63 protein-coding genes and 1 pseudogene (1 of these 64 cut by a window edge) are annotated in these 54,698 nt (G+C 60.5%); 12 read left to right on the top strand and 52 right to left on the bottom strand.

Features of this window, described 5'->3' with window-relative positions; all coding sequences use genetic code 11:
- The 4 genes in view from yihA to J4E08_RS18300 are tightly spaced (at most 58 nt apart) and all read left to right on the top strand, a layout consistent with a single transcriptional unit that may run on beyond the window.
- Nucleotides 1-485, top strand: partial view of a ribosome biogenesis GTP-binding protein YihA/YsxC gene (gene yihA, locus J4E08_RS18315; protein ID WP_349539713.1) — the 3' portion only. The gene continues 169 nt to the left of window position 1, outside the view; the window shows 485 of its 654 coding nt (coding positions 170-654); its start codon lies beyond the left edge, outside the window; it ends in the stop codon at nucleotides 483-485.
- A gap of 58 nt (nucleotides 486-543) precedes the next feature.
- Nucleotides 544-1,434: an acetylglutamate kinase gene (gene argB, locus J4E08_RS18310; RefSeq protein ID WP_183966720.1), complete on the top strand. Its 891-nt coding sequence runs from the start codon at nucleotides 544-546 to the stop codon at nucleotides 1,432-1,434.
- Nucleotides 1,431-2,105: a 4Fe-4S dicluster domain-containing protein gene (locus J4E08_RS18305; RefSeq protein ID WP_349539712.1), complete on the top strand. Its 675-nt coding sequence runs from the start codon at nucleotides 1,431-1,433 to the stop codon at nucleotides 2,103-2,105. Before argB ends, J4E08_RS18305 begins: the two co-directional genes overlap by 4 nt.
- Nucleotides 2,102-2,590, top strand: a complete 489-nt coding sequence (locus J4E08_RS18300; RefSeq protein WP_349539711.1) for a SixA phosphatase family protein — start codon at nucleotides 2,102-2,104, stop codon at nucleotides 2,588-2,590. Before J4E08_RS18305 ends, J4E08_RS18300 begins: the two co-directional genes overlap by 4 nt.
- On the opposite strand, the gene J4E08_RS18295 is transcribed toward J4E08_RS18300, so the two are convergent.
- From J4E08_RS18295 to J4E08_RS18265, 7 genes are all read right to left on the bottom strand, one after another.
- Complete coding sequence (locus J4E08_RS18295) at nucleotides 2,587-3,597, bottom strand: amino acid ABC transporter substrate-binding protein (RefSeq protein WP_183966716.1); 1,011 nt, start codon at nucleotides 3,595-3,597, stop codon at nucleotides 2,587-2,589. The two genes, J4E08_RS18300 and J4E08_RS18295, sit on opposite strands and share 4 nt — an antisense overlap.
- A 169-nt stretch (nucleotides 3,598-3,766) precedes the next feature.
- A complete protein-coding gene (locus J4E08_RS18290) occupies nucleotides 3,767-4,480 on the bottom strand; it encodes an ATP12 family chaperone protein (protein ID WP_349539710.1) in 714 nt (237 codons plus the stop codon).
- Complete coding sequence (locus tag J4E08_RS18285; protein WP_349539709.1) at nucleotides 4,477-5,145, bottom strand: HAD-IA family hydrolase; 669 nt, start codon at nucleotides 5,143-5,145, stop codon at nucleotides 4,477-4,479. The genes J4E08_RS18290 and J4E08_RS18285 overlap by 4 nt, the downstream gene beginning before the upstream one ends.
- Nucleotides 5,142-6,185 carry an RluA family pseudouridine synthase gene (locus J4E08_RS18280; RefSeq protein WP_349539708.1) on the bottom strand — a complete coding sequence of 348 codons (1,044 nt, stop codon included), beginning with the start codon at nucleotides 6,183-6,185 and terminating at the stop codon, nucleotides 5,142-5,144. Before J4E08_RS18280 ends, J4E08_RS18285 begins: the two co-directional genes overlap by 4 nt.
- The gene (gene crcB / locus J4E08_RS18275; protein WP_349539707.1) at nucleotides 6,182-6,556 is read right to left on the bottom strand and encodes a fluoride efflux transporter CrcB; all 375 of its coding nucleotides are present in this window, start codon (nucleotides 6,554-6,556) and stop codon (nucleotides 6,182-6,184) included. The genes J4E08_RS18280 and crcB overlap by 4 nt, the downstream gene beginning before the upstream one ends.
- Before the next feature lie 104 nt (nucleotides 6,557-6,660).
- Nucleotides 6,661-7,974: a replication-associated recombination protein A gene (locus J4E08_RS18270; protein WP_349539706.1), complete on the bottom strand. Its 1,314-nt coding sequence runs from the start codon at nucleotides 7,972-7,974 to the stop codon at nucleotides 6,661-6,663.
- A gap of 3 nt (nucleotides 7,975-7,977) precedes the next feature.
- A complete protein-coding gene (locus tag J4E08_RS18265; protein WP_349539705.1) occupies nucleotides 7,978-9,354 on the bottom strand; it encodes a trypsin-like peptidase domain-containing protein in 1,377 nt (458 codons plus the stop codon).
- Nucleotides 9,355-9,509: 155 nt separating this feature from the next.
- Here J4E08_RS18265 and J4E08_RS18260 point away from each other — a divergent pair, with 155 nt between their 5' ends.
- The 3 genes from J4E08_RS18260 to J4E08_RS18250 are packed head-to-tail and all read left to right on the top strand — an operon-like array spanning nucleotide 9,510 to nucleotide 10,688.
- On the top strand, nucleotides 9,510-9,749 hold the full coding sequence (locus J4E08_RS18260) for a hypothetical protein (RefSeq protein ID WP_349539704.1): 240 nt from the start codon (nucleotides 9,510-9,512) through the stop codon (nucleotides 9,747-9,749).
- 1 nt (nucleotide 9,750) lies between these two features.
- Complete coding sequence (locus tag J4E08_RS18255; RefSeq protein WP_349539703.1) at nucleotides 9,751-10,206, top strand: host attachment family protein; 456 nt, start codon at nucleotides 9,751-9,753, stop codon at nucleotides 10,204-10,206.
- 59 nt (nucleotides 10,207-10,265) lie between these two features.
- Nucleotides 10,266-10,688, top strand: coding sequence for a DUF4174 domain-containing protein (locus tag J4E08_RS18250; protein WP_349539702.1), 423 nt, complete (start codon nucleotides 10,266-10,268; stop codon nucleotides 10,686-10,688).
- 70 nt (nucleotides 10,689-10,758) lie between these two features.
- Here the strand turns inward: J4E08_RS18250 and rplQ are convergent, their stop codons facing one another.
- From rplQ to rplO, 8 genes are all read right to left on the bottom strand, one after another.
- Nucleotides 10,759-11,172, bottom strand: coding sequence for a 50S ribosomal protein L17 (rplQ, locus tag J4E08_RS18245; RefSeq protein WP_183966696.1), 414 nt, complete (start codon nucleotides 11,170-11,172; stop codon nucleotides 10,759-10,761).
- A 130-nt stretch (nucleotides 11,173-11,302) separates the two neighbouring features.
- Nucleotides 11,303-12,319 (bottom strand): DNA-directed RNA polymerase subunit alpha, encoded by a 1,017-nt coding sequence (locus J4E08_RS18240; RefSeq protein ID WP_183966694.1) that lies wholly within the window; start codon nucleotides 12,317-12,319, stop codon nucleotides 11,303-11,305.
- Nucleotides 12,320-12,437: 118 nt separating this feature from the next.
- Nucleotides 12,438-12,830 carry a 30S ribosomal protein S11 gene (gene rpsK, locus J4E08_RS18235; protein ID WP_183966692.1) on the bottom strand — a complete coding sequence of 131 codons (393 nt, stop codon included), beginning with the start codon at nucleotides 12,828-12,830 and terminating at the stop codon, nucleotides 12,438-12,440.
- A gap of 15 nt (nucleotides 12,831-12,845) precedes the next feature.
- A complete protein-coding gene (gene rpsM / locus J4E08_RS18230; RefSeq protein ID WP_183966690.1) occupies nucleotides 12,846-13,214 on the bottom strand; it encodes a 30S ribosomal protein S13 in 369 nt (122 codons plus the stop codon).
- A gap of 242 nt (nucleotides 13,215-13,456) precedes the next feature.
- Nucleotides 13,457-14,368: a calcium-binding protein gene (locus J4E08_RS18225; RefSeq protein WP_349539701.1), complete on the bottom strand. Its 912-nt coding sequence runs from the start codon at nucleotides 14,366-14,368 to the stop codon at nucleotides 13,457-13,459.
- 159 nt (nucleotides 14,369-14,527) lie between these two features.
- Nucleotides 14,528-15,172, bottom strand: coding sequence for an adenylate kinase (locus J4E08_RS18220; protein WP_183966686.1), 645 nt, complete (start codon nucleotides 15,170-15,172; stop codon nucleotides 14,528-14,530).
- Nucleotides 15,169-16,536, bottom strand: coding sequence for a preprotein translocase subunit SecY (gene secY, locus J4E08_RS18215; protein WP_183966684.1), 1,368 nt, complete (start codon nucleotides 16,534-16,536; stop codon nucleotides 15,169-15,171). The genes J4E08_RS18220 and secY overlap by 4 nt, the downstream gene beginning before the upstream one ends.
- Nucleotides 16,537-16,666: 130 nt before the next feature.
- Nucleotides 16,667-17,128, bottom strand: coding sequence for a 50S ribosomal protein L15 (gene rplO, locus J4E08_RS18210; protein WP_183966682.1), 462 nt, complete (start codon nucleotides 17,126-17,128; stop codon nucleotides 16,667-16,669).
- A gap of 350 nt (nucleotides 17,129-17,478) precedes the next feature.
- Between rplO and J4E08_RS18205 the strand changes: the two genes are divergently transcribed.
- A complete protein-coding gene (locus tag J4E08_RS18205; RefSeq protein WP_349539700.1) occupies nucleotides 17,479-18,096 on the top strand; it encodes a hypothetical protein in 618 nt (205 codons plus the stop codon).
- A 289-nt stretch (nucleotides 18,097-18,385) separates the two neighbouring features.
- The gene (locus J4E08_RS18200) at nucleotides 18,386-19,678 is read left to right on the top strand and encodes a DEAD/DEAH box helicase (protein ID WP_246429361.1); all 1,293 of its coding nucleotides are present in this window, start codon (nucleotides 18,386-18,388) and stop codon (nucleotides 19,676-19,678) included.
- A gap of 168 nt (nucleotides 19,679-19,846) precedes the next feature.
- Here J4E08_RS18200 and J4E08_RS18195 read toward each other — a convergent pair whose 3' ends face one another.
- The 12 genes and pseudogenes from J4E08_RS18195 to rpmC all read right to left on the bottom strand — a co-directional run bounded on the left by J4E08_RS18195 (nucleotide 19,847) and on the right by rpmC (nucleotide 25,330).
- Nucleotides 19,847-20,638: an MBL fold metallo-hydrolase gene (locus tag J4E08_RS18195; RefSeq protein ID WP_349539699.1), complete on the bottom strand. Its 792-nt coding sequence runs from the start codon at nucleotides 20,636-20,638 to the stop codon at nucleotides 19,847-19,849.
- A gap of 236 nt (nucleotides 20,639-20,874) precedes the next feature.
- Nucleotides 20,875-21,060 (bottom strand): 50S ribosomal protein L30, encoded by a 186-nt coding sequence (rpmD, locus tag J4E08_RS18190; protein WP_183966676.1) that lies wholly within the window; start codon nucleotides 21,058-21,060, stop codon nucleotides 20,875-20,877.
- Nucleotides 21,061-21,065: 5 nt separating this feature from the next.
- Nucleotides 21,066-21,644: a 30S ribosomal protein S5 gene (rpsE, locus tag J4E08_RS18185; protein ID WP_183966674.1), complete on the bottom strand. Its 579-nt coding sequence runs from the start codon at nucleotides 21,642-21,644 to the stop codon at nucleotides 21,066-21,068.
- Nucleotides 21,645-21,802: 158 nt separating this feature from the next.
- On the bottom strand, nucleotides 21,803-22,162 hold the full coding sequence (rplR, locus tag J4E08_RS18180; RefSeq protein WP_183966672.1) for a 50S ribosomal protein L18: 360 nt from the start codon (nucleotides 22,160-22,162) through the stop codon (nucleotides 21,803-21,805).
- Between the two features lie 11 nt (nucleotides 22,163-22,173).
- Nucleotides 22,174-22,707, bottom strand: coding sequence for a 50S ribosomal protein L6 (gene rplF, locus J4E08_RS18175; protein ID WP_183966670.1), 534 nt, complete (start codon nucleotides 22,705-22,707; stop codon nucleotides 22,174-22,176).
- A 14-nt stretch (nucleotides 22,708-22,721) separates the two neighbouring features.
- A complete protein-coding gene (gene rpsH / locus J4E08_RS18170) occupies nucleotides 22,722-23,114 on the bottom strand; it encodes a 30S ribosomal protein S8 (RefSeq protein WP_183966668.1) in 393 nt (130 codons plus the stop codon).
- Between the two features lie 13 nt (nucleotides 23,115-23,127).
- Entirely contained in the window at nucleotides 23,128-23,433 is a 306-nt protein-coding gene (gene rpsN / locus J4E08_RS18165; RefSeq protein ID WP_183966667.1) for a 30S ribosomal protein S14, read from the bottom strand.
- Nucleotides 23,434-23,445: 12 nt separating this feature from the next.
- Nucleotides 23,446-24,027 carry a 50S ribosomal protein L5 gene (gene rplE, locus J4E08_RS18160; protein WP_183966666.1) on the bottom strand — a complete coding sequence of 194 codons (582 nt, stop codon included), beginning with the start codon at nucleotides 24,025-24,027 and terminating at the stop codon, nucleotides 23,446-23,448.
- A complete protein-coding gene (gene rplX, locus J4E08_RS18155; RefSeq protein ID WP_183966665.1) occupies nucleotides 24,027-24,332 on the bottom strand; it encodes a 50S ribosomal protein L24 in 306 nt (101 codons plus the stop codon). Before rplX ends, rplE begins: the two co-directional genes overlap by 1 nt.
- Nucleotides 24,332-24,700 (bottom strand): 50S ribosomal protein L14, encoded by a 369-nt coding sequence (gene rplN / locus J4E08_RS18150; protein ID WP_183966664.1) that lies wholly within the window; start codon nucleotides 24,698-24,700, stop codon nucleotides 24,332-24,334. Before rplN ends, rplX begins: the two co-directional genes overlap by 1 nt.
- A 195-nt stretch (nucleotides 24,701-24,895) precedes the next feature.
- Nucleotides 24,896-25,117, bottom strand: a pseudogene (gene rpsQ / locus J4E08_RS18145) (30S ribosomal protein S17); the annotation flags it as partial.
- A 3-nt stretch (nucleotides 25,118-25,120) separates the two neighbouring features.
- Complete coding sequence (gene rpmC / locus J4E08_RS18140) at nucleotides 25,121-25,330, bottom strand: 50S ribosomal protein L29 (protein ID WP_183966661.1); 210 nt, start codon at nucleotides 25,328-25,330, stop codon at nucleotides 25,121-25,123.
- A 231-nt stretch (nucleotides 25,331-25,561) separates the two neighbouring features.
- On the opposite strand from rpmC, the gene J4E08_RS18135 reads away from it, so the two are divergent.
- Nucleotides 25,562-25,819 carry a hypothetical protein gene (locus J4E08_RS18135; protein WP_349539698.1) on the top strand — a complete coding sequence of 86 codons (258 nt, stop codon included), beginning with the start codon at nucleotides 25,562-25,564 and terminating at the stop codon, nucleotides 25,817-25,819.
- 6 nt (nucleotides 25,820-25,825) lie between these two features.
- On the opposite strand, the gene J4E08_RS18130 is transcribed toward J4E08_RS18135, so the two are convergent.
- The 14 genes from J4E08_RS18130 to rpsJ form a co-directional block, all read right to left on the bottom strand.
- Nucleotides 25,826-26,518 (bottom strand): hypothetical protein, encoded by a 693-nt coding sequence (locus tag J4E08_RS18130; RefSeq protein WP_349539697.1) that lies wholly within the window; start codon nucleotides 26,516-26,518, stop codon nucleotides 25,826-25,828.
- Nucleotides 26,519-26,578: 60 nt separating this feature from the next.
- Nucleotides 26,579-27,052, bottom strand: coding sequence for an acyl-CoA thioesterase (locus tag J4E08_RS18125; protein ID WP_349539696.1), 474 nt, complete (start codon nucleotides 27,050-27,052; stop codon nucleotides 26,579-26,581).
- Nucleotides 27,053-27,127: 75 nt separating this feature from the next.
- Nucleotides 27,128-27,499 carry a hypothetical protein gene (locus tag J4E08_RS18120; RefSeq protein ID WP_349539695.1) on the bottom strand — a complete coding sequence of 124 codons (372 nt, stop codon included), beginning with the start codon at nucleotides 27,497-27,499 and terminating at the stop codon, nucleotides 27,128-27,130.
- A gap of 219 nt (nucleotides 27,500-27,718) precedes the next feature.
- A complete protein-coding gene (locus tag J4E08_RS18115; RefSeq protein WP_183966652.1) occupies nucleotides 27,719-28,342 on the bottom strand; it encodes a 2OG-Fe(II) oxygenase family protein in 624 nt (207 codons plus the stop codon).
- A gap of 234 nt (nucleotides 28,343-28,576) precedes the next feature.
- Nucleotides 28,577-28,990, bottom strand: a complete 414-nt coding sequence (gene rplP, locus J4E08_RS18110; RefSeq protein ID WP_183966650.1) for a 50S ribosomal protein L16 — start codon at nucleotides 28,988-28,990, stop codon at nucleotides 28,577-28,579.
- Nucleotides 28,991-28,992: 2 nt separating this feature from the next.
- Nucleotides 28,993-29,712 (bottom strand): 30S ribosomal protein S3, encoded by a 720-nt coding sequence (gene rpsC / locus J4E08_RS18105; protein ID WP_183966648.1) that lies wholly within the window; start codon nucleotides 29,710-29,712, stop codon nucleotides 28,993-28,995.
- Nucleotides 29,712-30,092: a 50S ribosomal protein L22 gene (gene rplV, locus J4E08_RS18100; RefSeq protein WP_183966646.1), complete on the bottom strand. Its 381-nt coding sequence runs from the start codon at nucleotides 30,090-30,092 to the stop codon at nucleotides 29,712-29,714. Before rplV ends, rpsC begins: the two co-directional genes overlap by 1 nt.
- A gap of 3 nt (nucleotides 30,093-30,095) precedes the next feature.
- Nucleotides 30,096-30,374: a 30S ribosomal protein S19 gene (gene rpsS / locus J4E08_RS18095; protein ID WP_183966644.1), complete on the bottom strand. Its 279-nt coding sequence runs from the start codon at nucleotides 30,372-30,374 to the stop codon at nucleotides 30,096-30,098.
- A 3-nt stretch (nucleotides 30,375-30,377) separates the two neighbouring features.
- On the bottom strand, nucleotides 30,378-31,220 hold the full coding sequence (gene rplB / locus J4E08_RS18090; RefSeq protein WP_349539694.1) for a 50S ribosomal protein L2: 843 nt from the start codon (nucleotides 31,218-31,220) through the stop codon (nucleotides 30,378-30,380).
- A gap of 183 nt (nucleotides 31,221-31,403) precedes the next feature.
- On the bottom strand, nucleotides 31,404-32,096 hold the full coding sequence (locus J4E08_RS18085) for a hypothetical protein (protein ID WP_349539693.1): 693 nt from the start codon (nucleotides 32,094-32,096) through the stop codon (nucleotides 31,404-31,406).
- Between the two features lie 510 nt (nucleotides 32,097-32,606).
- On the bottom strand, nucleotides 32,607-32,903 hold the full coding sequence (locus tag J4E08_RS18080; RefSeq protein ID WP_183966639.1) for a 50S ribosomal protein L23: 297 nt from the start codon (nucleotides 32,901-32,903) through the stop codon (nucleotides 32,607-32,609).
- Nucleotides 32,900-33,517, bottom strand: a complete 618-nt coding sequence (gene rplD, locus J4E08_RS18075; RefSeq protein WP_183966637.1) for a 50S ribosomal protein L4 — start codon at nucleotides 33,515-33,517, stop codon at nucleotides 32,900-32,902. Before rplD ends, J4E08_RS18080 begins: the two co-directional genes overlap by 4 nt.
- Nucleotides 33,514-34,353: a 50S ribosomal protein L3 gene (gene rplC / locus J4E08_RS18070; protein WP_183966635.1), complete on the bottom strand. Its 840-nt coding sequence runs from the start codon at nucleotides 34,351-34,353 to the stop codon at nucleotides 33,514-33,516. The genes rplD and rplC overlap by 4 nt, the downstream gene beginning before the upstream one ends.
- 11 nt (nucleotides 34,354-34,364) lie before the next feature.
- Nucleotides 34,365-34,670: a 30S ribosomal protein S10 gene (gene rpsJ, locus J4E08_RS18065; protein ID WP_017467315.1), complete on the bottom strand. Its 306-nt coding sequence runs from the start codon at nucleotides 34,668-34,670 to the stop codon at nucleotides 34,365-34,367.
- A gap of 493 nt (nucleotides 34,671-35,163) precedes the next feature.
- Here rpsJ and J4E08_RS18060 point away from each other — a divergent pair, with 493 nt between their 5' ends.
- Nucleotides 35,164-35,595, top strand: a complete 432-nt coding sequence (locus tag J4E08_RS18060; protein ID WP_349539692.1) for a hypothetical protein — start codon at nucleotides 35,164-35,166, stop codon at nucleotides 35,593-35,595.
- Between the two features lie 238 nt (nucleotides 35,596-35,833).
- Here the strand turns inward: J4E08_RS18060 and tuf are convergent, their stop codons facing one another.
- The 4 genes from tuf to rpsL all read right to left on the bottom strand — a co-directional run bounded on the left by tuf (nucleotide 35,834) and on the right by rpsL (nucleotide 40,252).
- On the bottom strand, nucleotides 35,834-37,009 hold the full coding sequence (gene tuf, locus J4E08_RS18055) for an elongation factor Tu (RefSeq protein WP_183966631.1): 1,176 nt from the start codon (nucleotides 37,007-37,009) through the stop codon (nucleotides 35,834-35,836).
- An 89-nt stretch (nucleotides 37,010-37,098) separates the two neighbouring features.
- Nucleotides 37,099-39,222: an elongation factor G gene (fusA, locus tag J4E08_RS18050; protein ID WP_349539691.1), complete on the bottom strand. Its 2,124-nt coding sequence runs from the start codon at nucleotides 39,220-39,222 to the stop codon at nucleotides 37,099-37,101.
- Between the two features lie 163 nt (nucleotides 39,223-39,385).
- On the bottom strand, nucleotides 39,386-39,856 hold the full coding sequence (gene rpsG, locus J4E08_RS18045) for a 30S ribosomal protein S7 (RefSeq protein ID WP_183966628.1): 471 nt from the start codon (nucleotides 39,854-39,856) through the stop codon (nucleotides 39,386-39,388).
- 24 nt (nucleotides 39,857-39,880) lie between these two features.
- Nucleotides 39,881-40,252, bottom strand: coding sequence for a 30S ribosomal protein S12 (gene rpsL, locus J4E08_RS18040; protein ID WP_005862801.1), 372 nt, complete (start codon nucleotides 40,250-40,252; stop codon nucleotides 39,881-39,883).
- Between the two features lie 430 nt (nucleotides 40,253-40,682).
- Here rpsL and J4E08_RS18035 point away from each other — a divergent pair, with 430 nt between their 5' ends.
- On the top strand, nucleotides 40,683-41,489 hold the full coding sequence (locus J4E08_RS18035) for a putative rhamnosyl transferase (protein ID WP_349539690.1): 807 nt from the start codon (nucleotides 40,683-40,685) through the stop codon (nucleotides 41,487-41,489).
- Here the strand turns inward: J4E08_RS18035 and J4E08_RS18030 are convergent.
- From J4E08_RS18030 to rplK, 7 genes are all read right to left on the bottom strand, one after another.
- Complete coding sequence (locus tag J4E08_RS18030) at nucleotides 41,486-42,706, bottom strand: PQQ-dependent sugar dehydrogenase (RefSeq protein WP_349539689.1); 1,221 nt, start codon at nucleotides 42,704-42,706, stop codon at nucleotides 41,486-41,488. The genes J4E08_RS18035 and J4E08_RS18030 overlap by 4 nt on opposite strands.
- 143 nt (nucleotides 42,707-42,849) lie before the next feature.
- The gene (rpoC, locus tag J4E08_RS18025; protein WP_349539688.1) at nucleotides 42,850-47,097 is read right to left on the bottom strand and encodes a DNA-directed RNA polymerase subunit beta'; all 4,248 of its coding nucleotides are present in this window, start codon (nucleotides 47,095-47,097) and stop codon (nucleotides 42,850-42,852) included.
- 78 nt (nucleotides 47,098-47,175) lie between these two features.
- Nucleotides 47,176-51,318, bottom strand: coding sequence for a DNA-directed RNA polymerase subunit beta (gene rpoB, locus J4E08_RS18020; RefSeq protein ID WP_183966622.1), 4,143 nt, complete (start codon nucleotides 51,316-51,318; stop codon nucleotides 47,176-47,178).
- Between the two features lie 750 nt (nucleotides 51,319-52,068).
- A complete protein-coding gene (rplL, locus tag J4E08_RS18015) occupies nucleotides 52,069-52,449 on the bottom strand; it encodes a 50S ribosomal protein L7/L12 (protein WP_183966620.1) in 381 nt (126 codons plus the stop codon).
- Nucleotides 52,450-52,521: 72 nt separating this feature from the next.
- A complete protein-coding gene (rplJ, locus tag J4E08_RS18010) occupies nucleotides 52,522-53,040 on the bottom strand; it encodes a 50S ribosomal protein L10 (protein WP_349539687.1) in 519 nt (172 codons plus the stop codon).
- Nucleotides 53,041-53,461: 421 nt separating this feature from the next.
- Entirely contained in the window at nucleotides 53,462-54,160 is a 699-nt protein-coding gene (rplA, locus tag J4E08_RS18005) for a 50S ribosomal protein L1 (RefSeq protein WP_183966618.1), read from the bottom strand.
- A 5-nt stretch (nucleotides 54,161-54,165) separates the two neighbouring features.
- Nucleotides 54,166-54,618 (bottom strand): 50S ribosomal protein L11, encoded by a 453-nt coding sequence (gene rplK / locus J4E08_RS18000; protein WP_349539686.1) that lies wholly within the window; start codon nucleotides 54,616-54,618, stop codon nucleotides 54,166-54,168.
- Nucleotides 54,619-54,698 lie beyond the last annotated feature (80 nt).

Genomic DNA, 54,698 nt, shown 5'->3' with positions numbered 1-54,698 from the left:
GGAAATCCAGCCTCATCAATGCCCTGACGGGTCGCAAGGGATTGGCGCGCGCCTCGAACACGCCGGGCCGCACGCAGGAAATCAACTATTTCACGCTCGGCCCTGAAAAATACCTCGTCGACCTGCCCGGCTATGGCTACGCCAACGCCCCGCTGCCGGTGGTGGAAAAGTGGCAGCGCCTGTTGAAGCAATATCTCTCGGGCCGCGCCACTCTGAAACGCGCCTTTGTGCTCATCGACTTTCGCCACGGCGTGAAGAAGGTCGACGATGAAATCATGACCCTGCTGGATCGCTCCGCCGTGCCGTTCCAGGTGGTGATGACCAAGCAGGACAAGGTCAAGAAGTGGGATCAGGACAAGATTCTCGAACAGGTGCGCGACGCCCTGAACAAGCACCCCGCCGCCTACCCTGAAATGGTCGCCACCTCTTCGGAAAAGGGCGACGGCATTCCGACGCTCAGGGCGATCATTGCCGGGCTCGACTAGGCTGGAAGTCACCGCCGCTTCGGGGCATGTTGAACCGAAGCCGTCCGAGGAAGACCAGATGAGACCGCGCAATATGAACAAAGACTGGAAAGCCACCGCCCGCACCCTGTCCCAGGCCCTGCCCTATCTGCAGCGCTATTCCGGTGCCATTGTGGTGGTGAAGTTCGGCGGCAACGCCATGGGCGACGCCGATGCCATGGCGGAATTTGCCCGAGACATCGTGCTGATGCGTCAGGTCGGCCTGAACCCCGTGGTCGTCCACGGTGGCGGCCCCATGATCAACGAGATGCTCGCCAAACTGAACATCGAATCGCGTTTCGTGCGCGGCAAGCGTGTCACCGATCAGGCCACCGTCGAAGTGGTGGAAATGGTGCTGACCGGCCTCGTGAACAAGCGAATCGTTCAGGCGATCATGGACGAGGGAGGCCGCGCCGTTGGTCTGTCCGGCAAGGATGACGACCTGATGGTCTGCGAGGCGGACGATCCGGAACTGGGCTTCGTCGGCCGCCCGATCGAAATGAACGTGCAGGTGCTGCGTGATCTGTTTAACGCCGGAATCATCCCTGTCGTCGCCCCGGTCGCCACGGGGATGGACCCTCTGGAAACGTTCAACGTCAACGGTGACACCGCTGCCGGCGCCATCGCGGGTGCGCTGAAGGCCGACCGCCTGCTGCTGCTCACCGATGTCGCCGGCGTCAAGAACGCGGAGGGCGAGGTGATGACAGAGCTCAGCCCCGCGGACATTCGACGCCTGACCGACGAAGGCATCATCGCGGGAGGCATGATTCCCAAGACCGAGACCGCGCTCAAAGCTCTCCAGGAAGGGGTGCGGGCCGTGGTCATCGTCGACGGCCGCGTGTCCAACGCCTGCTTGCTGGAACTGTTCACGGAGCACGGCTCCGGCTCGATGATCCGGGACGAGGCACTGCCCCCGTTGACCCAGAAGTGACCAGCCTTCAGGCGGTGGACACCATGGTCCGCGCGCAGGCTTTGGCCGTGCGCGGGGCCTTCCATCCCGGTCCGCTGGACGGTGCGCCAAAGGGCACCGGCACCATTCTGATGATCGGGCCGGATGAGCCGCGTTTCTGGCAAGTCTTCACCGCCGCGCCGGAATACAGTGACGGGGCAGACGATCCGATGGATCGCTGGTCAAAGCGCGTCCTTGGGGCGGTGGCACATGACTTGGGCGGTCGCGCGCTGTTCCCCTCCGACGGGCCACCCTACCCGCCGTTCATCGCTTGGGCACAGGCGACCGGGGCTTGCCTGCCCTCCCCGGTTGGCCTGCTGGTGCATGAAACCGCCGGATTGTTCGTCAGCTTTCGTGGTGCGATCGCCCTGACCGAGCGCCTCGACCTGCCGTCGCCGGCACCGCGTCCCTGCGACCCATGCCCTTCCCCCTGCACCACGGCGTGCCCGGTCGGCGCACTCAAGCCCGGCCAGGACTACGATGTGCCGCTCTGCCAGGCGCATGTGGCCAGTCCGGACGGCATCGACTGTCGCGCAGGCTGCCTGGTGCGCCGCGCCTGTCCGGTGACATCATCCCCTTCCACCTCTTTCAGCCGTGACCCCGCGCAGTCAGCTTTTCACATGGCATCCTTCATGAGACATTACCCCGCATGAAACGACTGATCCTGATGCGCCATGCCAAGTCTGACTGGTCCGCGGGCACCGCCGACGCGAACCGGCCGCTGAACGCGCGCGGGCGACGCTCTGCCGAGGCGATGGGCCAGTGGCTGCGCGACATGGGCCATATCCCGGATGAAATCCTGTGCTCAAGCGCCACGCGCACGCGTGAGACGCTGGATCTGCTGGCGCTGAAGGCCCCGACCAGCTACCGCAAGTCGCTTTACCTTGCTGATTCACAGACCATGCTGAGCGCGCTCCACGGCGCCTCTGGCGACTGCGTCCTGATGCTCGGGCACAACCCCGGCGTTGGCCAATGCGCGCATATGCTGGTCTCGCAAGAACCCGAGCATGAGCGATTCGACGACTATCCTACCTGCGCGACGCTGGTGGCAGAGTTTGATATCGAAAAGTGGGAAGATCTTTTGCCCGGCAGCGGCGCGCCCCTCGGATTTGCCGTGGGACGCGACCTGACCGATTAGCGGAACGGTGGGCTGTAAAGTAGCCCGCCCTCGGTCCACTGCAGGTTCAGCCCCCGCGACAGACCAATCGGCGTGTTGGTCCCGATGTGGCGCGCGAACAATTCACCGTAGTTGCCGCCCGCCTTGATCGCGCGCACAGCCCATTCCGGGTCCAGCCGCATCATCTCACCAATCAGACCATCCAGCCCAAGGAGCCGGTTGATCTCTGGCGTGCTGGTGCCTTTCGCGCGCAGCTCGTCGATATTGGCGGAGGTCACGCCAAGCTCTTCGGCCGCGATCAACGCATTCAGCACCCAGCGCACCAGATCCGTCCAATCGTCATCGCCGTGGCGCACCACCGGGCCCAGCGGCTCCTTGGAGATGATGTCTTCGAGCAACACATGATCTGACGGCGCAGCAAACGTCGCCCGGATGGCGGCCAGTTGTGACGCGTCGGAGCTATAGACGTCGCAGACACCCTCCAGGTACAGCGTCTGCGCCTCCGCCGTGCCGTCCACCGGTACCGCCTCGTAGGTCATCTCGTAGCGGTTGAAATACTCGTCAACGTTCTGCGCGCTGGTGGTTTCCGCCTGCACACAGATTTTCCGGCCATCCAACTCGCGTGCAGAGGACAGACCCAGCGCCTTGGGAACCATGAACGCCTGACCGTCGTAATAATTGATCCCTGCGAAATCGACCTTCAGGTCCACGTCGCTGGAAAAGCTCCAGGTGGTATTGCGCACAAGGACATCAATTTCACCGGCGTTCAGCGCGCGATAACGGCTGGCGGCTGTGGTCTCGTGAAAGGTCACGGCAGAGGGGTCGCCCAGAATGGCAGCCGCAACAGCCCTGCACAGCCCGACATCAAAGCCATGCCAATTGTCGTTGCTGTCCTTGGAGGCAAAGCCAACCAGGCCAGTGTTCACGCCGCAATTCAGGCTGCCTCGGGCTTTGACGTCCTCGAGCGTGCCGCCCATCGCGGTGGTTGCGGCCAGCATCAGCGCGCCGGCGCAAAAAGTCCTGTACATGCCGTCCTCTCATCATGGTCGTGCCCGATCACACTGGAACTGGCCAGCGGGCCAGTGCCTTGTCCACACGGACGGGTGACCGTCCAACCTATTTGGAACGCCCGCAGTTTGGGCGGATTACTGCCAAGAGGTCAAGGCAGGATCACCCTTACCCCAGGCGCAACCGACGTCAGGCCCCGGTCGCCAGCGCGTGGTAGCGCGCCGCGTGCAGAAACTCTCCGCGCTTGATCGCTGCGGTTGCAGCGGCATCTTCGTCAACGCCCCACTGTTCCTCGTTCCAGGTTTCGTCCAGCCGTGACAGGGTCCAGGCGGTCTCCGGGTCACGTGCACCATGCACCACGGCGAGCGCCAGCACCAGCGACCCCGACATCGCCACGAGATCGTGAAAGGCTGCGAGCTCAAATGCGCTCTGCCCATGAACATGTTGTGAAAGCCGGTCCAGCGCCGCCTTATCCTGCGCCTGATACATGACGCCGGGCTGCGCGGTCAGCCGCGCATCGAAAGCCTCTGCCGCCCATTCGAGCAGCGGATCCCACTGCGTGTTCTGCCGCGCGACCAGTTCCGCCGGGCGGTCGGCGCGATAGCATAACAGGTCACTGTCACCATAGGCCGCCAGCATCTCTGCCACCTCGGCGTGCTGCGTCGCCACCTTGTCCAGAGCGGAGTTCGAGGTTCTGGTAAACGGCATCAGGGCCGGGTTCACCTTGTCCTCCTGTGCGCGCCACTCTTCGGCAATCGCCTCCGCAAGGCCCGTCGTCGGCACCACCAGCGGCGTTTTGGCCGGGGTCTTCACCCCGCGCCCGTCGAGCTTGATGGCATAGCCATCCTCGACCGGCTCCACCGTGGCATCTTTCCAGAATCGTTTCAGCGCCCATTCGCTCATATCGTCACCTCCAGCATGTCGCCAATCGCGCCTGCCAGTTCTTGCGTGTCATTCACGACCCGAACCGCCGCCCCCAGCGCATCCGCCGGATGGTAGCCCCAGGTCACACCGATGCCGCGGATGCCCGCCGCCTCGGCCATGTCCATGTCATAACTTGTGTCGCCGATCATCACCGCCTGTGCCGCGTCCAGTCCAAGCTCGTCCAGCGCAGAAAACAGCATCGCCGGATGCGGCTTCGATGGGTGATCGTCTGCCACCTGCGTCGTGACAAAGCGTCCGGTCAGGCCGTGCGCCTTCAGCAAGCGTGACAAGCCACGCCGGGATTTGCCCGTTGCCACACCCAGCAGCAGATCATCAATGTCTCCGAGACGGTCCAACAGCTCCGGGATGCCATCGTACAGCGGCGAGGCCGTGCACGTTACCTGTGCGGCATAGGCGGCCTTGTAGGTCTCCACCATGCGTGTCCGCTGAACAGCGCCAAGGTCGGGCACCAACTGCTCCATCGCCTGTGGCAGCGACAGGCCAACGATGCGCAGCACGTCCGGTCGATCCGGCGCGACCAATCCTTCGGCGGCAAAGGCCGCGCTCATGGCGCCAAGGATATCTCCCTGGCTGTCCACCAGCGTGCCGTCCACGTCAAAGATGACCAGCTTGAGATCGGTCAATGCAACGACTCAAAGGGGTCGGCGTCGGCGTAGTCTTCTTCCCAGCCAAGCGTGTCCCAGCTGTGCGCCATGTGGTCCGGCAGATGCGCGGTCACGGTCAGCGGCTTCTTTGTCACCGGGTGCTGCAAGGTCATCGACCGCGCGTGCAGGTGCAGCTTCTTGGACATCAGGCCGCCCAGCTGAGCGCCCCATCCATCGCCAAGGTTTTCCTGACCCGAGCCGCCGTATTTGCCGTCACCGATGATAGGGTGCCCGATCTCGGCCATGTGCGCGCGCAGCTGGTGCGTGCGGCCTGTCAGCGGCTCCAGCGCCACCCATGACGCACGCGACGCCACACGGTAAAGCGTGGCATAGTAGCTGTGCGCGCGCTTGGCGCCTTCGGTGTGATGCACCTCGTTGGGGTGCACGCAGATCATCTTTTCGCCTTCGCCGCCCTTGCCGTGACCGGGCGCCTTGACCAGACCGTATTTGATCTCGCCGAGGTAGGGCACCGGCACACCTGCCACGAGCGCCCAGTAGACCTTGCGCGTTTCGCGGTGGCGCATGGCCTCGGTCAGCGCCTTGGCCACGGCGCGGGTGCGTGCCAGCAGCAGAACGCCAGAGGTGTCCTTGTCCAGCCGGTGAACAAGGCGTGGCTTCTCGTCAAAGCCGAACTTCAGAGCGTCCGCCATGCCGTCCACATGGCGCGTCTGCTTGCTGCCACCCTGCGTCGGCAGGCCCGGCGGCTTGTTCAGCGCGATGATGTGGTCGTCCTTGTAGATGACGCAGGACTGGATCAGCTCCGCATCGCCATCGGTGACGCGCGGCTTTGGCGCGCTTTCGACCTGGCCCGGTTCGGGCAGCGGCGGAATGCGCACCTGCTGACCGGTCTCGATGCGGGTCGAGGCCTTTGCCCGGCCGCCATCGACGCGGATCTCGCCCTTGCGGCACATCTTTTCGATCCGGCTTTGCGCCACGTGCGGGAAGATGCGCTTCATCCAGCGGTCGAGCCTCTGGTCGCCGTCGCCCGGCCCCACTGTTATCGTCTGTACGCGGCTCATGTGGTCAGGCTCCGTGCGATGTAAAGTCCGGCGAAGAGCGCCGCGATGGACACCCCCACCGATGCCACGACGTATCCCGCCGCCAGCCCGATCTGGCCGCGCTCGTAGATCGTCACCGCATCCAGTGAGAAGGTGGAAAAGGTCGTGAACCCGCCAAGAAACCCGGTGGTCAGCAGGGGCGCAAACCGGTTGCCCGAGACATGCGCCAACGCGACCACCAGAACGCCCATCAGAAGGGAGCCGAGGATGTTCACGGCCAACGTCCCCCATGGGAAGTCACGCCCCATGAGGCGGACCATCATCAGGCCCGTCAGATAGCGGCCTGACGCGCCGAGCGCGCCGCCGAGGGCAACTTGAAAAAGCGGTGTCATGAGCGGTGCTGTGGCGCTTGTGGCATGGCTTGTCAAGGAAACTGGGGCTTTGTCCCCGGCCTGCGGCCTCCCCCGCAGTATTTGTGAACCAAAGAAACGAAAGATCAGTCTTTTGCCCGGTCCACCCGCAGGCGCGCGTAATAGTCGAGGCGCTTGCGCATCTCGCGTTCGAATCCCCGGTCAACGGGATCGTAGAACTGGGGGCGGTCCATGTCTTCGGGGAAGTAGTCCTGGCCGGAGAAGCCTTCCTTTGCGTCATGGTCGTAGGCGTAGCCCTTGCCGTAACCCTGGTCCTTCATCAGGTCGGTGGGCGCGTTCAGGATATGCTTGGGCGGCATGAGCGAGCCGGTCTGCTTTGCCGCCTTGCGCGCCGCTTTGTAGGCCGTGTAGGTGGCGTTGCTCTTGGGGGCGAGCGCGACGTAGACCAGCGCTTGGGCCAGCGCCAGCTCCCCCTCCGGCGAGCCGAGCCGTTCGTAGGTTTGCCACGCATCCAGACAGGCGGTCTGCGCCTGCGGATCGGCGAGGCCGATGTCCTCCACCGCCATGCGCGTGATGCGTCGGGCGAGGTAGCGCGGGTCCTCCCCCGCCTCCAGCATCCGGGCGAACCAATAGAGCGAGGCGTCCGGGTCCGAGCCGCGCACCGATTTGTGCAGCGCCGAAATCAGGTTGTAATGCCCGTCGCCGGATTTGTCGTATTGTGCCGCGCGCTTCATCAGCCGGGTCTTCAGCGCGTCCGGGCCAAGGTCGGTGTCCGTCTTCCATGACGTCACCTGTTCCACTAGGTTGAGGAGCGCACGCCCGTCGCCATCCGCCATCTCCACCAGCGCGGCACGGGCCGGTTGCGTGAGAGGCAATTCGCGGTCCAGCAACGTTTCGGCACGGGTCAGGAGGTCGGATAAATTGTCAGCTGACAATCGATCAAGAACAAGCACTTGCGCGCGGGACAGCAGGGCCTTGTTGAGTTCGAAACTGGGGTTTTCCGTCGTGGCGCCGACCAACAGGATGGTGCCGTCCTCCATATGCGGGAGGAAGCTGTCCTGTTGCGCCTTGTTGAAGCGGTGGATCTCGTCGACGAACAGCAATGTGCCGCGCCCCTGGCTGCGCCGAAGCTTTGCCGCGTCGAAGACCTTGCGCAATTCCGGCACGCCGGAAAAGATCGCGCTGATCTGGACGAAGTAGAGGTCCGTGGCATTGGCCAACAGCCGCGCGATGGTGGTCTTTCCCACCCCCGGCGGCCCCCAAAAGACGATCGACCCCAGTGTTCCGGCGGCGAGCATCACGCCCAGCGGGCTTTCAGGGCCAAGCACCTGCTGCTGACCGATCACCTCGTCCAACCGAGCGGGCCGCAGACGATCCGCCAAGGGGCGCGGCGCGGTGTCAGGCAGCGCGTCGGGCGCGGTGTCGAAGAGGTCCGCCACCGGTCAGACCCGGAAGCTGAGCATGATGCGACGCGTGCCGCGCAGGGCCTCTATCTGCACGAGGCGCCCGGCCTGCCGCATCAACGTCTCCACATCGCGGGGGGCCTCCACGCGGCGACCGTCGATTCGCAACAGAACGTCGCCGCGGGCCAGACCAGCGCGCGCGCCATAGGGACCTGCCTCCACCACGACGATGCCGTCCTCCACCGCCAGACCTGTGCCGAGTTCGTCCACGACCGCAGGATTGATCCGCGCGATCCGCAAGCCGGGCAGCACGGCGCGTTCGCCCAGGGAAATGGCCTCCCGCGCGGGGGTCTCCGGCGGTGTGATCATCTCGACCCGGGCATGAACCAGATCACCTTCGCGCGCATACAGCACATCAGCCGTCTCCCCGATCCCGCGCACCGACATGCGAAACAGCATCTCTGCCGGGGTGTTCACAGCCATGCCATCCACCTCCAGCACCACATCGACGCGCTGCAGGCCTGCTTTGGCGAAGGGGCTGGCGCGATGCAGCTCTGACAGGATCACGCCCCCCGGCATGCCCAGCCCAAGACTGTCAGAGAGGTCTGAGTCCACGGACTGCCCGGTGACACCCGCCCAAGGACGTTGGAATCGGGTTTCACCGTCGTGCGCCTGCTTTACGAATTGCGCGGCAAGCGCCGAAGGGATGGCAAATCCGATGCCGTTCGACCCGCCGGAGCGGGTCAGGATCGACGTGTTGATGCCAATGAGACGCCCCTGGACATCAATCAGCGCGCCGCCGGAGTTGCCGGGATTGATCGGCGCATCTGTCTGGATGAAATACCCCCGCGCGTTGCCCGTGGCCGTGCCAGAGCGCGCCAGGCCACTGACGATGCCGGAGGACACCGTCTGCCCGACGCCAAAGGGATTGCCGATGGCCAGCACCAGCTCCCCGACCTCCACCGTATCGCTGTCGCGCAGGGTCAGATGCGGCATGTCATCGGCACCTTCGAGCTGGAGGATGGCCAGATCGGACTCCTCGTCCCCCAGCAGCACCTTCGCTGCGTATTCCTGCCGATTGTTCAGCACCACGCGAATGTCGGTCGCCTGTCCCACGACGTGGTAGTTGGACACGACGATGCCGTCATCGGACAGGATCACCCCGGACCCCAGCGAGTTCTGCACCCGTGGTCGTGACTGAAAATCCCTGAAGAAGTTGTTGAAAAACGGATCGTCGGCAAAGGAGCTGCGCGACTGAACCACCCGACTTGCGTAGATGTTCACCACCGCCGGCGTCGCCTGTTTCACCAAGGGCGCAAAACTGAGGGAAATCTCGGCCTGGGAGGCCGGCACACGGGTGTCCGCCGCTGCCACAGTGCCCCAGATCAGCAACAGACATACAAGCACTTTGCGCATTCGGGGCCTCCTTGTGGATGTCGATCAGATATGCCGTCACGGCTGCCAGGATTCAAGTCAGACAGGCTGCCCCGGCGTCAGCTTAGAAGGTCGCTATGGAACGTCCACAGACGCTATCGCGTTGACTGATTGAAACAAAGAAACAGGAGGACCCAATGGCTGAGCGAGTAAGATCGAAGGACGGTACACGGGAAACCGAAGCCTATACGGACGACGTTGCCACCCCATCGGATCAAGGTCGTGCGCAGGGAAATCTGGAACGCGCAGTGGGCACAAGAGATGACGAAAAGCGTGCCGAGCAGGATCGTCCGGGCGCGACACGTGTGACGAAATCCGACGAGGCCGGCCAAGGCAATCTTGGCGGTCATCACGGAACAGACAAAGGGAGCACCTGAGATGGCTGAACTGAAAAAGGGAACCTGGGTCGTCGTGGCGGACAGCGAGAAGGTTCTGTTCCTGCGTAACATGACGGACCACGAGAACCCGAACCTCGATGTGTTCGACGAAGATGAACAAGACAATCCGTCTGATGAAGAACAGTCGGCCAACCGCCCGGGTCGGATGAAGGACAACGGTGTGGGACAGAAGTCCGCCTATCAGGACACCGACTGGCACGAGCTTGCCAAGGATCGCTTCGCCGCAGATCTGGCTGACAAGCTATATGCCGAGGCGCACAAGGGGTCGTTTGAGAAGCTGATCATTGTGGCTTCGCCGCAGGTCTTGGGTGTTCTGCGCGATGAAATGCACAAGGAAGTGTCCGACAAGGTCATCGCCGAAGTGCCGAAAACTCTGACCAACCATCCGGTTAACGAGATCGAGGATCTTGTTAAAAAGGAGTTGGACGCCGCGTAAAGCGGCGCCCTGCCGATTGGGTGGGGACCGCCCCACCCGTCACTGGCAGGAGATCTACCATGAGTACGTTCAAACAATCGTTGGTCACCGCACTGAGCATGTTCGGGTCGGCGGTCTTTGCCCAAGGCGCGGGGTTCACTGCACTGGCGCCCACGCAAAAGGACCTGTCGGAGTACAAGGGCGAGTCCAGACCGCTTTTGGTTTTTGCTCCCGACCCGGAAGATCCGGATTTCAAGGATCAACTGGCTGAACTGCGCGACGCCAGTGATGGGCTGTTGGATCGCGATATTGTTGTGCTCATGGACACCGAGCCAGAGACTTATGGCAAACTGCGCACCGCATTGGCCGTCGACAGTTTCGAGGTCGTGCTGGTGGGCAAAGATGGCAGCGTGAAGTTACGGCAGAAAACGCCAGTCGCCGCGCGTTTGCTGTTTGACCGGATTGACGAGATGCCCATGCGCAGACGCGAAATGTCGAACTGATCTCAACATCGTAGACAAACAAAAAAGGCCTCTCCGACGGAGAGGCCTTTGTCACGACAGGGTCGTGGAATTATTCGGCTTCAGCCGCTTCGAGGCGTGCCTTGTCCGCTGCGCCTTTGGCGTCAACGTCGCGGTCGACCAGCTCGATAATGGCCATAGGCGCCATGTCACCGTAGCGGAAGCCAGCTTTGAGAACGCGGGTGTACCCACCGTTCCGCTCGGCATAGCGCGGGCCGAGGACGTCGAACAGTTTTGCAACGTGCATGTCCTGCTTGAGCTGCGCGCGCGCCTGACGGCGGGCGTGGATGTCACCGCGCTTGCCCAGCGTGATCAGCTTGTCGGCGATGCGCTTGAGTTCTTTTGCCTTGGGCAGGGTGGTCTTGATCTGCTCGTGTTCGATGAGCGAGCCGGCCATGTTCGCCCACAGCGCCTTGCGGTGCTCGTGGGTACGGTTCAGGCGGCGGTAACCTTTTGCGTGACGCATTGTCTAACTCCTAATGTGCCCTCTACGGGCTGTTTTGCTTTGTCAGGCCGATGATGCGTGTCACCGACTCACCTTGGGGCGGATGCCCGGATTTGGGAAGGTCGGGGAAATCCCCGACCTACACCGATTTTCAGAACGAGTCTTCCAGCTTCTTGGCCAGATCCTCGATGTTGTCCGGCGGCCAGTCCTCGACGTCCATGCCGAGGTGCAGGCCCATACCGGACAGCACTTCCTTGATCTCGTTCAGCGACTTGCGGCCGAAGTTCGGGGTGCGGAGCATCTCGGCTTCGGTCTTTTGGATCAGGTCGCCAATATAAACGATGTTGTCGTTCTTCAAGCAGTTCGCAGAACGCACGGACAGTTCCAGCTCGTCCACTTTCTTCAGCAGAAGCGGGTTGAACTCGAGACCATCTTCGTCGTCCTGACGGGTTGCTGCTTCCGGCTCGTCGAAGTTGACGAAGATCGACAGCTGGTCCTGCAGGATGCGCGCCGCGTAGGCAATCGCGTCTTCCGGCGTCACCGACCCGTCGGTTTCGATCTTCAGCGTCAGCTTGTCGTAGTCCAGAACCTGGCCTTCACGCGTGGGCTGAACGTCGTAAGCGACCTTCTTGACCGGGGAGTAGATGGCGTCGATCGGGATAAGACCGATGGGCGCATCTTCCGGCTTGTTCTTGTCGGCGGCAACGTAGCCTTTGCCGGTGTTCACGGTAAATTCCATGTACACTTCGGCACCTTCGTCCACGTGACAGATCACGTGATCACGGTTCAGGATCTCGATGCCGTTGGATTCCTGGATGTCACCTGCGGTGACAACGCCCGGACCTTTGGCGGAAACGGACAGACGCTTGGGCCCTTCCACTTCCATCTTCAGAGCGACCTGCTTGAGGTTCAGGATGATGTCTGTGACGTCTTCACGCACACCGGCCACCGACGAGAACTCGTGCAGGACGTTGTCGATCTGAACGCTCGTGATTGCCGCGCCTTGCAGCGAGGACAGCAGCACGCGACGCAGCGCGTTGCCGAGTGTCAGACCAAAGCCGCGCTCCAGCGGTTCTGCGACACAGGTAGCCTGACGCGACGGATCGGCGCCCGGCTTGATTTCAAGCTGGGTCGGCTTGATCAGTTCTGCCCAATTCTTGTGGATCATGCAGTTCCCTCCATACCTGCCGGTTCCCCATGTCCAATAGGAGCCGACGCCCGAGGTTTCGAAAACGACAGAACGAGGCAGGGCACAGGGCCCCGCCTCGTCCAGTAATCAATGTCGATCAGACGCGGCGACGCTTCGGGGGGCGGCAGCCGTTGTGCGCGATCGGTGTCACGTCGCGGATGGACGTGATGTTGAAGCCTGCAGCAGCCAGCGCGCGCAGCGCGGACTCACGACCCGAACCCGGGCCCTGCACTTCAACTTCCAGCGTTTTCACGCCGTGTTCTTGTGCTTTCTTGCCTGCGTCTTCGGCGGCGAGCTGAGCTGCGTAAGGAGTCGACTTGCGCGAACCCTTGAAGCCCATGGTGCCAGCGGAGGACCATGCAATTGCGTTGCCCTGAACGTCGGAGATCAGGATTTTGGTGTTGTTGAAAGTCGAGTTCACATGTGCAACGCCAGCTGCAATGTTCTTGGAGACCTTCTTCTTGCCACCACGGCGAGTATCACGTGCCATTGGTCGTTATCTCCCTTACTTCTTCTTGCCGGCAATGGCCTTTGCAGGGCCTTTGCGCGTACGAGCGTTGGTGTGTGTCCGCTGGCCGCGAACGGGGAGGTTACGACGGTGGCGCAGGCCACGGTAGCAGCCAAGATCCATCAGACGCTTCACGTTCATCTGGACTTCGCGACGCAGGTCACCTTCGACGGTGAAGTTCGCGTCGATGTGCTCGCGGATTGCGAGAACTTCGGCGTCCGAGAGTTCGTTGATGCGGCGGGTCTGGTCAATGTTTACCGCTTCGCAGATCTGCTGAGCGGAGGTGTGACCGATTCCGGTGATATAGGTCAGCGCGATCGGAACGCGCTTGGCAGTCGGGAGGTTGACGCCGGCAATACGAGCCAAGTCTCTTATCCTTTCGTTGCGAGCCCGTCACTCCGGGCCCTTTTTTCACAACATGAGCCCGGCGCAATGCGTCCGGGCTGTCCGTCATATCTCAGGTGATCTGTCGTTGTCGGGGCGGCACGAAGCCGACACGATTCGGACGGTCTCCCTAGCGGGATGGGGCTAACTAAGGGCGCAAGGCCGCGAGGTCAACCCCATGAACTCGACTGTCAAGCAAGTTCTCCGTCCAATACACAAATGTCTCAGCCGACGCGGTAATTTCCAACCCGGATCAACGAAGGATCCAGCCCCGTCACACCGCTGAACCTTGCAACCGTCCGCGCGTCCACGCTGACTACGGAATCGCCGTCCGCCTCGGTGACGCTGACAGTGTAATCAACTGACGCCTGGGGTACATCGGTCTGGACGTAGATCATAAGGTCGTCCTCCGCCGCGTCGAAGTCACTGACCACCACCGGGTCCACGTCGCCGGTCGGCAGGTAGATCCCGAAGAAATCCGACCCTTCGCCACCCGATAGCGTGTCGCCATCGTCGCCCATCACCACATCATTGCCGAAGCCACCGTAAACCATGTCCGGCTCGCCGCGGCCCGTGAGGTCGCGGGCCGTCAGATAGTCGTCGCCAGCATCGCCGCGCAGCGTGTCAGACCCGATCTGGCTGTAGATCACGTCATTGCCAGAGCCACCGCGGATGAAGTCGTCGCCTGCGTCCTCGTTCTCGAAAATCGGTGTGTAGAAGTCGTCGCCACCGCCCATGAAAATAGTGTCATCGCCTTCCCAGGCGTAGAAATCCTCATCATCGTCACCGCCGGTGATACGGTCGGCGTTCTCGGTGCCCAGCGTCGGGTAGATCGGCCCGCTCTGCAGGGAGGCCAGCAGGTCCATGTAGTCCCCGCGGTCCTCGATGGGTGCGCCATAGTTATCCTCGAGATCCTCGGCCACATCGGAGAAGCTCGGGTAGCCGATGCTGCCACTGTATTCGAGGTCATCGGAGTCGATCGGTTCATCTCGGACGTAAAGCTCTTCCGTGGCCTCCAGCGATGGTCCCACGTCGCGCGCCGCGTCTTCCTCCGAGGACGCGGAGTCGTCATCGCTGTCGAAGACACCACCGACAACGAGGCCGAGCAGTCCAAACCCAAGCAGTATCGCAATCATTCCAGCCCTCAAAACGCATCGGGCAGAGTCTCCGCCCGTTAAAATGCTATTTAGCGGCAACAGAACCGGCGCTCGCAACAAAATGCGACAGAAACACGGCGTTTCCAAAACGAAAACGGCGCCGCACATGCGACGCCGTAAACATAAATTTCGAAGCGATCAGGAGTCGAGCTTCTCGGCGATGGCGTCCTTGATCTCGGAGATCTCGCCAAGGCCATCAACACGACAATGGTCGCCCGAGTGATAGTAGTAACCGATCAGCGGCGCGGTCTGCTTGTAATACGCCATCAACCGGGTGCGCAGGCTTTCCGCGTTATCATCGGAGCGGCGCTTGAACTCGGTGCCACCACATTTCGTGCACTTGCCATCGGCCGGGATCGGCTTGGTGATGTCGTTGTAGACCTCACCGCAATCGCCACAAGTAGAGCGCGCCGTGATGCGCTTGACCAGCGTCTCGTCCTCGACACGCAGTTCCACCACCTTGTCGAGCGTCTGGCCGACCTCCTTGAGCAGTTCACCCAGCGCATCGGCTTGTTTCAGCGTGCGTGGGAAACCGTCAAAGATAAAGCCGTTGCCCGACGAGCCCGTCAGCTTTTCGCGAATCAGGCCGATCACGATGTCGTCGGTGACGAGGTCGCCCCGCGCCATGACGTCCGCGACCTTGTTGCCCATTTCGGTGCCGCTGTCCTTGGCTTCGCGGAGCATGTCCCCGGTGGAGAGCTGCTCCATGCCACGTTCTTCGACCAGGATACGGGCCTGTGTCCCTTTACCCGCCCCCGGGGGGCCTATCAGAATAATATTCATCGACGCGCCGGTCCTCCCCGTTTCTTACGTGCCTTACCCTTACCACTCAGCTTGGATTTCTGGATAAGACCTTCGTATTGATGCGCCAGAAGGTGGCTTTGCACCTGCTGGATCGTATCCATTGTCACGGACACGACAATCAGCACAGAGGTCCCGCCAAAGTAGAACGGAATGTTCAGCTGAGTGCGCAGGATTTCCGGCAGCAGCGCAACCGCCGCCAGATAAAGCGAGCCGACCACCAGAATGCGGTTCACCACATATTCGAGGTAATCGGCGGTTTTCTTGCCCGGACGAATGCCGGGAACAAAGCCATTTTGGTTCTTCAGGTTGTCCGCGACGTCGTCCGGCTTGAACGACACGTTGAACGTATAGAAGTAGGCGAAGAAGATGATCATCCCGCCAAAGAACGCCAGGTACAGCGGCTGACCCGGACCAAAGTAGGCAAGGATCGTCGCCATCACCGGGCTGGTGCCTTCACCGCCGGAGAAGGTCGAGATCGTCACCGGCAGCAGCAGAAGCGAGGAGGCGAAGATCGCCGGGATCACGCCCGCCGGGTTCACCTTGACCGGCAGATGCGACTGCTGGGCTTCGGTCATTTTCATGCCGACCTGACGGCGTGGATACTGAATGGTGATCTTGCGCAAGGCGCGCTCCATGAACACCACGAAGGCGATCACCGCGATGACCATGATGATCACCCCCACGATCACGGCGGGGCTGATGGCGCCAGAGCGACCGGAGGCAAAGAACTGCGCCAGAGCGGCGGGCAGCTCGGCCACGATGCCGACGAAGATGATCAGGGAAATGCCGTTGCCGACGCCGCGTGCGGTGATCTGCTCACCCAGCCACATCAGGAACATCGTGCCGCCGACCAGCGTGATCACGCAGGATGCACGGAAATACCAGCCGGGGTCGGTGACAAGGTCGCCCCCCTCAAGGCTGGCCGCCAGACCGTAGGCCTGCAACGTCGCCAGCACCACCGTGCCGTAGCGCGTGTACTGGTTGATCTTCTTGCGGCCTTGTTCGCCCTCTTTCTTGAGCTGCTCCAGCGACGGCACCATGGCCGTCAGAAGCTGCACCATGATTGAGGCGGAGATGTAGGGCATGATGCCCAAAGCAAAGATCCCCATGCGTCCCAGCGCACCGCCGGTGAACATCGAAACAATGCCTGCAACGCCCGTGCTCGCCTGTTCGACGAACTCACGCAGCGCCGTACCGTCAATGCCCGGAACCGGAATATACGTGCCGAGGCGATATACGACCAGCAGTCCGAGGGTAAAGAAGATGCGGTTGCGCAGGTCGGTTGCTTTGCCAAGCGCCGCCCAACTGGTGTTGGCGGCCATTTGCTCTGCTGCGGATACCATGCGGATCTCTCTTATCAGGCAAACGCCGCCAAGACGGTTTTCCGTCTGGCGGCGCTCAAGGAAAACTGTGGGCTATGTAAGCGGCTGAGGCGCCGCTCACAAGGCGATTCAAGCGCCAGTGCCCGAGGCGTTACTCGGCTGCCGCGGTGGTCAGCTTGCCGCCGGCCTTTTCGACCGCTTCGACAGCGGACTTCGATGCGCCGGTGACGGTGATCGTCAGGGCACCGGTTGTCTCACCTTTGGCGAGAACGCGGATGCCGTCAAGCTTGCGGCGCACGAGGCCCGAGGTCACCAGAGTTTCTTCGGTGATGTTGCCGGCGTCCAGCTTGCCCGCGTCGACGAATTTCTGGATCAGGCCCAGGTTGACGACAGCGTAGGACAGGCGGTTCGGCTTGGTGAAGCCGCGCTTGGGCAGACGTTGGTAGAGCGGCATCTGGCCACCCTCGTAGCCATTGATTGCCACACCCGAACGGGATTTCTGACCTTTGATACCACGGCCACCCATCTTACCACGGCCTGAGCCGGGACCACGGGCGATGCGCTGCTTGCGCTTGGTTGCGCCGGGATTGTCGCGCAGTTCATTCAGTTTCATGTCGCTTCTCCATTGCCGGATGTGACCCTCGAAGCGTGAACGGGTCAACCACGGCTTTTCTTGGTTGTTGAGTCGGGGACCGCTCCAAAACGGATTTTGGGATTCGGGCCACCGGGGGCGTATAACGGCGCTTGTGCGTTCGATCAAGTGCTGTTCCTGAATGGCCCGTGATCGTCCGAACACCTCCCCGACGCAAGCCCATATAAAGGAAGTGATCTGCCCTGCCCTTTTCAAAGTCACAGTATCAGGCTGAACACTGTCGCAAAACCTGTCGCTGCCGGGCTAGACGCAGATGCTGCCCTGCGGCAAAGGGACATCGAATCCACCCACAACCACGAAAGGACCGCGCCATGATCGACCTGAACCTCCCTTTGTGGTGCGGCCTGATTTCCGGCGCGCTGAGTGCGGTGGCGTTTCTGCCCTATACATATGCCACGCTCAAAGGCCGCTGCCGCCCGCAACGCGCAAGCTGGTTGATCTGGATGGTTCTCGGTTCCATCAGCCTGTTCTCGCAGTGGGTTGAAGGCGCGCAAGCCTCGCTGTGGTTCGCAGCCGTCCAGGTGATGGGCGCCGGTCTGGTGGCGATATTGTCGATTCGCCATGGCGCCGGCAGCTTTGTGTCGAGACAGGACGGCGCCATCCTGACGCTGGCGGGCGCGGGGCTGGTGACATATTTCCTGACGGACACGGCGGCCTATGCGCTGGCAATCACCATCGCTATCTCGGCGCTCGGCGGCGTGGCAACGGTGATCAAAGCGTTCAATGCCCCCGATTCCGAAGCAATCTCCGCGTGGGTCGCGGGCACTGTCGGGTCCTTCTTTGCCATCCTCGCGGTGATCCCACCTGTGCCACTATTGCTCGCCTACCCCGTCTATATGCTGGGCATGAACGGCGCGGTGGTCATCGCCATCTTGTGGGGGCGCAACCGTCGCAATCGCAGCTGCTTGCCCGGCGGTATTGCCTGGTGACTTTCGGGGGCATCAGACGGTGCCCCCACACCTGCTTGCGAACACCATTGACTTCTGCGCTGCAGCGCGATAGGTGGGGCCCAGCCGTATCCGCCGCGTGAGTGGAACGCTGGGCGCCTACGTGTCCACCGGCTGCACCTCCCGAATATGACCCCACATCACGCATGGGTTCAGACCCGCAACAGGCTTTTCGGCACACGGTCGGATGCCTTCTTCTGCGGTCCCCTTGCGTCCGCGCGATCCACGCGCCGGGCCATAACGCGCCTCTTGGCGTTGTAAGGATATACTTTTGGATTTTGACATGCTGGGGCTTCCGTCCCGTCTTCAGGCGAACCTCGCCGAACTGAACATCACCGAACCGACACCGATCCAGACGCAGGCGATCCCGCACGCGATGAATGGCCGTGACGTCATGGGCCTGGCCCAGACCGGCACAGGCAAAACCGCCGCATTCGGCCTGCCCCTTCTCGCCGCACTGCTGCGCATGGAAGGCAAGCCCGAGCCGAAAACCGTGCGCGGCCTGATCCTTGCGCCGACCCGTGAGCTGGCCAAGCAGATCGTCGACAACCTGCGCGACTATGCCGCCGGGACACAGGTCCGTATCGGCATCGTCACCGGCGGTGTCTCCATCTCCGGTCAGGAAAACCGTCTGGCGCGGGGCTCTGACCTTGTGGTTGCGACGCCCGGTCGCCTGCTGGACCTGATGGAACGTCGTTCCATCCGTCTCGACGCGACGAAATTCCTTGTGCTGGACGAAGCGGACCAGATGCTGGACCTCGGCTTCATCCACGCGCTGCGCAAGATCGCCAAGGCGCTGCCGAAGACCCGTCAGACCATGCTGTTCTCGGCCACCATGCCGAAGCAGATGGCAGAAATCGCCTCCGCCTACCTCGAAGATCCGATCCGCGTCGAAGTGTCCCCTCCGGGCAAGCCGATCGAACGCATCGACCAGTCGGTCCACTTCGTTGAGCAGTCCCGCAAGATGGAGCTTCTGCTGGAGCACCTCGGCGCGCACCGCGAAGAGCTGGCGCTGGTCTTTTCCCGCACCAAGCACGGTGCAGAGAAGATGAAGAAAACGCTCGAAGCGCGTGGCTTTGCCGCGGGTTCGATCCACGGCAACAAGAGCCAGGGGCAGCGTGATCGCGCGCTCAAGGCGTTCCGCGAAGGCGAGCTGAAGGTTCTGGTTGCCACGGATGTTGCGGCGCGCGGCATCGACATCCCGGCCGTGCGGCACGTCTACAACTACGACTTGCCGAACGTTGCGGACAACTATGTGCACCGTATTGGCCGGACGGCCCGCGCAGGCCGTGAAGGCTCCGCGATTGCCTATTGCGCCCCCGACGAGATGGGCGAATTCCGCGCCATCGAAAAGGTCATGGGTCGCACGATCGACGTCGCCGGCGGCACAGCCTGGGAAGGTGTTCCCAAGAAGAAGCCGAACCGTGGTGGCGGCGGCGGTGGCGGTGCAGGCCGTGGTCGCCGGTCTGGTGGCGGTGGCAACGGTGGCGGTGGTTTCCGCTCCGAAGGCGCGCCCAAGTCCTCGCGTCCGCCAAAGCGTAATCGTCGCTCCAAAGCGGCCTGAGGGCTGTCGCCGCGCTGATGTGCGGCCAGCAAATGGATAACGAGATGGCGCGGGCACTTAGTGTCCGCGCCATTTTCTTTGGAATGGGCGTCGGAGCGTGGCTTGAGACATGCTGTTAAAGCCAAAGGGCCGCCAAGACAGGCGGCCCTTCTCCAATCTTGGTGATCGTCAGCCCAGTTCGCCTGGCTTGTACCAATCGCCAATCTTCACCTCTGACACATCGCCGACCATGTCCGCGTAGGCTTCGGGATCTTGCGTGCCGCCATCACGGCCACGGAAGTGATACGGGTAGACCACTTTCGGCTCGAAGGCCTTGGTGGCATCGGCAGCTTGTTCGGCAGTCATGGTAAACGGCAGGTTCATGCACAGGAAAGCCACGTCGATGCCTTCCAGTGCTTCCATCTCGGGCGTCGGTTCGGTGTCGCCGGAGATATACATCTTGAAGTCGCCCATGGTCAGCACGTAGCCATTGTCCCGCCCCTCGGGGTGGTAGTTCAAGCGGTCTTCGGTGGTGTTGTGCGCCGGGATGGCGTCGATGGTCAGATCGCCGAACGTCTTGGAGTCCCCATTGGCCATCGCCTCTGCGCTGCCTTTGATGTCTTCTTCGAGCATGTCGTAGACAGCGGGGTTTGTGTAGACCGCAACCGGCTTGTCTGTCGGCTTCAGCGCGGTGAGGGTTTCGGCGTTGTAGTGATCGCCGTGCTCATGCGTGATCAAGATCAGGTCAGGCGCTGGCATGCCCTCGTATTCCGATGCCTCTCCAACCGGATCGACATAGATCACGCCGACGGGCGTTTCCATCACGATAGAGGCATGGTGTACCGGATGAATGGTCACGTTGCCCATCTCGGTCTCAAACGTGTCGCCCATATGCGCCTCTGCGCGGGCGGCGAAGGGGATCACTGTGACCGCGCCCATGGCGGCAGCAGTGTGGAGGAACGTGCGGCGATTGATCGTCATTGTAGTCTCCCGGTTTTGTCTCGCAGTGGATGGTAGGCTCACTGGGGCACAGGGCAACGATTCTACGCATGAAGACCGGGCGCATCGGGGTCACGGCCCATGATCTCAGCCAAATGTGAGCGGCCGTGATCGAGCACAGGCCGCTTGCCCGTCGGCCGCCACGCCGGTGACAGGACAAAGAAAACGCCCCCTGACCGTGTCAGAGGGCGTTTCCAATTCAGATCCGTAAAAGAGGCTTAGCTGCGCTCTTCGACGATTTCCACAAGGTGCGGGATCTTGTTGATCATGCCGCGCACGGAGGGGGTATCCTCCAGCTCGCGGGTCCGGTGCATCTTGTTCAGGCCCAGACCAATCAGGGTCTTGCGCTGAATTTCGGGGCGACGGATCGGGGAACCGATCTGCTTCACAACGATAGTTGCCATGTGACTCAGGCCTCCTCGGCGATCTGGCTGGATTCCTGCGGCGCTTCATCACGCTTGGGCAGAATGTCAGCAACTTTCTTACCACGACGCTGAGCGACGTTGCGCGGCGACTGCTGGTTGCGCAGGCCGTCGAGTGTCGCGTGGATCATGGCGTAAGGGTTCTGGGAGCCGGTCGACTTTGCGACAACGTCCTGAACGCCCAGCATTTCGAACACGGCACGCATCGGACCACCGGCGATGATACCAGTACCCTGAGGCGCGGTGCGCATGACGACGTTCCCTGCGCCGGCGTGACCTTTCACGTCGTGGTGCAGAGTGCGGCCTTCCTTGAGCGGGACGCGGATCATCTTGCGCTTGGCGGCTTCGGTGGCTTTACGGATGGCCTCGGGGACCTCCTTCGCCTTACCTTTGCCAAAGCCAACGCGGCCCTTCTGGTCGCCCACGACGACAAGAGCGGCGAAGCCAAAGCGCTTACCACCCTTTACGGTCTTGGACACACGGTTGATCGCGACCAGGCGATCTGCGAATTCCGGTGCTTCGTCGCGGTCACGACGGTTGCCCCGGCGGTTATCACGTTCTGCCATTTGGCATTTCCTTAACTTGTGGGCCCAAGAGCCCGTTATCCAATCCAGGTGCCCTCAAGAGCCCGGATCATCGAGGCATCTCTGCCTGCAAAAGAGGGCGCCAAGGCGCCCCCAAAGAGAAATGCGCAGGCCGGGGACATCCCCGACCTGCACGATCCTCAGATCTTCAGACCACCTTCACGGGCAGCGTCGGCCAGAGCCTTCACCTTGCCGTGGAACAGGAAGCCACCGCGGTCGAAGTATGCTTCTTCGACACCGGCTGCCTTGGCGCGCTCGGCAATCGCCGAACCAACCTTGGCCGCTGCTTCTACATTGTTCTTGCCGACCATGCCGAGGCTGGGCTCCATCGTGGAAGCTGCGGCAAGGGTCTTGCCTGCAACGTCGTCGATAAGCTGCACCGAGATGTTCTTGTTCGAACGGTGAACCGAAAGGCGAACGCGACCAGCGTTGACCTTGCGGAGTTTGTTCCGGACGCGCAGACGGCGCTTGAGGAACAACGTACGTTTGTTGCTTGCCATTTTCCGCGTCCTTACTTCTTCTTGCCTTCCTTCTGGAAGATGTATTCGCCTTTATAGCGGATACCCTTCCCCTTGTACGGCTCCGGACGGCGCCAGTCGCGGATGTTTGCCGCAACTTGACCGACTTCCTGGATGTCGTGGCCCTCGACGATGATCTCGGTGGGCTTCGGAACAGTCACAGTCACACCGTCAGGGATCTGGAAGTCCACGTCGTGCGAGAGGCCGAGGTTCAGCTTCAGGACTTTGCCTGCGAGCTGAGCACGGTAACCAACGCCGTGAATTTCAAGTTCTTTCTTGAAGGTGTTCGAAACGCCATGAACCATGTTGGCCACCACGGTGCGGGACATGCCCCACTGCTGACGAGCACGCTTGGACTTGCCGCGCGGCTCAACAGAGATGGAGTTTTCCTCAACGGTGATGGTCACATCGTCGGTCGCGTTGAAGATCTGAGTGCCCTTCGGGCCCTTGATCTCTACGCTCTGACCGGAGACGCTGGCCGAGACACCCGAAGGCATCTCAATCGGCTTCTTACCAATACGAGACATGTTATCAGGCCTCCTCAGAATACGGTGCAGAGCACTTCGCCGCCAATATTGGCTGCGCGTGCGTTTGCGTCCGACATCACACCTTTGGAGGTGGAGACAATCGACACACCCAGACCCTGACGGACCTGCGGGATGTCATTGACACTCATGTAGACGCGACGACCGGGTTTGGAGACCCGCTTCACTTCGCGAATGACAGGGGTGCCGTCGAAGTACTTCAGGCTGATCTCGAACGCGGGGTGGCCGCGGTCGTCAGTGCTGGACTCGTAGCCACGGATGTAGCCTTCGTCCTTGAGCACGTCCAGAACCCAGCCGCGCAGCTTGGATGCGGGGGTCGACGTGGTCGACTTGCCGCGCATCTGAGCGTTGCGGATACGGGTGAGCATATCGCCGATAGGATCGTTCATCTTATACCCTCCCTTACCAGCTGGATTTCACAACGCCGGGCAGCTTGCCGTTCGAGCCCAGCTCGCGCAGCATGATCCGCGAGATGCGGAGCTTGCGGTAATACGCGTGGGGACGACCAGTGAGCTGGCAGCGGTTGTGCAGACGTGTCGGTGCCGAGTTGCGCGGCAGTTTTGCCAGTTTCAGACGCGCTTTGAAGCGGTCTTCCATCGACTTCGACTCGTCGTTTGCGATTTCTTTCAGTTCGGCACGCTTGGCGGCATACTTTTCCACCAGGCGCTGGCGCTTTTTTTCGCGCTCGATCATGGATTTCTTGGCCATGTCGTTCTCTCCTTACGCCTTAATGAAGGGCATGTTGAACGCGGTCAGCAGGGCTTTCGCCTGTGCATCTGCGCTGTGCTCACCAAAGTCTTTGGCGTTCGTGGTCACGATGATGTCCATGCCCCAAACTTCGTCGACTTTGTCGAATTCGATTTCCGGGAACACGATGTGTTCCTTCATGCCCATGGCAAAGTTGCCACGACCATCGAACGACGGCTTCACACCACGGAAGTCGCGAATACGCGGCATCGCAATGGTGACAAGGCGGTCAAGGAATTCGTACATGCGCACGTCACGCAGAGTGACCTTTGCACCGATGATCATGCCTTCGCGCAGACGGAAGGCTGCGTTCGACTTCTTGGCAACCGTACCGACGGCCTGCTGGCCGGCGATCTTGGTGAGTTCCTCGACGGCGTTCTTTGCCTTCTTGGAATCACGGACCGCTTCGGTGCCGCAACCAATGTTCAGCACGATCTTCTGCAGAGACGGGATCTGCATGTCGTTCGTGTAGCCGAACTGCTCTTTCATCGACGCCTTGATGGTGTCGCGGAACTGAGCCTTCAGACGCGGTGTGTAGTTTGCAGTATCCAGCATCAGATCACGTCTCCCGTGGTCTTGGCGAAGCGGACCTTCTTGTCGTCTTCCATGCGGAAGCCGACGCGGGTTGCCTTGCCGTTTGCATCCACGATGGCCAGGTTCGACAGGTCGATCGGCAGCGCCTTCGGCGTGCGACCACCCTGCGACGTCTGGGACTGACGCACGTGGCGGATTGCGACGTTCACACCGTCAACGATGGCCTTGCCGGCCTTCGGATCGACGGAGGTGATTTCACCGGTCTTGCCCTTGTCCTTACCGGCAAGAACGACGACCTTATCGCCTTTTTTGAGCTTCGCAGCCATCAGAGCACCTCCGGAGCCAGCGAGATGATCTTCATGAAGTTCTTGGCACGCAGCTCACGCACAACCGGTCCGAAGATACGGGTGCCGACCGGCTCGCCATTGTTGCCGAGGATAACGGCGGCGTTGCGGTCGAAACGAATTGCTGTGCCATCTTCACGGCGAACTTCCTTTGCGGTGCGCACGACGACGGCCTTGCGGACGTCACCTTTTTTCACGCGACCACGCGGAATGGCCTCCTTCACCGACACCACGATGATGTCGCCGACAGAGGCATAGCGGCGGTGGGAACCGCCCAGAACCTTGATGCACTGAACTTTCCGGGCTCCGGAGTTGTCAGCGACATCCAGATTTGTCTGCATCTGGATCATTGTTAGTCTCCCGACGTCCCGGACCGCTCTGCAGAGAACATTGGCCCGGGGGTTTCGAATGTAATCAGGGCCTCGACCGAGGCCCCAAAGCGTTTAGTGAGCAGCTTCCGCTTCATGCGCAGCGTCTTCGACCTTCTGAGCTTCTGCGGCAGCTTCTGCGCGCACCTTCTCATGTTCGGCCACCATCTCGTCGTTCATGACTTCCCAGCGCTTCGTCTTGGACTTCGGTGCGCATTCACGAATGAGCACGGAATCGCCAACGTTGAACTGTTCGTTCTCGTCATGCGCGCGGTACTTCTTGGACTTCTTGATCGTCTTCTGAAGCACGGGGTGCTTGAAGCGACGTGTGACGGAAACGGTCACCGTCTGCTTGTTCGCGGTGGAGGTGACGGTGCCGGTAAGGATTCGTTTGGGCATCGATCAGGCCTCCACGGATGCGGCCGCTGTGGCCTTTTCGTTCAAGATGGTCTTGACGCGCGCAACTTCGCGGCGAACCTGACGGATACGCGCGGAGTTTTGCACTTCGCCGGTGGCCATCTGGAAGCGCAGGTTAAACGCTTCTTTCTTCAGCTGGACAAGCTGGTCCCGGAGTTGATCCGGGGTCTTGTCACGGAGGTCTTGGGCGCTCATTGCACCTCTCCTTTTCAATCAACATCACTGGAGGGCCCTTGCCTGCGTTGGCGTGCAAGGTCACCCTGATTCCAGTGGAGTCCGTGGATGAGCGGCCCCTATACGCCCGAATCCCCCATGTGGCAAGGGGTTTGCTGCGGAGATCGGCCATTGATGCATGGCCAGGAGCGCGGCCGAGGGGCGCGGCAGATTCCCCCACCGCGAATCGCGCAAACCGTGATATGGTGCGACATGATACGCACAACCCTGATCCTGCTGGCACTTGCGATCTCTCTTGCGATCTCTCCGGCCATGGCACAGACGGTCAAACCGGATTGCGCCTGCCTGAACCGCGATGGCGTCGAGGTCCCCTTGGGCCAGATCGCTTGCCTGACGGTCAGCGGGCGGAGCTTCACCGCGCGCTGCGCGTCTTCGCAAAACGTGCTGACATGGCGCAAGCTGCATGACGGGTGCCTGTCGGCCCAAATCACGCCGATCCCGGCCAGCTAGGCCCTGTCAGCTATCGAAACGCGACACGCGAAGCCGTGCCAAGTGGCCGTCCCGGATCGCCTGCGGATGAATGGCGCCCAGTTGCGCCGGGATTTCCGGCAGCTCCAGGATTTTTGCAATGGCAAACCGATGCGCGCCGCCGCCATGGCGCAGACATGCCCCGTCGTGCCCGACATGGATCAATGTTGCCCCGTGTTCGCGCCGGTACTGGTAATCCGGCAGCTCTGACATGCGAAGCAAACGGCCCCGATGGCGCGCCTCCGCGAAGATGATGTCCAGCCGGGCATAGCGATTCCTGAGATCCGCGAGCGACCGACAGTCGTCCGGGTGCTCCCCTTCCGCGATCTTGCGTGCCATGGACTGAAATTGCGGCGTCTCTTCCCAATCCGCCCCATCAACCCAACGCATGCGACAGCTCTCAAGCTTGGTGTTGCCGACCAAGTCCCTACGCTCCTTGTCCCAGTTCCCGCCAAGGACCTTGCCGCTGATCTGGCGACGCCTGCGGGTGACGATGCTTTTCCCGGCAAGCGATTGCGTCACGTCGCTGGAGGCTGGAAAGATTGCCATATCTGAAAGCGGCGCATCCTCGCCAAAGCGAAACACGTTCCATTTGTCGCGGGCAAACTTGCGTATGACCTGGGCTTCAATCGCGCGCTTCAGATCAAGATAGGGATGGGACAGCTTTTCAATATGCGCCATGGGAACTCCGCCAGATGCGGAGATCATATATTCCGTCACATACCTATTACAATCCTGTGCTTACCCGGCAGATACGTTGGCCAGCTCTTCCTCGAAGCGTTTGCGCAACCCCTTGCGCACCAAAGCGGCTTTTTCCCGCCGGGCTTCGACATTGGTCAGAACCTTGAGCTCCGGGACTTCTGTCGATTTTCCCGCGTCATCCACCGCGACCATCGTGAAGTAGCAGGAATTAGTATGGCGCACCTTGCCGGACCGGATGTCCTCGGCCTCTACGCGGATACCGACTTCCATGGAGGTGCGCCCGGCCGAGTTCACACTGGCGCGGAAGGTCACCAATTCACCGACGTTGATCGGCTCCCGGAACACGACCTGATCCACGGACAAAGTCACGGCATATCGTCCCGAAAACCGCGAGGCGCAGGAAAAGGCGACGCGATCCAGCAGGTTCAACAAAGCGCCCCCGTGAACCTTGCCACTGAAGTTGGCCATATCCGGGGTCATCAACACAGTCATTTCCAGTTTTCGAGAGTCCATCGCCCCGCCCTGCTCGCAGTTTCGTGCGGGGATAACGCATCCTGAGACGCTGGAAAAGCTTTATGCCACGTGGACCTAACCCTGGATCTCGGAAGGCGCGATAGCTGCTGAAACAACCAGCGCAGAGGCGGCATAACCCGTGGCTGCCGGATCTTTGGCAGGATCGGGATTGATCGCTTCCGAGGCTGGAAGCTCGGCACCAAAGCCGGCTATTGCGACCGCCTTATCGTCAGAAAGATCGCCGGTCTCTGAATGTGCGGAGTTGGCCCTGTTCGCACCGACAAATCCAACCCCTGGATCAACACTGGCGAAAACAGTCTGCACCACGGCCGAATAACTGTCTCCCCCGAACAGAGCCGGCTGCGTCTGAACACCCGCCTCTTCCCGCCCCGCGTTGCGCTGCTCTTGCGCGATGAGAGAGGTTAAACGGCCTTGGCTTTCGCCCAAGTGTGGTTCCGCCTTTGCGCCACGACCGGCGGCGTCACCTCATCGCCCCTCGGTTTCCATCACACGCCGATGCGCGTCGCTTTGGCCGTTGATCTGCGCGGATTCACTCATCTTCTTCCCCCGTTTTGCCCACCCCGAGAGGTGTGTAGCATCAGGCGTAAAGACCGCAGCAAGCCCGCGCCGGATTCCGCGCGCAATTCAAGGAAAACTGGGCGAACCTCAGTCGCCCCACTTGTAGTTGAAGCTGACAGAGACGCGCTCGTCGTCCTCCGCCATGTTCATCGGAACCTCGTGGCGCAGCCAGCTTTCCCACAACAGCACGTCGCCCACGTCCGGCTTGACGTAGATGAACGGTTTCAGCCCTTCACGCGCATCTTTGGTCCGCGCCGGGGCGGCCATCATCATCTGCAAGCGCGGATCCTCAAGCTTCAACGCCGACGCCCCCTCCGGCATCGCCACATAGGTCGTGCCGGAAATCACGGAATGCGGATGGATGTGGCTGGAATGGGTCCCGCCGGGCGGAAGGATGTTGATCCAGATGTCTTCCAGCTGGATCTCGCGATCGCCCAAATCGAAATCCAGTTCCGCGACAAAGGCTTTCACATGCGCGTCGAGCACTTTGACCAGATCGGCAAATATCGGAAATCGCCACGGCAGATCGGTGAGCGAAGCGTAGGAGGTATAGCCGGGGTAGCCTTGCGTTTCACACCATTCCTGCCCGGCTTCGTCATCCTCGGCAATGGAATAGCATGACGCTTCCAGCTCCTGCGCATCAACAGTGCCATGTTCTGACAGATGCGCCTGGTACAGTGGCGTGGTGAAAAGTTGGCGAATGCTGGACATGCGAGCCTCCTGTGCTGTGTGCCCTTTGGCCCGGATTACGCTCTGGTTCAAGTGCCGTGCCCCCGAAATTGGATTTGAAACCGCTCGCCGGAATACCAACGCCGAGACGCGGGACGCTCTGGCGGCAAACGACGGGAGCGCGCCCTTGCCCCGCCAAAAAGAAAAACCCCCGATGCTGGACAGCACCGGGGGCTTTGATGTTCAGTCGGAGCGGGCAGGTCGCCCGCCCGGCCATTACCAGTCTTCGCGAACCACGACGCGAGTCTTGATCGGCAGCTTCATCGCGGCCAGACGCAGCGCCTCACGGGCGATGTCCTCGGCGACGCCGTCGATCTCGAACATTACGCGACCGGGCTTCACTTTGCAGACCCAGCGATCCACGGAACCCTTACCTTTACCCATACGAACTTCGATGGGTTTTGCGGTGACGGGCACATCCGGGAAGATGCGGATCCAGACACGGCCCTGACGCTTCATGTGGCGCGTCATGGCACGACGTGCAGCTTCGATCTGGCGCGCGGTGACGCGCTCAGGCTCGAGAGCCTTCAGGCCGTAGGTGCCAAAGTTCAGGTCAGACCCGCCCTTTGCGTCACCCTTGATCCGGCCTTTGAAGGCTTTGCGGAATTTAGTGCGTTTTGGCTGAAGCATGATTACCTCCGGTCATCACGACGACCACCTGCACCGCGAGGTGCTGGGCCATCCTGAATTTCCTGGCTCTTCCGGTCACGAGCAGCAGGATCGTGCTCCATGATCTCGCCTTTGAAGATCCAGACCTTGATACCAATGATGCCGTAAGGCGTGGTCGCCTCGATGTTGGCATAATCGATGTCGGCGCGCAGGGTGTGCAGGGGCACACGGCCTTCGCGGTACCATTCGGTCCGTGCGATTTCTGCGCCGCCCAGACGACCAGCCACGTTCACCCGGATACCCAGGGCGCCCATGCGCATGGCGTTCTGAACCGCACGCTTCATCGCGCGACGGAAGGAGACACGACGTTCCAGCTGCTGAGCGATGGACTCACCAACCAGCGTTGCGTCCAGCTCCGGCTTGCGCACTTCAACGATGTTGAGGTGCAGCTCGCTGTCGGTCATTGCGGCAAGCTTCTTGCGCAGGACTTCGATGTCTGCGCCTTTCTTGCCGATGATGACACCCGGACGTGCGGTGTGAATGGTCACACGGCACTTCTTGTGGGGGCGCTCGATGATGATGCGCGCCACACCGGCTTGCTTGCACTCTTTGTGGATGAAATCGCGGATCGCGAGATCTTCCAGCAGGAGGTCACCGTAGTCCTTGGTGTCCGCGTACCAGCGCGAATCCCAGGTACGGTTCACCTGAAGGCGCATCCCGATCGGATTGGTCTTGTTACCCATTAGGCTTGCTCCTCGACCTGACGCACCAGGATGGTGATTTCCGAGAACGGCTTGTTGATGCGACCGAAACGACCACGGGCCCGCGGGCGACCGCGCTTCATGATCAGGTTCTTACCAACATAGGCCTCGGCGACGATGAGTTCGTCAACGTCCAGACCGTGGTTGTTCTCAGCGTTCGCAATAGCGGACTGAAGGGCCTTTTTCACGTCCACGGCGATCCGCTTCTTGGAGAAGGTGAGGTCCGTCAGGGCCTTTTCCACCTTCTTGCCACGGATCAGCCCGGCGACGAGGTTCAGCTTCTGCGGGCTTGTGCGCAACATGCGCAGCTTGGCCATCGCTTCGTTGTCCGCCACGCGGCGGGGATTTTTATCCTTGCCCATGGCTTACTTCCTCTTGGCTTTCTTGTCCGCCGCGTGACCGTAATAGGTACGGGTCGGGGCGTATTCACCGAACTTCTGGCCGATCATGTCTTCGGACACGTTGACCGGAACATGCTTGTGGCCGTTGTACACACCAAAGGTGAGACCAACGAAGTGCGGCAGGATGGTGGAGCGGCGCGACCAGATCTTGATGACCTCGTTCTTACCGGATTCCTTGGATTTTTCGGCCTTCTTCAAGACATAAGAGTCGACGAAGGGACCTTTCCAAACAGAGCGTGACATATATCAGCGACCCTTTTTCTTGGCGTGGCGCGAGCGAAGAATGAGCTTCTGCGACGCCTTGTTGGTGTTGCGGGTGCGCTTGCCCTTGGTCGGCTTGCCCCAGGGTGTCACCGGGTGACGACCACCGGAGGTCCGGCCTTCACCACCACCGTGCGGGTGGTCGATGGGGTTCATGACGACACCACGGACGGAGGGGCGAATGCCCTTGTGCCGCATGCGGCCCGCTTTACCGAAGTTCTGGTTCGAGTTGTCCGGGTTCGAGACCGCGCCAACCGTTGCCATGCATTCCTGACGCACCAGGCGCAGTTCGCCCGAGGACAGGCGGATCTGAGCGTAGCCACCGTCACGGCCGACGAACTGGGCATAGGTGCCCGCGGCGCGTGCGATCTGGCCGCCCTTGCCGGGCTTCAGCTCGATGTTGTGCACGATGGTACCGATCGGCATGCCGGAGAACGGCATACAGTTGCCCGGCTTCACGTCGGCCTTCGCCGAGGAAACCACCTTGTCACCGATGCCAAGACGCTGCGGTGCGAGGATGTAGGCTTGTTCGCCATCATCGTACTGGATCAGTGCGATGAATGCGGTACGGTTGGGGTCATATTCAATGCGAACCACGATGCCGTTGACATCGAATTTTCCGCGCTTGAAATCAACGATCCGGTAGAGACGCTTTGCGCCACCGCCACGACGGCGGGAGGTGATACGTCCGGTGTTGTTCCGGCCGCCCGATTTCGTCAGACCCTCGGTGAGGGCTTTGACGGGACGTCCTTTGTACAGCTCCGAACGGTCGATCAGCACCAGCCCGCGCTGGCCCGGCGTCGTCGGCTTGTACGACTTGAGTGCCATGCTTTCTGTCTTCCGTAAGCTTGGGGGTCCAAGGTGGACCCTATGTGTAAGCCCCCCGAAGGTGGCCTGTAGGTATAGGCCCCCGAAGGTGCCCGATTCGTTATCCGCCGCGCAAAATGCAAAGCCCCGGACGAATCCGGGGCCGCAGCCGATGGGGTCGTTTAGGGGGTTTGGGGCGTGGGGTCAAGTGTTAGACGTAGCCGAACACGATTGAAGGTGTTGGCGTTCTGCAATCGCCTCCCTGGCAACATCAACCAAAGCATAGGCCAAGAGATATGCTGGGTACCTCGCATTAGGATGCCAGAAATCAATAATGACATCACCGGTAGAGGTTAAAGCAAAGGGGATACCCCTTCGACCCATATGCCATTTCATTTCTCCATCAAATAGCGCAGCCTTTGCCAGCCAGCCACTGCCGCCGAAAATTGTGAAATTCGGTTCGTACAGTTCGTACTGTTCACGAAGAAGGAGCTTATCAACACTGGCGGCTGAATGAAGCAATACTCGGTCAGTCACGGCGCCGCCGGGCTCCTTTTTCAAATTCATCATTACAATTGAACGAAGCTCTCGCATTCTGTCAGTCTTGGACACCGCCTCCAACCCAGACCAAGAAATATCGGTTGCAAGGTTTTTCAGAACCCGGGACCATCGCACGATATTGTTCCACGTATGCGCTCGAGCACCATCGGCTGCGAATGACCGCATATCCCAGCTACCGTTCTCGCCGTTCGGCTCTTTCAAAATAAAAGCGACTTTGCACTCGGCGGACTCATAAGAATTGGCATCCGTCGCTCCATCAGTAACGAAACCTGACCCGGTCCGAGGCCACCTCTGAAACAGCTCGTCCTCACGTTGTTTTAGAGAACTATTTTCCATAACCAATTTTCCGTAATAAAAGTTGAAAAAGTTTGTCAATTTATGGGGGAGTACAGAACGTTATACGACAGGCGAACCAGCTTGCGGCCAGCGCTCCTCGCCCGGCAACTCTCGATCGAAGCCGTCTCCCTTTGCAGTGCGCGTGTTTACTCGTACCACGATATTCGCGCCTGATTGCAGCGCCTCACGAAAGCAGAAAGCCAACTTACAAAGCGTGACCATGAAAACACGACAACCGCCCGAAACTCGCCACGACGCACCCAAACGCCTCCCAGTTGCGCCGAAACCGACCTTGACACACTTTGGAACCAAGTGGTTTCCACCGGCAAATCGATCTTGATCAATGCACGATAACGCGAACGCGCTCGGGTGCGTCATCCATCCGCTAAATTAACCTCTAGCTCCACACGACCCTAAGCACCGCGCTAACTTTTCGAAATCCGACTTTATTAACTAAAAAAGCCCCCGCATCGCTGCGAGGGCCCTTCCAAATTTTGCATTCCGGTCTGATTACAGACCGGTGGACACGTCGATGGTGTTGCCCTCTTCGAGCATCACGTAGGCCTTCTTCACGTCCTTGCGCTTGCCGGTCTTGCCACGGAAACGCTTCACTTTGCCTTTGGTGATGGTCGTGTTCACGGCCTTCACCTTGACACCAAAGAGCGCCTCAACGGCCTCCTTGATCTGCGGCTTGTTTGCGTCGATGGCCACTTCGAAGACAACCGCGCCGTGTTCGGACGCCATGGTGGTCTTTTCGGTGATGATCGGCTTGCGGATCACGTCGTACTGTTCTGCCTTAACGGTCATTTCAGTCGTGCCTCCAGAGCTTCGACACCCGCCTTCGTGATCACCAGGGTGTCACGCTTCAGGATGTCATAAACGTTGGCACCGATGGTCGGGAGGATGTCCAGACCTTCGATGTTGCGCGCTGCCTTGGCGAAACCAGCGTTCACCTCGGCACCGTCGATGATCAGCGCACGCTTCCAGCCCAGCTTCGACACTTGTGCCGCGAGGGCCTTGGTCTTGTCTGCGCCGTCGATGTTCTCGATCACAACGAGCGAGCCGTTCTTGAGCTTGTCCGACAGAGCCATTTTCAGGCCCAGAGCGCGGACTTTCTTCGGCAGGTCGTGGCCGTGCGAACGCGGCGTCGGACCCTTGTAGATGCCACCCTTGCGGAAGATCGGCGCGTTGCGGGAACCGTGGCGAGCGCCGCCGGTGCCTTTCTGGCGATAGATCTTCTTCTTGGAGTAAGACACTTCCGAGCGGGTCTTGACCTTGTGGGTGCCCTGCTGCGCGTTGTTACGCTGCCAGCGGACCACACGGTGGAGAATGTCGGCGCGCGGCTCCAGCCCGAACAGGGCTTCGTCCAGCTCGACTTCGCCAGCGGAACCGCCGTCGAGGTTGATTACGTCGAGTTTCATTCCTCACCTTCCTTCTTCTCGGCCTCGATGTCCGCCTCCGCAGCTTTCAGCTGCTCGGCTTCCTGTGCGGCCTGCTCCTCGGCGAGACGCGTTGCTTCGGCTTCTGCTTCTGCAGCGGCCTGGGCAGCAGCTTCGTCGGCGAGACGCTGTGCTTCCTTCTTGGCGCTCGCCAGAGCGGCCGGAAGGATCACGTTCTCGGGGGTCGGCTTCTTGACGGCATCCTTGACGGTGACCCAGGAGCCTTTCGGACCCGGAACAGCGCCTTTGATCATGATGACGCCGCGGTCGCTGTCGGTCTTGACGACCTGCAGGTTCTGCGTGGTCACACGAACGGAGCCCATGTGGCCGGCCATTTTCTTGCCTTTGAACACCTTACCGGGGTTCTGACACTGACCGGTGGAGCCGTGCGAACGGTGAGAGATAGACACACCGTGGGTCGCGCGGAGACCGCCGAAGTTGTGGCGCTTCATACCGCCGGCAAAACCTTTACCGATGGAGATGCCGGAGACGTCCACGAACTGACCTTCGAAGTAATGGTCGGCGATGATTTCCTCGCCCACTTCGATCAGGTTCTCAGGCGCAACGCGGAATTCCACCACTTTGCGCTTGGGCTCTACGCCAGCTTTGGAGAAGTGGCCGCGCATCGCTTGCGAGGTGCGCTTTGCCTTTGCAACGCCACAGCCCAGCTGGACAGCGGAGTAGCCGTTGGTTTCTTCCGTACGCTGCGCGACAACCTGAAGGGTGTCGAGCTGCAGAACGGTGACGGGGATCTGCTTGCCGTCTTCCATGAACACGCGAGTCATGCCGATTTTTTTTGCGATCACACCAGAGCGCATGGTCATCCCCCTTATACCTTGATCTCGACGTCAACGCCGGCGGCGAGGTCGAGCTTCATGAGGGCGTCCACGGTCTGCGGAGTCGGATCGACAATATCGAGCAGACGCTTGTGCGTGCGGATCTCGAACTGGTCGCGAGATTTCTTGTTCACGTGCGGGCCACGCAGAACAGTGAATTTCTCAATCTTGTTGGGCAGCGGGATGGGCCCGCGGACCTGTGCGCCGGTACGCTTGGCGGTGTTGACGATTTCCTGAGTGCTGGCGTCCAGCACGCGGTAATCAAACGCCTTGAGCCGGATACGGATGTTCTGGTTCATCGAACAGTCCTATTTTGGCATTTAGGTTGAGAGGAGGATACGCGACCACCGCGCACCCTCGTCGAACCTATAAGGGCGGAGAATCACTCCGCCCTTCACGACACGATGGCCGTTGCGCGCCTATAGGCGGTTTGGGGGCTTGGGGCAAGGGGGCAATCGTAGGCTCCCGCTGAACTTGCGCGCCCCAACACATCGGTCGATGGCAGCGCGAAACGGCGGAAGGGTCTAGTTTTTGTGGTACACGCATTTGCAGAGGATATTCTCAATATAGAGATTTCAAATCCGGTGGTTTTAAATGATCTTTCACGAACTTCACGGTTCTTTCCCCATGACGTACCTTCTTCACGATGCGGGTTCCCTGGCACGTGAACAACATGCAGACCTTTACGGAGCTTGGACCGCAGTGGGCAGCAGGCTGGCGTACGCGAGAAGTGATCCGCGCGGACACGCAATGTAACACCTGGGCGCGAACCTAAACCTTATTTTGCGGGTTATGGAAAGAGAGCAGAAAGAAATCATCGACCAAACGGGTGGCCCAATGGATGGCGGCCCATTGTTCATTCAAATATCGCTTTCAAAAACATGGCTATTTGCCGTGTATGAGATCGTCCGGGAAACTTGCGATGTGCCATCCGGCGGCTCGGACAACGGAAGCGTTTATTGTCGGGACGCAAGCTGCTTTAGATGCAACTCCCTGAAGCCGGTCAAAGATATTTTGGCGCGTTACCGAGTTCCCCTTGCTAAACTGCAACCAATGGGGCGCGACGTGCGCCAGCGCAATCAACTGCCAAGTATCGCTTTCAACAATGAGGATGGCTCAATTGTCTGGTTGACCATGACCGCTAGCGGAGAACCTGAAGAAAAAATGAGCCGTCAGGAGATCTCTGATTATATTTTGGAAATGCTCCTCAAAATCGAAAGGTGAAAAGGCAGACCCGTCCTGGCGCGGCTTCCCTAATTCAGAAGAGTGCTAAAACCACATCTTTGGCCCTTACTGGGCAAGCCACTGCTGCGCGGCGCGGCAAGAGCATCACCATGGGCGCGTTATTACGATTTTTGGGGCGTCCCAATGCACACATCAGGATCCGCGAAGAAATCAGAAAAGGCCGCCCCTTGTAAGGGCGGCCTTCTTTATCTCAACCGAGTGAACTCGGGATCATCGCTTATGCGAGGATCTTCGACACGACGCCGGAACCCACGGTGCGGCCACCCTCACGGATAGCGAAGCGCAGGCCCTCTTCCATCGCGATCGGGGCGATCAGCTCGACGGAGAACTTAAGGTTGTCGCCCGGCATCACCATTTCGGTGCCCTCGGGAAGCTCAACCGTGCCGGTCACGTCCGTGGTGCGGAAGTAGAACTGCGGACGGTAGTTCTTGAAGAACGGTGTGTGACGACCGCCTTCTTCCTTGTTCAGGATGTAGACCTCGCACTCGAATTTCGTGTGCGGGTTCACCGACTTCGGCTTGCACAGAACCTGACCGCGCTCAACACCTTCACGGTCGATGCCGCGCAGCAGGATGCCGACGTTGTCGCCTGCTTCACCACGATCGAGCAGCTTGCGGAACATTTCCACACCGGTGCAGGTCGTCTTGGTGGTGTCGCGGATGCCGACGATTTCGATTTCGTCGCCAACGTTGATCACGCCACGTTCCACACGGCCGGTCACAACCGTACCACGACCCGAGATCGAGAACACGTCTTCGATCGGCATCAGGAAGGGCTGGTCCGTCGCGCGCGGCGGCTGCGGGATGTACTCGTCCACGGCGGCCATCAGTTCGCGGATCTTGTTCTCGCCGATCTCGGGATCACGGCCTTCCATCGCGGCCAGAGCGGACCCCGCGATGATCGGGATATCGTCGCCCGGGAAGTCGTATGCGGACAGCAGTTCGCGGACTTCCATTTCGACGAGCTCGAGCAGCTCTTCGTCGTCGACCTGGTCAACCTTGTTCATGAAAACGACCATGGCGGGGATACCCACCTGGCGGCCGAGCAGGATGTGCTCGCGCGTCTGCGGCATGGGGCCGTCAGCTGCGTTCACGACCAGGATCGCGCCGTCCATCTGGGCGGCACCGGTGATCATGTTCTTGACGTAGTCCGCGTGGCCGGGGCAGTCGACGTGCGCGTAGTGACGTGCTTCGGTCTCGTACTCGACGTGCGCGGTCGAGATGGTGATGCCGCGTGCTTTTTCTTCCGGTGCGCCGTCGATCTGATCGTAGGCCTTGAAGTCACCGAAATACTTGGTGATCGCCGCGGTCAGCGTGGTCTTGCCGTGGTCAACGTGGCCGATTGTGCCGATGTTGCAGTGCGGCTTGTCGCGTGTGAACTTTTCCTTTGCCATGTGATGGCTCCTTTTTTGGTCGTTCGGTGCGCATCAGTTGCGCACCCTACGGGTGGTTGTAGGGTGCGCCTTTTCAGGCGCACCGAGCATTATGCGTACTTGGACTGAATTTCGTCCGAGATGTTCTGCGGCACCGGATCGTAGTGGTCGAACTGCATCGTGAACTGCGCGCGGCCCGAAGACATGGAGCGCAGTGTGTTGATGTAGCCGAACATGTTCGCCAGCGGCACGTAAGCGTTGATCGCCACGGCGTTGCCGCGAGGCTCCTGGCCGGACATCTGACCACGACGGGACGTCAGGTCACCGATGATACCGCCGGTGTATTCTTCCGGGGTGATCACTTCGACCTTCATCATCGGCTCAAGCAGCTTCGCGCCCGCTTTGCGCATGCCTTCACGCATACACATACGGCCAGCGATTTCGAACGCGAGGACCGAGGAGTCAACGTCGTGGAACTTACCGTCGATCAGAGCGACCTTGAAGTCGATGACCGGGAAGCCCGCGAGCGGACCGGAGTCCATAACGGAGCGAATGCCCTTTTCGACACCGGGGATGTATTCCTTCGGAACAGCACCACCAACGATCTTGGATTCGAAGGAGAACCCTTCGCCCGGCTCCGTGGGCGTGATGATCAGCTTGACCTCACCGAACTGACCCGAACCACCCGACTGTTTCTTGTGGGTGTAGGTGTGCTCGACCTCGTGGGAGATGGTCTCACGATATGCCACCTGCGGCGCACCGATGTTGGCCTCAACCTTGAACTCACGCTTGAGACGGTCAACCAGGATGTCCAGGTGAAGTTCGCCCATGCCCTTCATGATGGTCTGACCGGACTCGATGTCGGTCTCCACGCGGAAGGAGGGGTCTTCTGCTGCCAGACGGGCAAGGCCAGCCGACATTTTTTCCTGGTCGCCCTTGGTCTTGGGCTCAACCGCGATCTCGATCACCGGATCCGGGAAGGTCATGGTTTCAAGCACAACCGGATCCTTCGCATCACACAGCGTGTCACCGGTGGTGGTGTCCTTCAGACCCGCCAGCGCGATGATGTCGCCGGAGAAGGCTTCGTCGATCTCTTCACGGTTGTTGGAGTGCATCATCATCATACGACCGATGCGCTCTTTCTTGCCCTTGGTGGAGTTCAGGATCGAGTCACCCTTGTTCATTTTACCCGAATACACCCGGGTGAACGTCAGCGAGCCGACAAAGGGGTCGTTCATGATTTTGAACGCCAGACCAGCGAAAGGCATGGAGTCGTCTGCGCGGCGCGGGATGTCACGGGTTTCCGTCTCATCGCCCGGCTTGAAGCCCATGTAATCCACAACGTCCATCGGGGACGGCAGATAATCGACAACAGCGTTCAGCAGCGGCTGGACACCTTTGTTCTTGAACGCAGAACCGCCCAGAACCGGCACGAAGTGCAGCGCCAGAGTGCCCTTGCGCAGCAGTTTGCGCAGGGTTGCCACGTCGGGCTCTTCGCCTTCGAGGTAAGCTTCCATCGCGTCGTCGTCTTCTTCGACGGCCGCTTCGATCATCTTGCCGCGCCATTCGTCGGCCATGTCCTTGAGCTCGTCACGGATGGGCTGACGGGTCCAGGAAGCACCGAGGTCTTCGCCCTTCCAGGTCCACTCTTCCATGGTCACGAGGTCAACCAGACCTTCGAGTTCGTTTTCGGCACCGATCGGGAACGCGATCGGAACGGCGCGCGCGCCGGTACGGTCTTCGATCATGTTGACGCAGTTGAAGAAGTCCGCGCCGATCTTGTCCATCTTGTTGACGAACACGATACGCGGAACCTTGTAGCGGTCAGCCTGACGCCAGACGGTTTCGGTCTGCGGCTCAACACCTGCGTTGGCGTCGAGAACGCAAACGGCGCCGTCGAGGACGGCCAGCGAACGCTCGACTTCGATGGTGAAGTCAACGTGGCCGGGGGTGTCGATGATGTTCATGCGGTACTTGGTGTCGTAAGTACCTTCGGCGGAGGGATCTTCCTGCCACTGCCAGAACGTGGTCGTCGCAGCGGAGGTGATGGTGATGCCGCGTTCCTGCTCTTGCTCCATCCAGTCCATCGTGGCCGCACCGTCGTGGACCTCACCGATGTTGTGGGACTTGCCGGTGTAGAACAGAATACGCTCGGAGCAGGTGGTTTTACCTGCGTCGATGTGCGCCATGATCCCGAAATTGCGGTAGCGCTCGAGAGGGTAGTCGCGTGCCATGGGTCTGGGTCCTCTAGGGGTAATCTCTGCGCGGGCGATTAACCCTCGCGTCGGATATGTTCAAGCAGAGCATCGCGTCAGACAGCACAAAGGGCGCTTTCGCGCCTAAGTGTGGCCTGAATGCGATCAGGCGGCCAAGCGATCCCGGCCGCCCGACTGGTGATTACCAGCGGTAGTGGCTGAACGCTTTGTTGGCGTCGGCCATCTTGTGAGTGTCTTCGCGCTTTTTGACAGCGGAACCACGGGACTGAACGGCATCGATCAGTTCACCGGCCAGACGCTCTTCCATGGTGTTTTCGTTGCGGTTGCGCGAGGCAGTGATGAGCCAGCGGATTGCCAGCGCTTCACGGCGCTCCGGGCGCACTTCGACGGGCACCTGGTAGGTGGCACCACCGACGCGGCGCGAACGCACTTCGACGGACGGTTTGATGTTTTCCAGCGCTTCGTGGAAGATTTCAACCGGAGCGCGCTTCACCTTGGCTTCGACACGGTCGAGTGCGCCATAGACGATGCGTTCTGCGACGGATTTCTTACCATCGTACATCAGGTTGTTCATGAACTTTGTCAGCACACGATCGCCATACTTGGCGTCGGGCAGGACTTCGCGTTTTTCAGCGGCGTGACGACGGGACATATCTGTATCCTATTCCTGGTGTGCTTACTTGGGACGCTTCGCGCCATACTTGGAGCGACGCTGCTTCCGGTCCTTGACGCCCTGGGTATCCAGAACACCGCGCAGGATGTGGTAACGCACACCCGGAAGGTCTTTTACACGACCGCCACGGATCAGAACCACGGAGTGCTCCTGAAGGTTGTGGCTTTCACCGGGGATGTAGGAGATCACCTCGTAACCGTTGGTCAGGCGAACCTTCGCAACTTTCCGCATAGCGGAGTTCGGCTTTTTCGGGGTGGTGGTGTAGACGCGTGTGCAGACGCCACGCTTCTGGGGGCATTGCTCCAGGTGCTGGGACTTGGAACGCTTGACTTTGGGCTGACGCGGTTTGCGGATCAGCTGTTGGATCGTGGGCATGTGGACGGTTTCCCCGTGCTTCTCTCAATCGTGCCGGTCGGACCGGCGGTTCAGGTCGGGCCTTCCCCGCGGGGCGGCCGGTGATGGGCGCATCTGCAACCGGGTCGATGACCGTGGCACAAACGACTTTTGGTCCGCATCAGACCCCTTACCGGAGGGCCTACGCGGGGGCGTTCCAGAGGACCGGGGCTTGCATCGCCCGCGGTCTTGAGCGCAATCTCGTCATGAAAACGATGCGCCTGAGGGGTCCCGGGCGCAACGGATTAGCGGGCGTATACGCAGAGTCGCAGCGGCTGTCAACAGCTCTGCCCGCCGTAGCATGTCGCGGGTCCGCAAGAGGCGTGTTCACCCTGCCTTGCGCCGACCTCTGACTGGACACAAACTTGGCACGCTGCCACTGTGAACGCAGATGTCACGGATGGGCGTGGATATGCAAGTCATTGGTTTTTGTCGCTTCTCCTATCCTGCCGAGGGCGGCTTTCAGGTCGAACACGCGACCATGGAAGAGCGTTTGACCTATCTTTACGCACCCGCCCGCATGGAAGAACGTCTGCGGCATTTCGAGACCATCTGCCTGCCCTCGATTCGAGCGCAGACCGACCCGGACTTCACCTTCGTCATCCTGATCGGAGAGAACCTGCCAGAGCCGTGGGTCGGTCGCCTGCGGGACTTGATCGCAGATGTCCCACAGGCGGTGGTGGCCGCCCGCCCGTCGGGGCCGCATCGGAAAGTATGCCAGCGTGTCATCAATTCCGCGCGCAAAATGGATCAACCCTGCCTTCAGTTCAGGCATGATGACGACGATGCCGTGGCGATCACCTTCGTTGAACGGCTGCGCAAGGCGGCTGCGGACGTAGGACCGCTGCTAAATCAACATCGGATGGTCGGCTTTGACTGGAACCGTGGCTATGTCGCGCGACCTGACGCGAATGGTATCAGCGGGGAGGTTCAGATCACGCCGTTCTGGGGCGTGGCACAGGCCACATATGTTCAGGCGGGTGTGCGGCAAACGATCATGAACTTCGGCCATCGCAAGCTAATGGAATACATGCCCTGTCTGACCTTCACCGATGAAGTCATGTATCTGCGTGGCCACAACGATCACAATGACTCCCGGCAGAAAAAGCATGTCAAACCGATGCCCCTGCCCCGCCTGAATCAAGACGGCGAAGCAGACCTGCTGGACCGCTTCGCCATTGATGCGGATCATGTCCGCCGTGTGTTTGCCGGGACTTAGCTGTCGCTGTCCGACTTGGTCACAAGGATGATCTCGCCATTCTCGTAGTCGGTGGCGAGGATGAATGACCCGTCATCGAGGATCTCCACGTCGCGCACGCGACCAAATTGTGTCAGCAGGCGCTCCTCCTCTGCGACCTTGTCGCCGTCCCACCCAAGACGGACGATGCCCGGCGCAACAAGAGCGGCAACCAGCAAGTCGCCGTCCCACTCCGGGAACATCTCACCCTGGTAAAAAGACATGTCACCGGGTGCGATCACCGGGTCCCAGTAATAGTCGGGCTGTTCCATGCCCTCCTGGACCGCGATACCTTCCCCCACTTGGGTGCCGCTGTAATTGATCCCGTAAGAGATCACCGGCCAACCGTAGTTCTTGCCCGCCTCGGTGATGTTGATTTCGTCACCGCCAGCGGGACCATGCTCAAGCGTAAACAGCTGATCTCCGCGCATCGCTGCGCCTTGGACATTGCGGTGCCCGTAGGACCAGATGGTATCCACGGCATCCTCCTGCCCGACAAAAGGATTGTCGTCCGGTGTAGAGCCGTCCAGCGCAACGCGGATGACCTTGCCGTAGGTGGTGGACAGATCCTGCGATTTGACGCGCTCCGCCTGGCTGGAGTGCTCCCCCGTGGTGATGAAGGCATGGTCGGCGCCGTCAAAAACGATACGGCTGCCGTAGTGCATGGCCACAGGGCTGGGCGGGTCCTGGACGAAGATGTCTGAAACTTCGGTCAGCTCGGTCATGTCCTCGGACAGCTTGCCGCGCGCTGCGGCGGTGACAGACATGCCATCGCCCGTTCCCTTGGAATAAGTGAAATAGATCCAACGATCTTCGGCGAAGGTGGGCCCGACTTTCACGTCCAGAAGTCCGGCCTGCGTGTTTCCACCGCCGGGCGCTTCATTGAAGATTTCTGGCAGACCCGCGATTGGGTCAGACAGGGTGCCGTCCATCTGAAGCACACGCAGCCGGCCCGGGCGTTCGGTGATCAGCAGGCCACCATCATCGGGAAGCGCCTCCACGGCCCAAGGGTGAACAAGACCATCAGCTATGGTCTGTGTCGTGTAGCTGTAGTCTGATGCGACCAAAGGCGCGCGGGTCTGGTTTTCGAAGGCCGGTTCGAACTCGGCGTTCTTCGTCCCCCATTCATGGGTTTGTGCTGCGGCGGGCGTGGCGGCCAATGCGGCCAAGGCTGTCAGTGTCGAAGCGATACGTTTCATTGTGTTCTCCCTGTTTTATGGGTCCACAACGCATGGAAGCAGAGCGCGCTCCATCCCTGACGGTTTCGTGATCCCAATGGAAAAAGGGCCCCCGCGCTGGCGGAGGCCCCTTTTGATGTCAGGATCGGTTGGTCAGCGCGCGATCAATCGCGGCTTTCCGGCGTCTCCACGGTCAGCGTATCGAACGCATCGCCGCTGGTCGGCTCGTCCACCGCGGAGGGAGCAGCCAGAGCGGCGGCCGCTTCGGCCTCCTCGCGGCGCGCCTCGACCACGACGTTGTCGCGATCCGACGCCACACGACGAAGCTGCTGGGTTGCCCCACCGGTGCCCGCCGGGATCAGACGGCCCACGATCACGTTCTCCTTGAGACCGATCAGCGTGTCCTTCTTGCCCTGTACGGACGCTTCGGTCAGCACGCGGGTCGTTTCCTGGAACGACGCCGCAGAGATGAACGAACGGGTCTGCAATGACGCCTTCGTGATGCCGAGCAGGATCGGTTCGCCCTTTGCGGGACGCCCATTTTTCTTCTCGGACTTCGCGTTGGCCTCGTCGAACTCCATCTTGTCGACGTGCTCGCCCTTCAGCAGGGTTGTATCGCCGCTGTCGAGGATCTCCCACTTTTGCAGCATCTGGCGAACGATCACCTCGATGTGCTTGTCGTTGATCTTCACGCCCTGCAGTCGATAGACGTCCTGCACCTCGTCGATCATGTAGTTCGCCAGCGCTTCGATCCCCATGATGGAGAGGATGTCATGCGGCGCCGGGTTGCCGTCCATGATGTAGTCACCCTTCTGGATGAAGTCGCCTTCAGCCACCGGGATGTGCTTGCCTTTCGGGATCATGTATTCCCGCGGCTCGAGGCTTTCGTCCTGCGGCTCGATCGAGATGCGACGCTTGTTCTTGTAGTCCTTGCCAAAGCGCACGTAGCCGTCGATCTCCGCGATGATCGCGTGATCTTTGGGACGACGTGCTTCAAAGAGTTCGGCCACACGCGGCAGACCACCGGTGATGTCCTTCGTCTTTGCGCCTTCGCGCGGAATACGCGCAACAACGTCACCCGCCTTCACCGTTTGACCGTCTTCACACGACAGGATCGCGTCCACGGACATGGTGTAGGTGATCGGGTTGCCTTGCTCGTTGCGCACCGGCTCACCGTCGTCATCCTGCAGGATGATTTCCGGCTTCAGCTCGTTGCCCTTCGGCGCGGCACGCCAGTCGACCACGATCTTCTGGGTCATACCTGTCGCATCGTCGGTCTCTTCGCGCACGGCCAGGCCGTTCACGAGGTCGATGTGCTTCGCGACACCGTCCTTCTCTGCGATGATCGGCAGAGTATAGGGGTCCCATTCGAACAGCTTGTCGCCGCGACCGATGTCCTGACCGTCTTTGACATACAGCTTGGAGCCGTAACCCACTTTGTGGGATGCGATTTCCTCACCCTGGTCGTTGACGATCATGACCTGCATGTTGCGGTTCATGACGATCATTTCGCCAGCTGCGTTCTCAAGAACGCTGGGCAGGACGAACTGGATCTTACCGTTCTGCGAGGCCTCAAGGAAGGACCGCGACGAACCCTGCGCAACGCCGCCCATGTGGAATGTCCGCATGGTCAGCTGCGTGCCGGGCTCACCGATCGACTGCGCCGCGATGATGCCCACGGCTTCGCCGGTGTTCACCTTCGTACCGCGTGCAAGGTCACGACCGTAGCAGGTCGCGCAAACGCCTTCTTCGGCTTCACAGGTCAGCGGCGAGCGGATGCGCGCCGTCTGAAGACCGGACTCTTCGACCAAATCCGCGGTGCGTTCGTCGATCAGTTCGCCATGGCGCACCATGATGTCCCCGGTCAGCGGGTGCTTCAGCTCCTCGGCCGCGGTACGGCCCAGAATGCGTTCGCCCAGCGTTGCGACGACTTCACCATCGTTCACGGCCGCAACGGCAGTGATCGACATGTCCGTGCCACAGTCATTCATGCGAATGATGCAGTCCTGCGCCACGTCCACCAGACGACGGGTCAGATAACCGGAGTTCGCTGTTTTCAGAGCGGTGTCCGACAGACCTTTCCGTGCGCCGTGGGTCGAGTTGAAGTACTCGAGAACGGTCAGACCTTCTTTGAAGTTCGAGATGATCGGCGTTTCGATGATGTCGCCGTTCGGCTTCGCCATCAGGCCGCGCATCGCGCCCAGCTGTTTCATCTGCGTAACAGAACCACGGGCCTTGGAGTGGGCCATCATGTAAACCGAGTTGGGCTCTTCTTCCTGACCGGCGTCGTTGTAACGCTTGGCGGAGATCGTGCCCATCATGGCTTCGGTGACCTTGTCGTTACACTTCGACCAGGCGTCGACAACTTTGTTGTACTTTTCGCCCTGGGTGATCAGGCCGTCCATGTACTGCTGTTCAAAGTCCTTCACCTGATCGCGTGTTTCCTCGACCAGTTCCCACTTGTTGTCCGGGATGACCATGTCGTCCTTGCCGAACGAGATGCCGGCCTTGAACGCTTCGGTAAAGCCGATGCGCATGATCTGGTCACAGAAGATCACGGACTCTTTCTGACCGCAGTAACGGTAGACAGTGTCGATGACGGTCTGCACGTCGCCCTTGCGCAGGAGACGGTTCACCAGATCGAACGGCGCCTTGGTGTTCAGCGGCAGCAAGCCGCCAAGACGCACACGACCGGGCGTGGTGTCGAACCGCTGCCAGACCTCAAGGCCGTTCTCGTCAATCTGCTTGACGCGGCACTTGATGTTGGCGTGCAAGTGCACCTCGCCAGACGTCAGCGCGTGTTCAACTTCCTCCGGGGAGGAGAAGACCATGCCTTCGCCCTTCATGCCTTCGCGGGCAATGGTGACGTAGTACAGGCCCAAGATCATATCCTGCGACGGAACGATGATCGGGTTGCCGTTGGCCGGCGACAGGACGTTGTTCGTCGACATCATCAGGACGCGCGCTTCGAGCTGTGCCTCAAGGGACAGCGGAACGTGCACAGCCATCTGGTCGCCGTCAAAGTCCGCGTTGAACGCCGAACAGACCAGCGGGTGCAGCTGGATGGCCTTGCCTTCGATCAATGTGGGTTCGAACGCCTGGATGCCCAGACGGTGCAGCGTGGGCGCGCGGTTCAGCAAAACCGGGTGCTCGCGAATAACCTCGTCGAGGATGTCCCAGACTTCGGGGCGCTCTTTTTCCACGAGCTTTTTCGCCTGCTTCACGGTGCTGGACAGGCCTTTGGCCTCCAGTCGCGAATAGATGAACGGCTTGAACAGTTCGAGCGCCATCTTCTTGGGCAGACCGCACTGGTGCAGCTTCAGCTCGGGGCCGGTCACGATGACCGAACGGCCGGAGAAGTCGACGCGCTTGCCCAAAAGGTTCTGACGGAAGCGACCCTGCTTACCCTTCAGCATGTCGGACAGCGACTTCAACGGGCGCTTGTTGGCACCGGTGATGACGCGGCCACGACGGCCGTTGTCGAACAGGGCGTCGACGGATTCCTGCAGCATCCGCTTTTCGTTGCGGACGATGATGTCAGGCGCGCGCAGTTCGATCAGACGCTTCAGGCGGTTGTTCCGGTTGATCACGCGGCGGTACAGGTCGTTCAGGTCGGAGGTCGCGAAACGACCACCATCCAGCGGCACCAGCGGGCGCAGTTCCGGCGGAATGACCGGGATGACGGTGAGGATCATCCACTCCGGACGGTTGCCGGATTCCAGGAAGGATTCCACGACCTTCAGACGCTTGATGATCTTCTTGGGCTTCAGCTCGCCCGTGGCTTCCTTGAGGTCCGCGCGCAGGTTCTCTGCCTCGGACTCGAGGTCGATGGCGGCCAGCATCTCGCGGATGGCCTCGGCACCGATGTTCGCCGTGAAGGCGTCCATGCCGTATTGATCCTGCGCGTCGAGGAATTCCTCTTCGTTCAGCATCTGGCCGTAGGTCAGGTCGGTCAGGCCAGGCTCGATCACCACGTAGTTTTCAAAGTACAGAACGCGCTCGAGGTCGCGCAGCGTCATGTCCAGCATCAGGCCGATGCGCGAGGGCAGCGACTTGAGGAACCAGATGTGAGCGCAAGGCGCGGCCAGCTCAATGTGGCCCATGCGCTCGCGGCGGACCTTCTGCAGCGTGACTTCGACACCGCACTTTTCGCAGACAACGCCGCGGTATTTCATGCGCTTGTATTTGCCGCACAGGCATTCGTAGTCCTTGATCGGACCAAAGATGCGCGCGCAGAACAGGCCGTCCCGCTCAGGCTTGAACGTACGGTAGTTGATGGTTTCCGGCTTTTTGATTTCGCCGAAGGACCATGAAAGGATCCGTTCCGGGCTCGCCAGCGACACCTTGATCTCGTCAAAGGTCTTGACCGGGGCCACCGGATTGAACGGGTTGTTGGTCAGTTCCTGGTTCATGTGTTCCTCACAAATTCAGAGAGAAGCGGTTGGGAGGGGGCGCAGATCGCGCCCCGCCGAAGACACGGGTGACTGGCGTCACTCTGCGTCTTCCTCCTCCGCATCCAGGAGTTCCATGTTGAGGCCCAGGCCGCGGACCTCCTTGACGAGAACGTTGAACGATTCCGGCACGCCGGCTTCGAAGTTGTCCTCACCCTTGACGATCGACTCGTAGACCTTCGTCCGGCCCGCCACGTCATCCGACTTCACCGTCAGCATCTCCTGCAGAGTGTAGGCGGCGCCGTAAGCTTCCAGAGCCCAGACTTCCATCTCACCGAAGCGCTGACCACCGAACTGCGCCTTACCACCCAGCGGCTGCTGCGTGACGAGGGAGTACGGCCCGGTGGAGCGGGCGTGGATCTTGTCGTCGACCAGGTGATGCAGCTTGAGCAGGTACTTCATACCCACTGTCACCTTGCGCGAGAACTCTTCGCCGGTGCGGCCGTCGAACAGGCGGGACTGGCCGCTTGTGTCGAAACCAGCACGCCGCAGCGCGTCGTCCACATCTGCCTCTTTCGCACCGTCAAAGACCGGCGTTGCGATCGGCACACCACGTGTCACGTTGCCCGCCATTTCCAGCAGGTCGTCCTGATCCGCGTCGGCAAAGCCTTCTGCATAGACTTCGTCGCCGTAGACGATCTTCAGGGCGTCACGCACCGGGGTCATATCGCCCGAACGCTTGTACTCCTGCAGAGCCTCGTCGACCTGGATCCCCAGCGCACGAGACGCCCAACCCATGTGGGTTTCGAGGATCTGACCGACGTTCATACGCGACGGAACGCCCAGCGGGTTCAGACAGAAGTCGACCGGCGTACCATCCGCAAGGAACGGCATGTCCTCCTGCGGAACCACGCGCGACACAACACCCTTGTTCCCGTGACGACCGGCCATCTTGTCGCCCGGCTGAAGCTTGCGCTTCACGGCGATGAAGACTTTGACCATCTTCATCACGCCCGGGGGCAGATCGTCGCCGCGGCGCACTTTCTCGACTTTGTCCTCGAAACGGGCGTCCAACGCACGCTTCTGGATTTCGTACTGCTCGTGCAGCGCCTCGACGTGCTTGGCGTCGTCTTCTTCCGCAAGGGCAAGCTGCCACCACAGGCTGCGCGGCAGGCTTTCGAGAAGCTCCGCATCGACTGTGGAGTTCGACTTCACGCCACGCGGACCTTTGACGGCCACCTTGCCTTCGACCATCGAGCGCAGGCGCGCATAGATGTTCCGGTCCAGGATCGCCATCTCGTCGTCCCGGTCACGGGCCAGCGCTTCGATCTCTTCGCGTTCGATCTGCAGCGCACGTTCGTCTTTTTCGACGCCGTGACGGTTGAAGACACGCACTTCGACAACAGTACCGTAGTCGCCCGGCTTCACACGCAACGAGGTGTCGCGCACGTCAGATGCCTTTTCGCCAAAGATGGCGCGCAGCAGCTTTTCTTCCGGGGTCATCGGGCTTTCGCCCTTGGGCGTGATCTTACCCACGAGGATATCGCCCGGCTCCACGTCCGCGCCGATGTACACGATGCCCGCCTCGTCGAGGTTGCGCAGCGCTTCTTCACCAACGTTGGGAATGTCGCGGGTGATCTCTTCCGGGCCAAGCTTGGTGTCGCGCGCCGCCACTTCGAATTCTTCGATGTGGATGGAGGTAAACACGTCGTCCTTGGAGATCCGCTCGGAGATCAGGATCGAGTCTTCGTAGTTGTAACCGTTCCACGGCATGAAGGCGACGATGACGTTCTTGCCCAGAGCCAGTTCACCGATGTCGGTGGACGGACCGTCAGCAATAACCTCGGCCTTGCGCACCGTGTCGCCCACCTTCACCAGAGGCTTCTGGTTGATACAGGTGTTCTGGTTGGACCGCTGGAACTTGCGCATACGGTAAATGTCGACGCCCGCGTCCCCCAGTTCGAGGTCTTCGGTCGCACGGATCACGATACGCTGCGCATCGACCTGGTCGATGATGCCCGCACGCTTTGCCATGACGGCCGCGCCGGAGTCACGCGCCACCACTTCTTCGATGCCAGTGCCGATCAGCGGCGCTTCTGCGCGCAGGGTCGGAACCGCCTGACGTTGCATGTTCGAGCCCATGAGAGCGCGGTTGGCGTCGTCGTTTTCAAGGAAGGGGATCAGCGAAGCCGCCACGGAGACCAACTGCTTCGGCGAAACGTCGATCAGGTCGACGGTTTCCGACGGAGCAAGCGTGTAGTCACCGGATTTCCGGGTCGACACGAGGTCCGCGGTAAAGCGGCCGTTTTCGTCCAGCTGCGCGTTGGCCTGCGCCACGGTGTGACGCATTTCCTCCGTCGCGGACATGTAGTGCACTTCGTCGGTGACCTGACGGTCCTTGACCACGCGATACGGGGTCTCGATGAAGCCATACTTGTTCACGCGGGCAAAGGTCGCCAGCGAGTTGATCAGACCGATGTTCGGGCCTTCCGGCGTCTCAATCGGGCACATACGACCGTAGTGCGTCGGGTGCACGTCGCGCACCTCAAAGCCGGCACGTTCGCGGGTCAGACCGCCAGGTCCAAGCGCCGAGAGGCGACGCTTGTGCGTCACTTCGGACAGCGGGTTGGTCTGGTCCATGAACTGCGACAGCTGCGAGGAGCCAAAGAATTCGCGAACAGCCGCAGCCGCCGGTTTGGCGTTGATCAGATCCTGCGGCATCACCGTGTCGATTTCGACCGAAGACATGCGTTCCTTGATCGCGCGCTCCATGCGGAGCAGGCCAACACGGTACTGGTTTTCCATCAGTTCGCCAACGGAGCGCACACGACGGTTGCCGAGGTGGTCGATGTCGTCGATGTCGCCACGTCCGTCACGCAGATCGACCAGCGCCTTGATGCACTTGACGATATCGTCACGGTCCAGCGTGCGCTGGGTGTCGGGCTTTTCGAGTGCCAGACGCATGTTCATCTTCACACGGCCAACGGCGGACAGGTCGTAACGCTCGCCGTCAAAGAACAGCGTGTCGAACAGATTCGACGCAGCGTCGACGGTGGGCGGCTCGCCCGGGCGCATGACGCGGTAGATGTCGAGCAGCGCGGTGTCGCGGCCCATGTTCTTGTCCTGCGCCATGGTGTTGCGCATGTAGGGACCGACATTGATGTTGTCGATGTCCAGAACCGGGATCTCGGTGATGCCTGCGTCCAGCAGCTCCTTGAGCGTACCGCCGGAGACTTCGCCGTCCTTATCAATTGTCCAGGTCAGCTCATCGCCAGCCTCGACGTAGATCGCGCCGGTCTCTTCGTTGATGATGTCCTTGGACACGAACTTGCCGACGATGTGCTCGAAAGGCACCAGCAACTTGCTGACGTTGCCTTCGTCGATCAGCTTCTTCACGGCGCGCGGGGTGACCTTCTTGCCGGCTTCGGCAATGATCTCGCCGCTGTCGGCGTCCACAAGATCGAACGTCGGGCGGGTGCCGCGCACACGCTCGGGGAAGAACCGGGTCGCCCAGCCTTCGCCACGGCGATATTCGAAATCGACCGTGTTGTAATAGGCGTCCATGATCGCTTCCTGGTCGAGACCAAGCGCGTACAGAAGCGTCGTGACCGGCAATTTGCGGCGACGGTCAATACGGGCGAACACGATGTCCTTGGCGTCGAATTCGAAGTCGAGCCAGGAACCACGGTACGGAATGATACGGCAGGCGAACAGCAGCTTGCCCGAGGAGTGCGTTTTGCCCTTGTCGTGGTCAAAGAACACGCCGGGCGACCGGTGCATCTGGGAAACGATGACCCGCTCGGTGCCGTTGACGATGAACGTGCCGTTCTTTGTCATCAAGGGCATGTCGCCCATGAAGACGTCCTGTTCCTTGATGTCCTTGACGGATTTCGCGCCGGTATCTTCGTCGATATCGAACACGATCAAACGCAAAGTGACCTTCAGCGGAGCGCTGTAGGTCATGTCACGCTGCATGCATTCCTCGACGTCGTACTTCGGCTTTTCAAGCTCGTAGTTGACGAATTCGAGAACGGCGGTCTCGTTGAAGTCTTTGATCGGGAAAACCGATTGAAAGACGCCTTTGATCCCCTCGCCGTCAAGCGGCTGGGGCTGATCACCGGAATCGAGGAACAGCTTGTAGCTGGATTTCTGAACCTCGATGAGGTTCGGCATTTCAAGAACTTCGCGGATCTTGCCGTAATAGCGGCGAAGGCGTTTCTGACCGAGGAAACTTTGCGCCATGAGGGGAGCACCCTTTCGATTTTTCTCTGCCCGAACCTATACGCTGCCGGGGGCACAGCGTCGGTTCACGTCAGTGACGGCATGAAACAGGTCCATTCTCGGCACGCGTCCCACCGCGCGCCACTCGACCAGGGTTTCCTGCCTTGGAAAACTCCGCACGCGTTGTGCACGGGGCTTGCCAAGACGGGTGTCTGTGGTTCAGGTTTGCCAATGTCCGGATGTGTGGGCGATGTCCGGTTTCAGGGGCTGTCGTCTTGATTTCAACGTGTAGTGAGCCACCTCATGTCCGGAACGCGCGTCGACGGGATCGAATCGCACGACCCCGCAAGAGACTTCCGAATATTATGTGAATGACGCGAACGCAATACCCCTCGCAGAGGTTTGCGTAAATCAGCGCCTCGCCAGAATGACAAAAACCGCCGCGATGGTCAAGCTGGCAGGCTTGTATGGTTAATTTTTCCGACAAAATAGTCCGAGGGCACAAATTCCATTCAGAAGGACGCATAATCAGAACGTCTTAGGCCTGAAAGGCATGGAAACCTGGCCTTACCTAATTTTGCGCAAGGATGACGTAGTCGCTGGCGGCGGGGAACTGGTGTACCGTGCCGATATTCCCGCCCCGCCTACCGCGCGGCCTGTCCAAACGTGTCGCCACCGCAAAGGCCGTTGCAGAGCCACACAATCACATAGCAGCAAACAAAAAAACGCTCCCCGAAGGGAGCGTTTCTCGTAACCAGTCCGAAGACAGAATTACTTGAGCTCGACTTCGGCGCCTGCCTCTTCGAGCTTCTTCTTGATTTCTTCGGCTTCGTCCTTGGAGACCTGCTCCTTGACGGCTTTGCCACCGGCTTCGACCAGCTCTTTGGCTTCTTTCAGGCCGAGACCCGTGATGCCGCGAACTTCTTTGATCACGTTGATCTTCTTGTCGCCAGCGGACTTCAGGATCACGTCGAATTCGGTCTGCTCTTCAGCAGCCGCTGCGCCTGCGCCGTCTGCCGGGCCAGCCATCATGACTGCGCCGCCGGCTGCGGGCTCGATGCCGTACTCATCCTTGAGGATGGTCTTCAGTTCCTGGGCTTCCAGGAGGGTCAGGCCAACGATTTGTTCGGCCAGTGCTTTGAGATCTGCCATTTTGAGACTCTTTCCGATTTAGATATGGGTTCCAACGCCAGGGAGCATTCCCTACGCGGGTCAACAGGTTGCTTACGCCGCCTCTGCCTTTTCCTCGATGGTAGACAGGATGGAGGCGATGTTCGAAGCAGGTGCGCCAATTGCGCCGGCAATGTTCGATGCGGGTGCGCCGATACAGCCGACGATGGAAGCAATAAGCTCATCGCGCGACGGCATTTTCGACACGGCCTCAACACCGGCACGGTCCAGCGTGGTGCCGCCCATAGCACCGCCAAGGATCTCAATCTTCTTGTTTTCCTTGGCGAAGTCTTCGACGACCTTGGCCGCAGCCACAGGGTCTTCGGAGAAGGTCAGCACCGTCATACCGTCCAGATACTGGTTGATCCCCTCAGCGGGGGTCCCCTGGACAGCAATTCTGGCGAGCTTGTTCTTGGCGACACGGACCGTCGCTTCTGCACCGCGAGCGCGGTTACGCAGGTCCGTCATCTCTGCAACCGTGAGACCCTCGTAGCGGGCAACCACCACGACGCCAGAGCTTTCGAAGATCTGGCCGAGTTCCTCGACCAATTTCTCTTTCTGGGCTCTATCCACAGTTTCACTCCAATTGTTGGAGGGCGGACCCTCCGGCTCTTTTTGTCCGGGCGAACCCGAACGACAAAGTCCGATGAGGGTCGACGCATCCTGTGCTTCCCGATGCGAACATCGAGGAGAAAGAATGTCTCTTCCCGTCTCGGGCAGGAATTATTGACCAAAGCCAACCCACCGTCTCGGACGAATGCGAAAGCCCCACGAATCGCAGGGCTTCTGCAAGACAGGTCTCTACGCGCAACGCGGGCTGTTGTGAAGGACTTTTTTGGCTTTCAGTCCGATGCGCAGGGCTTTGCCGCGACAGGAACGTCGGTGAGACCTGCCACACCCGGCCTCGGCACCTTGAACCGCCCCTGATGCGCCTGTCACCAATACGCAAAAGGGCGCCCGAAGGCGCCCTTTTCATCCCGAGAGGGGAAATATCTTACTGTGCGTTCGCGTCGTCGACAGAGACAGACACGCCAGGGCCCATGGAGGAAGACAGCGAGATCTTCTTCATGTAGGAACCCTTTGCGCCGGCAGGCTTTGCTGCGGACACTGCGTTGACGAACGCGCGGATGTTTTCCACCAGCTTCGCTTCGTCAAAGGAGGCTTTGCCCACACCAGCGTGCACGACACCGGCTTTCTCTGCCTTGAACTGAACCTGACCGCCCTTGGCGTCGGACACGGCTTGCGCCACGTCCATCGTCACGGTGCCAACCTTCGGGTTCGGCATCAGGTTGCGCGGGCCGAGGATCTTACCCAGGCGGCCAACCACGGGCATCATGTCCGGGGTGGCGATGCAGCGGTCAAAGTCGATGGTGCCGGACTGGATGGATTCCATCAGGTCCTCTGCGCCAACGATATCTGCGCCTGCTTCCTTGGCTTCGTCCGCTTTCGGGCCACGAGCAAAGACTGCCACGCGGACGGTCTTGCCTGTGCCGTTCGGCAGGCCAACCACGCCGCGGACCATCTGGTCTGCGTGACGCGGGTCAACGCCGAGGTTCATCGCAATTTCCACGGTCTCGTCGAATTTCACGTTGGAGTTCGACTTGATCAGGGAAACCGCTTCTTCAACGGTGAGGTTTTCTTTGCCAACGAATGCTTCGCGGGCTGCACGGGTGCGCTTACCGAGTTTTGCCATGACGATTAACCCTTCACCTCGATACCCATCGAGTTGGCGGAGCCAACGATGATCTTCATTGCCGCTTCCACGTCGTTCGCCGAGAGGTCTTTCATCTTGGCTTCGGCGATTTCGCGGACCTGCTTGACGGTCACGGACGCAATGGTCTCGCGGCCGGGCGCTTCGGCACCACGAGGGCGGTTACGCTTGCCCACGGGCTTCAGACCGGCGGCCTTCTTCAGGTAATAAGACGCGGGGGGCGTCTTGATGTCCATGGTGAAGGACTTGTCCTGATAGTAGGTGATCACGGTCGGGCACGGCGCGCCGGGCTCCATTTCCTGCGTCTTGGCGTTGAACGCCTTGCAGAATTCCATGATGTTGATGCCGCGCTGACCCAGCGCCGGACCGACCGGCGGGGAGGGGTTGGCTTTGCCTGCAGGGATCTGCAGTTTCATCTTGCCGGCGAGCTTCTTTGCCATCGGCTAATCTCCTGTTCCATCGCCCGTTGACGCGTCGCGGGGCCATCTTTGGCGTGGTCAGGTCCGGACATCGCGACGCC

Origin of the sequence: Sagittula sp. NFXS13 (assembly GCF_040148795.1) — a bacterium.
GTDB lineage: Bacteria > Pseudomonadota > Alphaproteobacteria > Rhodobacterales > Rhodobacteraceae > Sagittula > Sagittula marina.
Note: the sequence above shows the minus strand (reverse complement) of the source record. Positions and strands in the feature narration are given on the sequence as shown.

Coding starts and splice junctions, on each gene's coding strand:
- J4E08_RS18295 (WP_183966716.1), bottom strand. CDS start 3,597: ATGTACAGGACTTTTTGCGCCGGCGCGCTGATGCTGGCCGCAACCACC.
- crcB (WP_349539707.1), bottom strand. CDS start 6,556: ATGACACCGCTTTTTCAAGTTGCCCTCGGCGGCGCGCTCGGCGCGTCA.
- J4E08_RS18205 (WP_349539700.1), top strand. CDS start 17,479: ATGATCGACCTGAACCTCCCTTTGTGGTGCGGCCTGATTTCCGGCGCG.
- rplD (WP_183966637.1), bottom strand. CDS start 33,517: ATGAAACTCGACGTAATCAACCTCGACGGCGGTTCCGCTGGCGAAGTC.
- secY (WP_183966684.1), bottom strand. CDS start 16,536: ATGGTATCCGCAGCAGAGCAAATGGCCGCCAACACCAGTTGGGCGGCG.
- J4E08_RS18080 (WP_183966639.1), bottom strand. CDS start 32,903: ATGACCGTTAAGGCAGAACAGTACGACGTGATCCGCAAGCCGATCATC.
- J4E08_RS18085 (WP_349539693.1), bottom strand. CDS start 32,096: ATGGAAAATAGTTCTCTAAAACAACGTGAGGACGAGCTGTTTCAGAGG.
- rpmC (WP_183966661.1), bottom strand. CDS start 25,330: ATGAGCGCCCAAGACCTCCGTGACAAGACCCCGGATCAACTCCGGGAC.
- J4E08_RS18290 (WP_349539710.1), bottom strand. CDS start 4,480: ATGAGCGAATGGGCGCTGAAACGATTCTGGAAAGATGCCACGGTGGAG.
- J4E08_RS18035 (WP_349539690.1), top strand. CDS start 40,683: ATGCAAGTCATTGGTTTTTGTCGCTTCTCCTATCCTGCCGAGGGCGGC.
- rpsN (WP_183966667.1), bottom strand. CDS start 23,433: ATGGCCAAGAAATCCATGATCGAGCGCGAAAAAAAGCGCCAGCGCCTG.
- J4E08_RS18265 (WP_349539705.1), bottom strand. CDS start 9,354: ATGCGCAAAGTGCTTGTATGTCTGTTGCTGATCTGGGGCACTGTGGCA.
- J4E08_RS18030 (WP_349539689.1), bottom strand. CDS start 42,706: ATGAAACGTATCGCTTCGACACTGACAGCCTTGGCCGCATTGGCCGCC.
- rplN (WP_183966664.1), bottom strand. CDS start 24,700: ATGATCCAGATGCAGACAAATCTGGATGTCGCTGACAACTCCGGAGCC.
- rplX (WP_183966665.1), bottom strand. CDS start 24,332: ATGGCTGCGAAGCTCAAAAAAGGCGATAAGGTCGTCGTTCTTGCCGGT.
- rplF (WP_183966670.1), bottom strand. CDS start 22,707: ATGTCTCGTATTGGTAAGAAGCCGATTGAGATGCCTTCGGGTGTCTCG.
- J4E08_RS18195 (WP_349539699.1), bottom strand. CDS start 20,638: ATGACGATCAATCGCCGCACGTTCCTCCACACTGCTGCCGCCATGGGC.
- rpsJ (WP_017467315.1), bottom strand. CDS start 34,670: ATGAACCAGAACATCCGTATCCGGCTCAAGGCGTTTGATTACCGCGTG.
- rpsC (WP_183966648.1), bottom strand. CDS start 29,712: ATGGGTAACAAGACCAATCCGATCGGGATGCGCCTTCAGGTGAACCGT.
- rplR (WP_183966672.1), bottom strand. CDS start 22,162: ATGGCAAGCAACAAACGTACGTTGTTCCTCAAGCGCCGTCTGCGCGTC.
- rpsH (WP_183966668.1), bottom strand. CDS start 23,114: ATGAACGATCCTATCGGCGATATGCTCACCCGTATCCGCAACGCTCAG.
- J4E08_RS18220 (WP_183966686.1), bottom strand. CDS start 15,172: ATGAATATTATTCTGATAGGCCCCCCGGGGGCGGGTAAAGGGACACAG.
- rplP (WP_183966650.1), bottom strand. CDS start 28,990: ATGCTTCAGCCAAAACGCACTAAATTCCGCAAAGCCTTCAAAGGCCGG.
- rpoB (WP_183966622.1), bottom strand. CDS start 51,318: ATGGCGCAAAGTTTCCTCGGTCAGAAACGCCTTCGCCGCTATTACGGC.
- J4E08_RS18060 (WP_349539692.1), top strand. CDS start 35,164: ATGGAAAGAGAGCAGAAAGAAATCATCGACCAAACGGGTGGCCCAATG.
- rpsG (WP_183966628.1), bottom strand. CDS start 39,856: ATGTCCCGTCGTCACGCCGCTGAAAAACGCGAAGTCCTGCCCGACGCC.
- J4E08_RS18250 (WP_349539702.1), top strand. CDS start 10,266: ATGAGTACGTTCAAACAATCGTTGGTCACCGCACTGAGCATGTTCGGG.
- rpsL (WP_005862801.1), bottom strand. CDS start 40,252: ATGCCCACGATCCAACAGCTGATCCGCAAACCGCGTCAGCCCAAAGTC.
- J4E08_RS18260 (WP_349539704.1), top strand. CDS start 9,510: ATGGCTGAGCGAGTAAGATCGAAGGACGGTACACGGGAAACCGAAGCC.
- rplA (WP_183966618.1), bottom strand. CDS start 54,160: ATGGCAAAACTCGGTAAGCGCACCCGTGCAGCCCGCGAAGCATTCGTT.
- J4E08_RS18280 (WP_349539708.1), bottom strand. CDS start 6,185: ATGAGCCGCGTACAGACGATAACAGTGGGGCCGGGCGACGGCGACCAG.
- rplV (WP_183966646.1), bottom strand. CDS start 30,092: ATGGGCAAGGATAAAAATCCCCGCCGCGTGGCGGACAACGAAGCGATG.
- rpoC (WP_349539688.1), bottom strand. CDS start 47,097: ATGAACCAGGAACTGACCAACAACCCGTTCAATCCGGTGGCCCCGGTC.
- J4E08_RS18300 (WP_349539711.1), top strand. CDS start 2,102: ATGAAACGACTGATCCTGATGCGCCATGCCAAGTCTGACTGGTCCGCG.
- rpsK (WP_183966692.1), bottom strand. CDS start 12,830: ATGGCACGTGATACTCGCCGTGGTGGCAAGAAGAAGGTCTCCAAGAAC.
- tuf (WP_183966631.1), bottom strand. CDS start 37,009: ATGGCAAAGGAAAAGTTCACACGCGACAAGCCGCACTGCAACATCGGC.
- J4E08_RS18240 (WP_183966694.1), bottom strand. CDS start 12,319: ATGATCCACAAGAATTGGGCAGAACTGATCAAGCCGACCCAGCTTGAA.
- fusA (WP_349539691.1), bottom strand. CDS start 39,222: ATGGCACGCGACTACCCTCTCGAGCGCTACCGCAATTTCGGGATCATG.
- J4E08_RS18125 (WP_349539696.1), bottom strand. CDS start 27,052: ATGGACTCTCGAAAACTGGAAATGACTGTGTTGATGACCCCGGATATG.
- J4E08_RS18225 (WP_349539701.1), bottom strand. CDS start 14,368: ATGATTGCGATACTGCTTGGGTTTGGACTGCTCGGCCTCGTTGTCGGT.
- rplK (WP_349539686.1), bottom strand. CDS start 54,618: ATGGCAAAGAAGCTCGCCGGCAAGATGAAACTGCAGATCCCTGCAGGC.
- J4E08_RS18255 (WP_349539703.1), top strand. CDS start 9,751: ATGGCTGAACTGAAAAAGGGAACCTGGGTCGTCGTGGCGGACAGCGAG.
- rpsS (WP_183966644.1), bottom strand. CDS start 30,374: ATGTCACGCTCTGTTTGGAAAGGTCCCTTCGTCGACTCTTATGTCTTG.
- argB (WP_183966720.1), top strand. CDS start 544: ATGAGACCGCGCAATATGAACAAAGACTGGAAAGCCACCGCCCGCACC.
- rpsE (WP_183966674.1), bottom strand. CDS start 21,644: ATGGCAGAACGTGATAACCGCCGGGGCAACCGTCGTGACCGCGACGAA.
- rplE (WP_183966666.1), bottom strand. CDS start 24,027: ATGCTGGATACTGCAAACTACACACCGCGTCTGAAGGCTCAGTTCCGC.
- J4E08_RS18135 (WP_349539698.1), top strand. CDS start 25,562: ATGATACGCACAACCCTGATCCTGCTGGCACTTGCGATCTCTCTTGCG.
- rpmD (WP_183966676.1), bottom strand. CDS start 21,060: ATGGCAACTATCGTTGTGAAGCAGATCGGTTCCCCGATCCGTCGCCCC.
- rplC (WP_183966635.1), bottom strand. CDS start 34,353: ATGCGCTCTGGTGTGATCGCAAAAAAAATCGGCATGACTCGCGTGTTC.
- rplQ (WP_183966696.1), bottom strand. CDS start 11,172: ATGCGTCACGCAAAAGGTTACCGCCGCCTGAACCGTACCCACGAGCAC.
- J4E08_RS18130 (WP_349539697.1), bottom strand. CDS start 26,518: ATGGCGCATATTGAAAAGCTGTCCCATCCCTATCTTGATCTGAAGCGC.
- rplL (WP_183966620.1), bottom strand. CDS start 52,449: ATGGCAGATCTCAAAGCACTGGCCGAACAAATCGTTGGCCTGACCCTC.
- rplO (WP_183966682.1), bottom strand. CDS start 17,128: ATGAAACTGAATGAACTGCGCGACAATCCCGGCGCAACCAAGCGCAAG.
- J4E08_RS18115 (WP_183966652.1), bottom strand. CDS start 28,342: ATGTCCAGCATTCGCCAACTTTTCACCACGCCACTGTACCAGGCGCAT.
- rplB (WP_349539694.1), bottom strand. CDS start 31,220: ATGGCACTCAAGTCGTACAAGCCGACGACGCCGGGCCAGCGCGGGCTG.